We start from the raw sequence: 40,447 nt of genomic DNA on the forward strand, positions 1-40,447 counted from the left end.
ATGACGCTGCCCCTGCTTTGCGCGCGCGACGGCGCGATCCTCCAGGTCACGCTCAACCGCCCTGCATCTCGCAATGCGCTGACGCCGGAGATGCTGTGCCGCCTGGCCGACGCGGTGGTGGAGTTCGCCCGGGACGAGTCGCTGCGCGTGATGGTGCTCACGGCCAGCGGCGACCAGGCCTTCTGCGCCGGCGGTGACCTGGCCCGCAGCATCCCGCTGCTGACCGGCGGCCGCGCGCCGGAAGACGAGTGGGACCGGCGGGTGCTGCAAGACCCGGTGGTCATGCCGGCCTCCTCGCTGCGCGACTTCCCGCTGCACAAGCCGGTGATCGCCGCCATCAACGGCGCCTGCTTCGCCGCCGGCTTCGAGATCATGCTGGGCACCGACATCCGCATTGCCGCCGAGCACGCCAGCTTCTGCCTGCCCGAGGTCAAGCGCGGCGTGGTGCCCTTCGCCGGGTCCATGGTTCGCCTGCCGCGCCAGATTCCATATGCCAAGGCGATGGAGCTGATGCTCACCGGCGACCCCCTACCCGCCCGTGAGGCGCTGGCGATCGGCCTGGTCAACCGCGTGGTGCCGGCGGCCGAGGTGCTGCCCCAGGCCATGGAACTGGCGGCGCGCATCGCCCGGAACGGTCCCCTGGCGGTGCAGCGCCTGAAGCAGACCGTGGTGGCGTCCAGCGGACAGCCGCTGGCCGAGGGCTACGCGCTGGAGGACGAGACCCGGCGCGTGGTGCTGGCGAGCGAGGATGCGCGCGAAGGCCCGCGCGCCTTCATGGAAAAACGGGCGCCCCAGTTCACAGGACGTTGAGGACAGGCAGATGGATTCGATCGACTTGCGCGGCCAGGTGGCCGTGGTCACCGGCAGCGGGCGCGGCCTGGGCTTGGCCTTCGCGAAGGCGCTGGCGCGTGCCGGCGCCGCCGTGGTGGTGAACGACATCGACGCCGCCACCGCCGAGGCGGCCGTGGCCGCCATCAGCGCCGAGGGCGGCCAGGCCGTGGCCGAGGTCGTGGCGGTGGGCGGCAGCGAGGCAGCGGAGCGGTTGGTGAAGCGGGCGGTGGACACCTGGGGCCGGCTGGACCTGATGTGCGCCAACGCCGGCATCCTGCGCGACAAGGTGCTGTGGAACATGAGCGACGACGACTTCGACGCGGTGATCCACACCCACCTGCGCGGCACCTTCACCTGCGCCCGCGCCGCCGTGCGGCAGATGCGGGCGCAGGGCCCCGGCGGCCGGCTGGTGCTGGTGGGCTCGCCGGCCGGCCAGCGCGGCAACTTCGGCCAGGGCAACTACGCCGCGGTCAAGGCCGGCATCGCGGCCATGACGCGCAGCTGGGCGCTGGAGTGCGCGCGCAGCCAGATCACGGTGAACGCCATCGTGCCGGTGGCCTGGACCCAGATGGTGGCCAGCATCCCGGCGCTGGCGCCGCATGCCGAGGCGGTGGCGCGCGGCGAACCCCTTCCCACCGAGCTGCGCCAGCGGCTGGGCCTGGGCTTGCCGGAGGACGTGGCGCCGCTGCTGGTGTTCCTGGCCTCGGCGCGGGCGGCCGCCGTGACCGGCCAGTGCATCGGGTTGGGCGGCGACAAGCTGTCCCTGTGGTCGCACCCGCAGGAGGTGCGCACCGCCCTGCGCGAAGGCGGCTGGACGGCCGAGGACATCGCCCGCACCTGGGACAGCTCGGTCGGGCTGGAGCCGCAGAGCTACGGCATGCCGCCCTTGTGATCAGCGCGGTCGCTGCTGCGCCGGCCGCTGGGCCGATGTGTGCCAGTCGGGTCCGTCGAACCAGGGATCGCCTTCCAGCCGCGCGCGCAGCAAGGGCAGTCCGTCCAGTCCCCAGAACAGGTGGGTGTCGGTCAGGAAGCTCGGCACGCCGAAGACGCCGGCGGCGATGGCGGCGTCGGTGTTGGCGCGCAGCTCGGCCTTGACCTCGTCGCTGTCCGGATCGCGCGCAGGCGCCAGCCGCTGCCGCAGTTCCGCCAGCCGGGCCGGATCGTTGGCGTCGGCGCCACCGCTGGTCCAGACGTGGCGCAGCACCGTCTCGGCGACATGGCGGTTCACCAGCCCCTCGCTGCCACAGGCCAGCGCCAGCCGCAACAGCGGCAAGGGGTTGAACGGGTGCACCGCCGGCAACTGCAGCGGCACCCCCAGCTGCCGCGCCTGCCATAGCACCTGGCGGTAGGTCCACTCGCGCTTGCCGGGCATTTCGGCCGGCCCGAGCTGGCCGTGGTGCTTGAGCAGGGCCGCCAGCAGCACCGGTCGCAAGTCCACGCGCCAGCTCAGGCCGCGCAGCGCCTGGGGCAGCTGCTCGAAGGCGAGCCAGGCATAGGGGGAGACGACATCGAAACAGAAGGTGATGTGGTTCATGCAGGCAGGCGGCTGGCACGTTGCTCGATGCGCAGCCAGGTCGCGCGCCGTTCGGCGTCGCCCCAGCCGCTCCAGTGGGCGATCTCGTCGAGGTCGCGCAGGCAGCCGGCGCACAGGCCGGTGGCCGGCTCGATCCGGCAGACCGAGTTGCAGGGCGATGGCACGGGATCGCCGCGGCGCAGCTCGCGGGCACGAGCCAGCAGCCGCACGCGACGCTCGGTATCGGCGGGCGAGGCCGCGCTCATCGCCGGGCCAGCAGCGCGGTGGCGGCGCGCGAATGCGGCGCCCGCTGCAGGAAGCCGCTGATGTACGCGCCGGCATCGACCAGCCGGTCGAGGTCGATGCCGGTCTCGATGCCCAGGCCCTGGAGCATGAACACCACGTCTTCGGTCGCCACGTTGCCGGTGGCGCCGCGGGCGTAGGGACAACCGCCCAGGCCGGCGACCGAGGTGTCGAACTGCCACACGCCAAGTTGCAGCGAGGCCAGGGTGTTGGCCAGCGCCTGGCCGTAGGTGTCGTGGTAGTGGCCGGAGACGTCGTCCAGCGCGTAGTGGCGCAAAGCCGCTTCGAGCGCGCGCTGGATCTTGCGCGGCGTGCCCACGCCGATGGTGTCGGCCACGCCCACGTGCTGCACGCCGATCTCCTTCATGAGCCGCGCCACCAGCGCCACCCGCTCGGGCGCGATTTCGCCTTCGTAGGGGCAGCCGACGGCACAGGAAATGGCGCCGCGCACGTGGATGCCGTGCGCCCGCGCCGCCTCGGCCACCGGCGCGAAACGCTCGATGCTTTCGGCGATGGAGCAGTTGATGTTGCGCTGGCTGAAGGCCTCGCTGGCGGCGCCGAAGACGACGATCTCGCCGGCGCCGGCGGCCCACGCGGCCTCGAAACCCCTGAGGTTGGGCGTGAGCACCGAGTAGCGCACGCCGGGCCGGCGCTCGATGCCGGCCATCACCTCGGCGGCGTCGGCCATCTGCGGCACCCACTTGGGGCTGACGAAGCTGGTGACCTCGATCTCGCGCAGGCCGGCGTCCTGCAGCCGGCGCACCAGTTCGATCTTGACGGCGGCGGGCACGGGCTCTTTCTCGTTCTGCAGGCCGTCGCGCGGACCGACCTCGACGAGCTTGACGGTGGAAGGCAGTTGCATGGGCTTCTCAGTATCCGCGGGTGGGGTCGACCAGGCCGGCGACGGGCTCGCCGCGCTCCAGTGCCCGGATCTTGCCGGCGATCTGGGCGATGCTTTCCCCGCGCAGGGTCTGCGCGGCGACATGCGGCGTGAGCACCAGGCGCGGTTCGCGCCAGAAGGGGTGCTCGGGCGGCAGTGGCTCGGTGCGGAACACGTCCAGGGTGGCGCCGGCCAGGTGGCCGCTGTCCAGCAGCGCGAGCAGGTCTTCCTCCACCAGGTGCCGGCCGCGCGCCACGTTGATCAGGTAGCCGCCCGGCAGGAGGCGGCCCAGGTTGCGGCGGTCGAGGATGCCTTCGGTCCCGGGCGTGAGTGGCAGCAGGCAGGCCAGTACCCGGGTGCCGGCGAGGAAAGGCTCGAGCCCCTGCGGACCGGCGAAGCATTCGACGCCCTCCAGCTGCCGCGGGCCCCGGCTCCAGCCCCGCACCGGAAAGCCGAAGGACGCGACGGCGCGGGCCACCCGCTGGCCGAGCACACCCAGCCCCAGGATGCCCACCGGGAATTCGGCGCGGCGGCGGGGCTCTCGCGCGGTCCAGCGGCCGTCGCGCATGTCGCGCTCATGGGCGTCCAGCTCGCGGACGTGCCGGATCAGCGCCTGGCACACGTACTCGGCCATCTGCAGGCCCATGCCGGCATCGTCGAGCCGGACGATGCGCGTGCCGGTCGGCAGGCGCATCCGCAGCAAGGCATCGACGCCCGCCCCGATGTTGAAGAGGCCACGCAGGCCGACCTGCTCGTCCATGAAGCGCTGCGGCGGCGCCCATACCACGGCGTGATCGGCCACCGGGTCGCCCGGTCGCCATTCGCTGACCTCGGCCTCGGGCAGCGCGGCGCGCAGGCCTGCCAGCCAGGGCGCGGCGGGGATGTCGGTGCAGCAGAAGCTGATGCGCATGGCTGGGTTCAGGCGGTCGCCAGCTTGAGCAGTTCGGCGCCTTCGACCACCTGGTCGCCAGGCTGGTACAGCAGCTCGGCCACGGTGCCGTCGGCGGGCGCGGCGATGGTGTGTTCCATCTTCATGGCCTCCATCACGGCCAGGGCCTGGCCCTTGCGGACCGCGTCCCCGGGCCCGACCGCGAAGGACAGCACCTTGCCCGGCATGGGCGCGGTGAGGCGGCCGACGTCGGCCGGGCCCTCCCCGGCATGGGCGAGCCGGTCCACGCAAACGATGGCGGCGGCGCCCAGGCGCGTGAAGACATGCGCGGTTTCGCCCTGCAGGTAGACCGTGACCCGCTCGCGCCGTTCGCCCAGGCGCAGGTCGATGGCGCCGGGGGTGGCCGCGGGCGCCTGGGCGTCGGGACGGGGCCGCTCGAACGCCAGGGCCCCGGACCACCCGCCGACCTGCAGGCGCAGGGCGCCATCGCGCAGGTGGTCGAGCCGGGCCTCGATGGCTTCGCCGTGGAACTGGAACTCGAATCCCCGGCTGGACGGGCCATGGGAGCGCCAGCCGTCGCGGCGGCTGAAGGGATCGGCGTCCTCGAGCGCCCGCTCGGCAAGCAGCGTGTGGGCCACGGCGGCGGCGGCCGCGAGCTCCAGCGGCACCGGCCGCTGCTGGAACAGCACGGACTTCTCGCGCTCGATCAGGGCGGTATCCAGGCGCGCGTCGGCGAAGGATCCGGTGCGCAGCACCCGCCGCAGGAACTGCACGTTGGTCGCCAGGCCGACGATGTGGAACTGCTCGAGGGCGGCGTCCAGGCGGGCCAGGGCGACCTGCCGCGTGGGCCCGTGGGCGATGACCTTGGCGATCATGGAGTCGTAGAACGGCGAGATGGTGTCGCCCTCTCGCACGCCGTCGTCCACCCGCACGCCAGGGACCGGACGGAACCGCACCCCCTCGGGCCTGGCGTAGACGCGCAGCTGGCCGGTGGCCGGCAGGAACTGGTTGTCGGGGTTTTCGGCACAGACCCGGGCCTCGATGGCGTGGCCCTCGATGTGCAGCTGCTCTTGCGGCAACGGCAGCGGCTCGCCCGAGGCCACCCGCAGTTGCCACTCGACCAGGTCGAGGCCGGTGATGGCCTCGGTCACCGGGTGCTCGACCTGCAGGCGGGTGTTCATCTCCATGAAGAAGAAGGCCATGTCGCCGCCGCCGCGCTGCTCGACGATGAACTCGACCGTTCCGGCGCCAACGTAGCCCACCGCCCGGGCCGCGGCGATGGCGGCCTGGCCCATGCGCTGGCGAAGCGCGGGAGTCATGCCAGGGGCGGGCGCTTCCTCCAGCACTTTCTGGTGGCGCCGCTGGACCGAACAGTCGCGCTCGAACAGGTGGACGTAGTGGCCGTGGGCGTCGCCGAAGACCTGGATCTCGATGTGGCGCGGTCGCTGGACGAACTTCTCGACCAGCACCGCGGCGTCGCCGAAGCTGGCGGCCGCCTCGCGCTGGCAGGACGCGAGCGCGGCGTCGAAGTCGGCCGCCTGCTCCACCACCCGCATGCCCTTGCCGCCACCGCCCGCGCTGGCCTTGATCAGGACGGGGTAGCCGATGCGCGCCGCCTCCTCGCGCAGGAACGCCGGTTCCTGCCGGCTGCCGTGGTAGCCCGGCACCAGCGGCACGCCGGCGCGCTCCATCAGCTGCTTGGACTCGGCCTTCAATCCCATGGCGCGGATGGCCGACGGTGGGGGCCCGATGAAGACCAGTCCGGCATCGGCACAGGCCTGGGCGAAGTCGGCGTTTTCGCTCAGGAAGCCGTAGCCGGGGTGGATGGCCTCGGCACCCGTGGCCCGTGCGGCCTGGATGAGGCGGTCCGCCCGCAGGTAGCTGTCGCGCGGGGCGCTGCCGCCGATGTGCACGGCCTCGTCGCAGGCCTGCACGTGCAGGGCCGAGGCGTCGGCGTCGGCGTGGACGGCGACGGTGCGCACGCCCATGCGGCGGGCGGTGGCCGCGACCCGGCAGGCGATCTCGCCGCGATTGGCGATGAGGATTTTCTTGAACATCGAATCAGCTTCCTGCAGGGGGCGGGCGACGGCCCGCCAGGAACCGGGACAGCTCCTGCAGCACGGTGCGCAGGAAACGAAACAGCACGACCACCAGCACCACTGCCATCACCACGCTCAGCGCCAGCACCAGCGCGAACAGCAGCGGCTGCTCGGTGGCGAGCCAGAGCATGAAGACGACGAAGCCGTCTTCCAGCAGGGACACGCCGACGTTGCTGAACGGTTCGGGCGAGGTGTTGATCGCGGCCCGCGTGGTCATCTTGGCGGCATGGCTGGTGGCGGCGAGGCCGCCGCCGACCAGGGCTGCCAAGGTGGCCGCCAGGGTGCCTTCGGCGCCCAGCGCCCCCGCCGCCAGCGCCGCGCCGGCGGGGATGCGCACGAAGGTCTGCAGCCCGTCCCAGACCGAGTCCACCAGCGGCACCTTGTCGGCGAAAAACTCGACGAACAGCATGAAGCCGCTGGCCGCCATCAGCAGCGGATGCTGCAGCACCTGCAGCCCCGGCGGCAGCTGGATCCAGCCCAGGTAGCCGGCCAGGCCGGTGAGGAACAGCACGGCGTACAGCCGAAGGCCGCTGGCCCAGCCCAGGGCCGCGGCCAGCGCCAGCAGCTCGGGCATGTCACGCAGGGCGAGCAGGGAGTCCATGGCTAGGCGTCCATCCGTCAAGACGCCCAGTTCGGCTTTCGCTTGTCGAGGAAGGCTTGCACGCCTTCGCGGCCCTCCTCGCCGGACCGCGAATCAGCGATGCCTTCGACCGTGCGCTGCACCAGGGCCGGGCTGATTTCCTGCCCGGCCACGTCCTGCAGCAGCTTCTTGCAACTGCGCAGGGCTTGCGGGCCAGCCTGCAGCAGCGACCCGGCGACGCGGGCCACGGCGGCGTCGAGCCCTGCGGCCGGCACCACTTCGTGCACGAAGCCGATGCGAAGCGCCTCGGCCGCGTCGAAGCGCTCGCCCGTGAGGAAATAGCGGTGCGCGGCGCGGATGCCCATCGCACGGACGACGTAGGGGCTGATGGTGGCGGGGATCAGGCCGATCCTCACTTCGCTGAGGCAGAAGCACGCCGCGTCCGCCGCGACCGCGATGTCGCAGGCGGCCACCAGGCCCATGCCGCCGGCATAGACGTCGCCATGCACCCGCGCGATGGTCGGCCGGGGGCAGCGCCAGATCAGCTCGAGCATGCGGGCCAGCGCGCTGGCATCGTCGATGTTCTGGTCCCGGTTGAACGCGGCCATGCGCCGCATCCACTGCAGGTCGGCACCGGCACAAAAGGCCGGACCGTTGGCCGCCAGCACGACCGCCCGCACCTCGGTGCGCTGGCCCAGCTCGTGGAACACCGCGCCAAGCTCGGCGATGACGTCCTCGTCGAAGGCGTTGCGCACCTGGGGGCGGTTCAGGGTGACGGTGGCCAGGCCATCGCGGAAGGCGAGTTCGAGGTGTTTCATGGGGACTCCAGCAGGTTCATGGGCTCAATGGCGCCAGGCGCGCAGGCCGCGCAGTTGTTCGAAAGCGTCGAAGTCGCGGTCGTTGTGCAGCAGCGTGTAGCCGTTTTCGATGCAGAAGGTCGCCACCAGGACGTCGATCCCGCTGCGTACCGTGCATCCCATGGCGCGCAGGGCGCGGTAGTGCTGCGCGGCCTCCTGCGCCAGGGCAGGCTGCGCGGTGGACTCGACCCCCAGCTCCTCCAGCAGCAGGCGGGCCTGGCGGAACTCACGCTCGTGGCGAAAGCCGCGCAGGACTTCGTACAAGACCAGGTCAGGCACCACGATCCGGACCTCGCCGCCCTCCAGGAGGCGCCGCAGGATGTCTCGCGCTGGCGCGGGCTGGCCATTGAAGAAGTCGATCCAGACGGACGAATCAACGACGACCACGGGTGATCTCCGGGCGCGGCTCCTGCACCGTAAGGGACGGTGTGGCGCCCCAATCGGCATCGTCATCGCCCTCCCACTTGAGGCGGCCTTCCCACTGGAGAATGTCCCGGTACGCCGCCTGGCGGGCGAGCAGCCGCAGCCCGGCCTCGACCGCCTCCTTCTTCGTGGTGAACGGGCCCGCCTTCATGGCTTCGGCCATGAGCCCATCGTCAATGTCGATGTTGGTGCGCATGATGTGTATAAGGACGTGTATTAATGTGCATCGTACACCTCACATCCTGAAAACCCCAAACCTCGTGTCCTCCACGGGCGCATTGAGGCTGGCGGACAGGCCCAGGGCCAGCACGCGCCGCGTGTCGGCCGGGTCGATGATCCCGTCGTCCCACAGCCGGGCGCTGGCGTAGTACGGGTGCGACTGACGGGCGAACTGGTCCAGCAACGGCTGCTTGAAGGCGGCCTCCTCGTCGGCGCTCCAGTGGCCTCCGCGCCCCTCGATGCCGTCGCGCCGCACGGTCGCCAGCACGCTGGCGGCCTGCTCGCCGCCCATGACGCCGATGCGCGCGTTGGGCCACATCCAGAGGAAGCGCGGCGAGTAGGCCCGGCCGCACATGCCGTAGTTGCCGGCCCCGTAGCTGCCGCCGATGATCACCGTGAACTTGGGCACCGCCACCGTGGCCACGGCCGTGACCATCTTGGCGCCGTGGCGGGCGATGCCTTCGTTCTCGTAGCGGCGCCCGACCATGAAGCCGGTGATGTTCTGCAGGAAGACCAGCGGCACCTTGCGCTGCCCGCACAGTTCGATGAAGTGCGCGCCCTTCTGCGCCGATTCCGAGAACAGGATGCCGTTGTTGGCCACGATGCCCACCGGCATGCCCTCGATGTGGGCGAAGCCGCAGACCAGCGTGGGCCCGAAGCGCGACTTGAACTCGTGGAACTCGGAGCCGTCGACCACGCGGGCGATGATCTCGCGCACATCGAAGGGCTTGCGGGTGTCGGCCGGCACCACGCCGTACAGCTCGGCCGGGTCGTGACGCGGCGGGCGCGGCGCGCGCAGGTCCAGGTCGGGCTGCTTGCGCCGGTTGAGGCTGGCCACCGCCTGCCGGGCCAGCGCCAGCGCGTGCAGGTCGTTCTGCGCCAGGTGGTCGGCCACGCCCGACAGGCGCGTGTGCACGTCGCCGCCACCGAGGTCCTCGGCGCTGACCACCTCGCCGGTGGCCGCCTTCACCAGCGGCGGGCCGCCCAGGAAGATGGTGCCCTGCTCCTTGACGATGATGGCCTCGTCGCTCATGGCCGGCACGTAGGCGCCACCGGCCGTGCACGAACCCATGACGACCGCGATCTGCGCGATGCCCTGCGCCGACAGCCGCGCCTGGTTGTAGAAGATGCGCCCGAAATGGTCGCGGTCGGGGAAGACCTCGTCCTGGTTGGGCAGGTTGGCGCCGCCGGAATCGACCAGGTAGATGCAGGGCAGCCGGTTCTGCTCGGCCACTTCCTGCGCCCGCAGGTGCTTCTTGACGGTGAGGGGATAGTAGGTGCCGCCCTTGACGGTGGCGTCGTTGCAGACCACCACGCAATCGACGCCGCTGACGCGGCCGATGCCGGTGATCAGCCCGGCGCAGGGCGCCTCGTCGTTGTACATGCCGTGCGCGGCCAAGGGCGCCAGTTCGAGGAACGGCGTGCCGGGGTCGAGCAGCATCTGCACCCGCTCACGCGGCAGCAGCTTGCCGCGCGCGGTGTGCCGCGCCCGTGCCGCCTCGCCGCCACCGGCCGCGGCGCGGGCCAGCTGCCGGTCCAGGTCGTCGACCAGCGCGCGCATGGCATCGGCGTTGGCCTGGAAGTCGGCGGAGCGTGAATTGAGCTGGGACTCGATGGCAGGCATGGGACTCCTTGGGTCGGCCCCGCGAGCTTAGGAAAAAAGCGGTGGCGCCGCGCTGCCTCGCAGGTTGCATTTCCTGCCACTCGCCGCCACAGTGCGGCGGATGCCGCCCACCGCCCCGCCCGCCCCCGCGTCCACGCCGGGCCACCCGTTGCCGATGGCCTACGCCCAGGTGATCGTGCAGGCCATGCAGGCCGCGGCCGTGTCGCCGTCGAGCGCCCTGCGGCAGGCACAGATCACGCCAACTCAACTGCAGCGATCGCAGGCCCGATTGACCGCCCGCCAGCTCGAGGTGCTGTCGGGCACGGCCATGCAGGCCCTGGACGACGAGGCACTGGGCGCGTTCAGCCGCCGGCTGCCATGGGGCAGCTACGGCATGCTGGCCCGCGCCTCGATCTCTTCCGCCAACCTGGGGCTGGCCATGCACCGCTGGTGCCGGCACCACGGGCTGATCGCCCCCGACCTGGCGTTGCGACTGGACAGCAGCGCCGGCGGCGGCTCGGCGCAGGTCGAGATCCAGGAAGGCCCGGAGCACGCGGCGCTTGCGGCCGATGCGCGCGAATTCAGCCTGGTGCACCTGCTGCGCAACCTCCACGGGCTGGCCTGCTGGTTCGTCGATTCGCGCATTCCGCTGCAGGCCGTGCAGCTGCCGTTCGCGGCACCAGCGCATGCGGGCTGCTTCGCGCCGATGTTCGGCACCGAGCCGGACTTCGGCGCGCCCCGCGCAGCCTTGCGTTTCGATGCGGGCTATCTCGCGCTGCCGCTGCGCCGCGACGAGCGCTCGCTCAACCTGATGCTTCAGCGCGCGCTGCCGCTGACGCTGGTGCAGTACCGGCGTGACCGGCTGCTGGTCGAGCAGGTGCGGCAGGTGATGGCTGCCCACCCCCGCGTGGCCCGCGGTGCCGCCGAGGTGGCGCGGGCCTTGAACCTGTCGGTTCGTACGCTGCACCGGCAACTGCGCGAGGAAGGCGCCAGCCTGCAGCAGCTGAAGGACGAGGTGCGATTCGGGCGCGCCAGCGAGTTGCTGTGGCGTAGCGCCAGGCCGATCAAGCAGGTGGCGGCGGCGGTGGGGTTCGAGAGTGAGAAGAGCTTCATCCGCGCGTTCAAGGCCTGGTCCGGCCGCTCGCCGGGGGAGTTCCGCTCGGGCGGCGTCTGAGCGGCCCGCCGAGGCCGCTTCCTGCCGCGCCCGAGCCGTCCTATATTGGGTGCCCCCCAAGAAGGAGACAGCCGATGTTCTGCAACTGCCAGGTCCACCGGCGTGGACTGTTCAGGTTCGGCGCCGGGCTCGCCGTCGCGGCGGGCCTGTCCCGCATGGGGGCGGCCCGGGCGCAGGCCCCGTCGGCGAGCGCGGGGCCGTTGCCCAGCCGGAGCGAATGGCTGCTGCGCGGCGGGCACGTGCTGACGATGGACGGCAGCCTGGGCGACCTGCCCGTCGGCGACGTCCACGTGCGCGAGGGCACCATCGTCGCGGTCGGCCCGAAGCTGGACGCGCCGGGTGCCCAGGTCGTCGACTGTCGCGAACGGATCGTCCTTCCGGGGTTCGTCGATACCCACTGGCATCTCTGGTGCACCGCTCTGCGCATGGTCATCCGCGCCGACGATCCGCAGGCAGGCTACTTCCCCACCACGATCCGGGTCGGCCCCCATTTCACGCCGCAGGACTCCTACATCGGTGTCCGCCTGGGCGTGTCCGAAGGGCTGCTGTCCGGCATCACCACGGTGCACGACTGGTCTCACAACACGGTGACGCCGGAACACGCCGACGCCGAACTGCAGGCCCTGCGGGACCTCGGGATCCGCGCACGCTTCTCCTACGGTGCCAGCCAGGCGCACCCGAACACGCGTCCGATGAACCTGCAGGACCTGGCGCGGGTCCAGAAGCAGTGGGCCTCATCGGACGGCATGCTGGGCGTCGGGGCCTGCCTACGCACGCCGGGCGTGGCCGCGTCGCGCGGTTCGATTCCGGTGGACCTGTTCCGCTCGGAGTTCGACGCGATCCGCAAGCTGGACCTGCCGATGACGATCCACTGCGGCCCCAAGGGCCTGGTCGAGCTCATGGGCAACAACCAGCTGCTGGGCCCCGACATGCTGCTGGTCCACCCCCAGGGCATGAACCCGACCGAGCTGAAGATGGTCGGCGACCACCGCGCACCCTGGAGCATCGCGCCGGTGATCGAGATGTCCTATTCGGCCGTGCGCAACGGGATCATCCAGTACGAGGAGCTGAGCCGCATGGGTGTGCCGCTCGGACTTTCGATCGATGCGTCGGCCGCGACCAATGCCGATTTCTTCAACGTGATGCGCGCCTTGATGTGGTCCGACTGGCAACGTCACGGCGCACCCCAACGACTGAAGCCCCGCCGACTGGTCGAACTGGCCACCCTGGAAGGCGCCCGGCTGCTCGGCCTGGGCGACAAGGTCGGCTCGCTCACGCCCGGCAAGCGCGCGGACATCGTGACGGTGCGGACCGACGCGCTCAACATGGCTCCCGTGGGAGACCCCTATTACGCGATCGTCTTCAACGGCCAGCCGTCGAACGTGGACACCGTGTGGGTCGACGGGCGCGTCCTGGTGCAAGGCGGCAGGCACACGGCGCTGGACCCCGCGAAGACGATGCGCGAGGCCGCGGAGTCCGCACGCGCCGTGAACGAACGGGCCACGCGCCGCTGAGGCGCGCGCCACGGGCGCGCAGCGGCGCTCAGGCGGCCGCGGCCATGCGCTCGCATTCCCCGGCGCAGCGCCGGCAGGCTTCGGCGCATTGCTGGCAGTGGTCGTGGGAATGGCGCCCGCATTCGTCCGCGCAGCTGCGACAGACCTGCGCGCACACGCGGCACAGGGCGGCTGCATGCTCGCTGCCGCCGGCCATCAGGGCCACCGACAGCTGGCAGATCTGGGCGCAATCGAGGTCGAGGCCGATGCAACGCGCCATGGCCTGCACATCCGGTTCCTGCAGGCACGAGGCCGCGCAGTGGTGACAGGCCACCGCGCAGGCATTGCAGGCGGCGATGCAATCGGCGTGCTGGTGGACGGGATCCTGGCTGGACATGGTTTCTCCTGCATATGGCGTCCGGGCCAGTCTAGGCAGCGCATCCGGCGCTGGGCCGCGCGCACGAGCGATGTTTTACGGGCCACGCACTTGGTAACGCGCGCGGCCTTCTGCCGAGGCCATCATGGCTCGACCCCATCACCGCGAGAAGGAGAGCACACCGCCATGGCCTTGCCGCATGCCCAGCTCCTGGACGTGATCAACGTGAGCCCGCTCGGGCCGCAGCTGGTCGACGCGTTCAGCACCAGCCTGATCAAGACCGAGCACATCCAGCTGCTGCACCTGGTGCTGCCAGCCCGCCAGGACCAGCCCGACCACCACGTCGACCAGGAGTGCGTGATCCATTGCCTGGAGGGCGTGGTGGAGGTGGTGACACCCGGCGGCGTGCGGCAGCTCGACGGGGGCAACCTGGTGGTGCTGCCAGCCCGACAGCGGCACAGCCTGAGGGCCCGCACCGACTGCGCCGTGCTGGTCACGTTGATGCTGGAAGGCGGTGATGCCGGCCACGGGGGTGGCGCCGGTGCACGAACGCTTCAGGGCGAGGGCAAGGACACGCCGCGCAGCAATTGAGCGAGTTCCGGCGCCTGCAGCACCTGCACCCGGTGCTCCTGGGCGAAGCGCAGGGCCTGCGGGGTCAGCTCACCCAAGGCGACGTAGGCCGACGCCACCGCGTCCTGCGAGCGGGCCTGCTGTTGCAGGCTTTGCAGCGCCTCTTCGCCATGCCGAGCCGCCTTCCAGCGACGCGCGCTGACCAGCGTGTCCTGTCCCCGACGCTGCAGGCGCATGTCGGCGGCGCCCTGGACGCGTTCGACCGCAAAGCCCTGGCGACGGAATCCTTCTTCCAGCACCCGGGCGAAATCCGGCCAGCTCATCGCCGCCAAGCTTAGAGTGACCTGCTCGATCCGCCGCGGGCTGGGCGCGCGCCACTGCCGCCAGCAGGCGACGATGCCGATGCCCAGGAACGGCAATCCGCCGGCTGCGCCGAACAGCCGAAGCTCGGGTGACAACAAGGCGTGGGAGACGGCGAAGAAGAGGACGGCGATGCCGATGCTGATCCACCAGGGGGACCGCAGCAGGATGGCAAACAGCGAGTTGGGGGCCATCTTGAATCTCATGCGCGGGATTGTCGCGCAGGCCCCCGGAGGTTCCAGGGTCAGAGCAGCACCGGCTCCAGGTGTCGGCTGATGCTGAAGCGCTCGTATTCGGAGGGGCTGAGCACCACCGGGTCGCCCACCGGATCGCTGCCGTCCAGGCGCGACAGGCGCACGAGGTACCAGTCCTTGATTTCGCCGTTGCGGATCACGGCTTCGCACAACCACACCTGGCCTTCATGGTCGCACTGCATCAGACCGGCACGGGGTTGCGTGCGCGACCCCTGCGGGTGTGCCTGCTTGCGGGAGCGCGTGAGCCTCATGGATGTCTCCGGTCGATGTGCCTGCTGGTCTCGGCCATGGTAGGCCGGCGCTGTTACAAGCTCATGTAGGACGGCGCCGGCTGTGCTTCGCCAATGGTTCAGCTGCAGCCGGAATGCCACAACGCTCGATTAGGATGGCCCACCCGATGGCACCCTCGTCGACTCCCCGCACGCTGCGCTGGCACCTGTTTCGCCTCACCCTCATCGGGCTGGTGCCGTTGGCCGTGTTCGCGGCACTGGCGCTGCTGCAGGCGGCGCGCGGCCAGCGCGCCGAACTCGCGCGCTCGACCCTCGACCTGGCACGGGCAGTGGCCAGTGCGGTGCAGGCCGAGCTGGACGGCACGGTCATGACGCTGGCCAGCCTGTCCCGCTCCAGCGACCTGCAAGCCGGGGATATTTCGGCCTTCTACCAACGCACTCAACGCCTGATGGAGTTGCAGCCCGAATGGACCTCGATGGTCCTCGCGGATTCGCAAGGGCGGGTGCTGTTTCGCACCAGCCTGCCGCTGGAGCGCGGGCCCGTGGCACCGGTCGACCGCGACAGCCTGGCTTCCACGCTGGAGAGTGCCCGCCCCACTGTGGGCCAGGCCATGCGCGGCCCGCGGGGGCACGTCACCGTGGCGGTGCGGTACCCGGTGCTGCGCGACGGCCGGACCGATTTCGTGTTGACGGCCGTGCTGAGGCCGGATCGCCTGCTGGACATCCTGCGGCGCCAGCAGGTGCCCGAGAACTGGGTGATCGCCATCCTCGACGCGCGGCTGCGGATTTTCGCGAGATCCCAGGCGCAGGAGCAGTTCGCGTTGCGCGAGGCCACGCCCGAGCTGCAGGCCCTGGCGAGCGCCGGCCGCCGCGATGGCACCGGCATCTCACGAAACCAGGAGGGCGCCCGCGTGGTCACCGGGTTCAGCCGCACCCCGGAGTTCGACTGGCTGGTCGCGGTGGGCGCGCCGAGCCCGCCGCTGGCCCAGCTGCTGTCGCCGACGGTGGGCTTGTATTTCGCCGGTGCGGTGGGCTCGCTGCTGATCTGCGCCCTGCTGGCGCTGCGCGCCGCGCGGAGGATTTCCGCCGACATCCAGCGCGTTTCCGACTCGGCGGCCCGCCTGGGTGAAGGCCGGCCGGCCGGGCCGCTCGAGCCGGCAGGCAGCCGCATCGTGGAAATCGAGCAGCTGGCCCGTGCACTCGATGACGCCAGCCAGCGGCTGCATGCGGCGCAGGCGGCGCAGGCCACCGCCCTGCAGCAGGCCCAGGAGGCCGGCCGCGCGAAGGACGAGTTCCTGGCCATCCTGGGTCACGAGCTGCGCAACCCGCTGGCACCGATGGTCTCGGCGATGTACCTGCTCGATGCCCGCTCGACCCGTGAGACCGAGCGCGAGCGCGGCATCCTGCGGCGGCAGATGGATCATTTGCGCAGCCTGGTGGACGACCTGCTGGACGTGGCCCGCCTCACGCGCGGCAAGGTCACCATCGAGCACCAGCCGGTGGAGCTGGTGCGCGAGCTGTCGGCGGTCCTGGAGGACGTGCGCCAGGCCAGCGACAGCGACACCGACACCGACGCGATCCGCTTCGAGCCCGAGGAGGCTCAGGCCTGGGTACGCGGTGATTCGCGTCGGCTGGCACAGGTGTTCACCAACCTGCTGACCAATGCGCTGCGGCACGGCCAGGGGCAACCCGTCACGGTGAGCCTGCGAATGGCCGGATCGCAGGTCCATGTGCGGGTGCAGGATTCGGGAGAGGGCATGGAGGCGCAGACGCTGGCCCACGTGTTCGAGCCCTTCTACCAATCGCACCTCGCACCGGGCCGGCAGCGGGTGGGCCTAGGGCTCGGACTGGCGATCGTGCGATCGCTGGTCGAGGCCCACGGAGGCACCGTGAGCGCCCACAGCGCCGGGCCGGGTCAGGGCGCCCGCTTCGACGTGCTGCTGCCGGCAGCGGAGCCGCCCGCCCCTAGTTCCACCAGCTGAGCCGCCCGGGTTCGAGCCAGAACCACAGCGCCAGGCCGATCGCGATCCAGACCGCGACGACCAGCACGGCGCCCTGCCAGACCGAGGGCTTGCGGCCATTGAGCGCCAGCCACTCGTCGGCGCGCGAACGGCACTGCCCCAGCACCAGCGGCGGGACCAGGCGCACGGTGAGCCAGATCAGCAGCGGCAGCAGCAGCACGTCGTCGACGTAGCCGAGAACGGGAATGAAGTCGGGCACCAGGTCGATGGGGCTGAGGGCATAGGCGACGACGAGGAAAGCCAGGCCCTTGGCGATCCACGGCGTCTGCGGATGCCGCATCGCAAACCACAGGGCCACGCCATCGCGCTTGACCCGGTCGGCCCAGGCCCGCAGGCGCCGCGACCGATCAGACCAGGCCATGGCGTCCACCCGGCAGCGCCCGCCCAGGCTCTTGCCCGCTCACGACAGGTCTCCATCCACGTAGGTCCACCGGCCGTCTTCGCGAACGAAGCGGCTGCGCTCGTGAAGGCGAACCGCGGCGCCGGAGCGCGGACGCGAGCGGGCCACGAACTCGACTTCGGCCCGGTCGGCGCCCAAGCTTCGGTGGCGCCGCACCTCCAGCCCCAGCCACCGCAGCCCCGGCTCCAGCTGCAATTGCGCCGGCCTGGTGCTCGGGTGCCAGGTGGCCAGCAGGTACTCGGGCTGCTGGCGGACGAAGGCGCTGTATCGAGAGCGCATCAGCGCTTCGGCGTCGGGAGCGGGTGCATCGCCCCGGAGGTAGGGACCGCAACAGCGGCCGAAGGGCAGCGGACGTGCGCGGGCGTCGCTGCGTCCGCAGGGGCATGGGTCGTTGGAGTCGTCGGATGGCACGCCTCATTTTCGCCAGAACGCGCTGGTGAAAAGCACCAACACCGACAGCAGCTCGAGCCGGCCCAGCAGCATGGAGAAGCTCAACACCCAGAGCTGGAAATCGGTGAGGGCCGCGAAGTTGCCGGCCGGACCCACCAGGCCGAGCCCCGGGCCGATGTTGTTCACGCAGACGATCACCGCCGAGAAGCTGGTGACCAGGTCCAGGCCGGACAGCAGCAGCAGCATGGTCATGCCCACGATGCTGGCGCCGTAGATCAGCATGTAGGCGAGGACGTTGGCGATGATCACCGGCGCCACGGTGGCATGGCCGAGGGTGACGGGGTTGACCACGCGCGCGTGGATGATGCGCACCAGCTCGCGCCGGGCCTGCTTGACCAGCAGGATCATGCGGATCATCTTGATGCCACCGCCCGTGGATCCCGCGCACGAGGCGAAGCACCCCAGGAAGATCAGCCAGACCGGTGCGAAGACCGGCCACAGCGAGTAGTCGGTGGACGCGTAGCCGGTGGTGGTGGCCAGCGAGACGACCTGGAACGCGGCCATTCGCAGCGACTGCCAGAGGTCGGGGTACACGCCGCGGTCGATCAGCAGCAGCGTGAGCACCAGGATCGACAGGCCCAGCACCGCCCCATAGGCCTGCACTTCCACATCGCGGGTCAGCGTGTTCAGCGATCGGTTGCGCCAGACGATGAAGTACCGGGCGAAGCTGATGCCGGACAAGGCCATGAAGACGATGGCGACGAACTCGATCGCCGGCGAGTTCCAGTAGCCGAAGCTCGCGTCGTGCGAGGAAAACCCGCCCAGGCCCATGGTGCTGCACATGTGCATGAAGGCATCGGGCCAGCTCATGCCCGCCCAGCGGTAGGCCAGCAGGCACAGCCCCGACAGCACGAAGTACACCGTCCACAAGCCGCGGGCGGTCTCGGCGATGCGCGGCGTGAGCTTGGCTTCCTTCAGGGGCCCCGGCGCCTCGGCCCGGTACAGCTGCATGCCGCCCAAGCCCAGCAGCGGCAGCACGGCCACCACCAGCAGGATGATGCCCAGCCCGCCGATGTACTGGAGAAAGCAGCGCCAGATGTTCACCGAGACCGGCAGGTTGTCCAGGCCGACGAAGGCGGTGGCGCCGGTGGCGGTGAGCGCGCTCATCGCCTCGAAATAGGCCTTGGCGGGGTTGATGCCGGGCACCAGGAGCAGCAGCGGCACCGCCGCGCAAGCCGGCAGCAGCACCCAGACCAGCGTGACCAGCAGGAAACCATCCTTGGGCTGCAGTTCGCGCCGGTGCCGCCGCAGCAACCAGGCAACCAGGCTTCCGGCGGCGAGCGTGCCCAGGAAGCCGCCGATCCACACGGCGCCGCCGCCCGCTTCGTCCAAGGCGACGGCCCAGAGCAGCGGAACCAGGAAGGCGAGCGAGAACCCCATCAGCACGCGCGAGACCAGCACCAGCACCGAGCCGAGCATGTTCATGCGAGGGGTCTCAGAGGAAGGTGGCGCTGACCTGGAACATTCGCTCCACGTCGCGAACCTGTCGTTTGCTGGGGATGAAGATGATGAGGTGGTCGTCGGTCTCGACCACCAGGTCGTGTGCGGGCATCAGCACCTGCTGCCGGTGCGGCTCCTCTCCGCGCACGATGGCGCCGACGCGCACGCCACGCGGCAGCGCCGCTTCGACCTGGTCGATGGTGCGCCCGACCAGGCGCGAGGTCTTGGCGTCCCCGCGGGCGATGCCCTCCAGGGCTTCGGCGGCACCGCGCCGCAGGCTGTGGACCGCGACGACGTCGCCCCGCCGCACATGCGCCAGCAGCTCGCCGATCACGGTTTGCGCCGGCGACACGGCGATGTCGATGGTGCCACCCTGGATCAGGTCGGCGTAGGCGCGCCGGTTGATCAGGGAGACGACCCGCCGGGCGCCCATGCGCTTGGCCAGCATGGCCGACAGGATGTTGTCCTCGTCGTCGCTGGTGAGGGCCAGGAAGAGGTCCATGTCAGCGACGTTCTCATCGGCCTGGAGCTCCTCGTCGGTGCCATCGCCGTGCAGGACAAGCGTGTCGGAAGACAGCTGGGTCGCCAGCAGTTCGCAACGCGCGGCGCTGCGTTCGATCAGCTTCACCTCGCACTGCCCCGCCAGCCGGCGCGCCAGCCGCGAGCCGACGTTGCCGCCACCGGCCATCATCACGCGGCGCACCGGCTTGTCGCCGCCGCGCACCACCTTCAGCACGTTGCGCAGCTTGTCGCGATCGGCCAGCAGGAAGATTTCGTCACCCGGCATGATCCGGGACTGCGCGGTGCAAGCCACCTCGGCATCCTGCCGGTAGATGGCCACCACCCGCATGGGCGCGTCGGGGAAGCGCGCGCGGAATTGCGCAATGCTGCAGTCCACCAGCGGAGAGTTCGGCTGCGCCCGCACCGCCACCAGGTGGGCCGAGCCCTTGCCGAACTCGAGGACCTGCAGGGCCTCGGGGTAATCGATCAGTTTCTGGATGTAGCGCACGATCGACTCTTCGGGGCAGATGACGTGCTGCACCGCGAACCCGGCCGGACCCAGCAGGGCATCGCCCTCGGCAAACTCGGATGAGCGCAGCCGCGCCACCGTGGTGGGCACGCTGAAGACGTCGTGGGCGATCTTGCAAGCCACCAGGTTGGTCTCGTCGCGCGTGGCACAGGCCACCAGCATGTCGGCATCGCGCATGCCGGCGCGCTCCATGACCTGCGGATGGATGCCGTCACCGGCGACGCCACGCAGGTCGAAGCGCTCTTCCAGCCAGCGCAGGCGCTGCGGGTCGGGGTCGATCACCGTGATGTCGTTGCGCTCCGACACCAAGCTCTCGGCCACGCTTTCTCCGACACGGCCGGCGCCAAGGACGACGATTCTCATAAGCCGCGCTGGATGATGATTTTCTGGATGTCGGAGGTGCCTTCGTAGATCTGGCACACGCGCGCGTCACGCCAGATCCGCTCGACGGGGAAGTCGCTCACGTAACCGTAGCCGCCCAGCGTCTGCATGGCGGCGCTGCACACGCGCTCGGCCATCTCGCTGGCGAAGAGCTTGGCCATCGCCGCCTCTTGCAGGCACGGGCGCCCGGCATCACGCAGCGCAGCCGCATGCCAGATCAGCTGGCGCGCGGCCTCGAGCTGCGTGGCGCATTCGGCCAGGCGAAAGCCCACGCCCTGGTGCCCGATGAGCGCCGAGCCGAAGCTCTCGCGCTCCTTGGCGTACCGCACCGCGACCTCGAAGGCGCTGCGCGCCATGCCCAGGCTCTGGGCCGCGATGCCGATGCGGCCGCCTTCGAGGGCGCCGAGTGCGATCCGATAGCCGTCGCCTTCGGCGCCGATGAGGTGATCGGCCGGAACCCGGCAGTTCTCGAAGCGAACTTGCGCGGTGTCACTGGAATGCTGGCCCACCTTGTCTTCGAGACGGGCCACCCCATAGCCGGTTGTCTGCGTGGGCACCACGAAGGCGCTCAGCCCCTTCTTGCCCGCTCCCTTGTCGGTGACGGCGATGACGATGGCGAGCTGCGCATTGCGGCCGGAGGTGATGAACTGCTTGACGCCGTCGATCACCCAGCCGTCGCCCTGCCGGACCGCGGTGGTGCGCAGGGCCGAGGCGTCACTGCCGGCATGGGGCTCGGTGAGGCAGAACGCGCCGAGCAGTTCGCCCTGGGCCAGGGGCACCAGCCAGCGGCGCTGCTGCGCCGGCGTGCCCTCGCGCAGGAGAATGGCGCAGACCGGGCAGTTGGTGACGCTGATCGCGGTGCTGGTGCCGCCATCGCCGGCGGCGATCTCCTCGAGCACGAGAGCCAGGCTGACGTAGTCGAGGCCGGCGCCACCCAGGTCCTGCGGCACCACGACCCCATAGGCGCCCAGCGCCGCCAGGCCCCGGTGCGCCTGCCGGGGAAAGGTGTGCTCGCGGTCCCACCGCGCCGCATGCGGCCACAGCTGCTCCTGGGCGAAGGCGCGCACGGCGTCGCGAATCATTTCCTGCTCGGCGGTAAGAAGCATCGGTTGGGTCACCAGCCCTCGTAGGGCCGGCCATCGTAGTGGATGAAGCGCCCGCGTTGGGAAGGCGTGAGCGCGGCAAGGGTGGCGCGCATGGCCCGCACGCTGTCCGCCGCCGGCAGCGGCGCCGACGGTCCGCCCATGTCGGTCTGGACCCAGCCCGGGTCGATGGCCACCATCAGGGCCCGCGGGTAGTCGTTCTGCGCGGCGGCCACGGCCATGTTCAAAGCGGCCTTGCTCACGCGATAGGTCCAGCCGAAGCTGGAAGACACACCGGCGATACGCGCCATGCCGCTCGTGAGGAATCCGAAGCGGCCTTCCGCGGCCTCGACCATCGGAGCCACTTGTGGAATGGCCTGCATGGCGCCCAGCACGTTCGCGTGCAGCACGCGGTCGAACGCCTGGCGCGAGGGCGGCTCGGTGGCGCTGCCGGTGCTGTAGACGCCGGCGACGTAGAGCGCGACGTCGAGCTTTTCACCGTCGAGTTCCCAGCCGAGTGAACTCATGCGGGCCGGGTCGGTGACATCGAGGCGCAGGGCGCGCGCCCCCAAGGCCGACAGGCGCGCCAGCCCCTCATCGCTGCGGGCGGTGGCGATGACACGGTCGCCGGCTTCGGCGTATTGGCGGGCGAACTCCAGTCCAATGCCGCGAGAGGCGCCGATCACGAGGACGGTGGCCATGGGCGCTCAGGCGAGTTCGATGGCCATGGCGGTGGCCTCGCCGCCGCCGATGCACAAGGTCGCGATGCCGCGCCGGCCGCCGCGCGCCTGCAGGGCGTGGATCAGCGTGACCAGGATGCGGGCACCCGACGCGCCGATCGGATGGCCGAGCGCGCAGGCGCCACCGTTCACGTTGACGATCTCGTGCGGCACGCCGAGTTCGGCCATGAGGGCCATGGGCACGACGGCGAAGGCTTCGTTGACCTCCCAGAGGTCGATGTCGGCCACCGCCAGGCCGGTGCGCGACAGCAGCTTCTGGGTGGCCCCCACAGGGGCGGTGGTGAACCACTCGGGCTCTTGTGCGTGGGTGGCGTGGCCGAGCACCCGGGCCAGCGGCCGCACCCCCAGCCGGGCGGCGGTGGACTCGCTCATGAGCACCAGGGCGGCCGCGCCGTCATTGATGCTGGAACTGGAGGCGGCGGTGATGGTGCCGTCCTTCTTGAACGCCGGCCTGAGCGTGGCGATCTTGTCCAGCCTGACTTTGCCGGGGCCCTCATCGGTGGCGATCACCGTCTCACCCGCACGGGTCTTGACGGTGACCGGCGTGATCTCGCGGGCGAAGGCACCGGATTCGATCGCGGCCTGGGCGCGCCGCACGCTCGCAATCGCGAACGCATCCTGCGCCTCCCGCGTGAAGCGGTAGCGGGCGGCGCAGTCCTCGCCGAAGGTGCCCATGGCCCGGCCGGGCTCATAGGCGTCCTCCAGGCCGTCGAGCATCATGTGGTCGTACACGCGGTCGTGGCCCATGCGGTAGCCGCCCCGGCCACGCAGCAGCAGATAGGGCGCGTTCGTCATGCTTTCCATGCCGCCGGCAACCATGACCTCGTGCGAGCCGGCCAGAAGCATGTCGTGGGCCATCATGGCGGCCTTCATGCCGGAGCCGCACATCTTGGACAGCGTGACGGCACCCGTGCTCTTGGGCAGCCCGCCCTTGAAGGCCGCCTGCCGCGCCGGCGCCTGGCCCTGGCCGGCCATCAGGCAGTTGCCGAACAGCACCTCGCCCACCATGTCGGCGGAGATGCCGGCGCGCCCGACCGCGGCGCGAATGGCGGCGCCGCCCAGGTCGTGCGCGGCCAGGCTGGAGAAGTCGCCCTGGAAGCCGCCCATGGGGGTGCGCGCGGCACTGGCGATGACGATGGTTTCAGGCATGTGGGGCTCCTTGGAACGGGATCGGGAAACGGTGGGCCTGTTCAGGCCGCCAGCTCCGAGCTGGCCTGGTACACGAAACGCTTGTCGTGCTCGTAGGGAAAGACGTCGAAGACGTGCCCCGACTGGATGCGCTCCTTGTGCATCTGCCAGAACGCGGGATCGAGCAGGTCGGCGTGGTGGCGCATGAACACCTCGCGCACCGTGGGATTGCCGAGCAGGAAGGGCGCGAAGGTTTCAGGGAACACGTCGCGTGGCCCGACGCGCCACCACACTTCGCCCGACAGTTCTTCTTCTTCGGTGCGCGCCTGCGGCACATGGCGAAAATGGCAGTCGGTGAGGTACTCGATCTCGTCGTAGTCGTAGAACACCACCTTGCCGTGGCGCGTCACGCCGAAGTTCTTCCACAGCATGTCGCCGGGGAAGATGTTGGCCGCCACCAGGTCCTTGATGGCGTTGCCATACTCGATGACGGCGCGCTCGACCTGCCCGAGCGCGCCCGCATCGAAGGCCTCCTGCAGGTAGATATTGAGCGGGATCATCCGGCGCTCGATGTACAGGTGCTTGATGATGACCTCTTCGCGGCCGTCGCCGTCCCGATCGGAGATCTCGAGCTGGCTGGGCGCGTGCCGGCGGATCTCCTCGACCAGTTCGTCCTCGAAGCGATCGCGCGCGAAGGCGACTTCGCTGTACTCCAGCGTGTCGGCCATGCGGCCAACGCGGTCGTGCTGCTTCACCAGCAGGTACTTTCCCTGGACCTGTTCGCGCGTGGTCTCCTTCTGCGGCGGGAACTCGTCCCGGATCAGCTTGAAGACGTAGGGGAAGGATGGCAGGTCGAAGACCAGCATGACCATGCCCCGGATACCTGGTGCGATGCGGAACTTGTCGCTGGAGTGGCGCAGGTGGTAGAGGAAGTCCCGGTAGAACAAGGTCTTGCCCTGCTTGGCCAGTCCCAACGCGTTGTAGATCTCGGCGCGGGGCTTGCGGGGCATGAGGGATCGCAGGAACTGCACATAGGCCGAGGGCACCTCCATGTCCACCATGAAGTAAGCCCGGGCGAACGAGAACAGCATCTGGAGTTCGTCCTCGCCGAAAAGGCAGGCGTCGATCACCAGCTGCCCGTCGTCGTCGTGCAGGATGGGCAGTGCGAACGGCAGTTCGGTGAAGCCGTTGATGATCTTGCCGACGGCGTAGGCGCCCTTGTTTCGATAGAACAGCGACGACAGCACCTGGATCTGGAAGTTGGCGCGCAGCCGCATGGGCGCCAGCCGGTGCGCCATGACCCGGCACACCTGGGCGGTGTCGCGAGGCAGGTCCTGGAAGGGGCGCTGCAGCCGGAAGTTGTCGATGACCCGCGTCAGGGTCTCGTGCAGCGACTCGCGGCTGGGGTAGTAAGCGCGGTACGTGGCACTGGCGGCGGGTTCGTCGTTCTCGATGTACTCGGTGCTGACCGCTGGGCGCACGAAGATGAATTCGTTATGGAAATAGGTACGATGAAGGATCTTGGTCGAGACCGAATTGAAGAAGGTCTCGGCCAGTTCCGGCTGGTGATGGTCGATCAGCAGCCCGATGTAGTGCAGCTTGGCTTCCTGCCACACCGCCATGGGTTGCTCGTGGGCGCGGAACTCGGTCTCGAGCCGGGCGACCGCCTCGCGCACGCGCAGGTCATAGAACTCGATGCGCTCGCGCTGGGCACGCTGCTGTCCGTGCCAGTCGGCGGCTTCGTAGCGCTGCTTGGCCCTCGCCGACTCGAGGCGGAACAGGCGGTAGTGGCGGTCGAAGCCGTCGATCAGCGCCCGGGCGATCTCATAGGCCAGCGGCGATTCAAGGCGCTGCGGAAACCTGGCCACGACGCCCGCCCCCACTGATCAGGCACGCCGGGCCGAGGCCACGGCGGCAATGGCATCCAGATACGCGGCCTCCAGACCCTCGGCCCCGTCGACACTGACGCGCAGATCCTTCAGCAGCCCGTCGGACAAGCCGTAGACCCAGCCGTGCAGGGTGAGCGGCTGACGACGGCTCCAGGCATCCTGTACCACCGTGGTCTGGGCGACGTTGAGCACCTGCTCGATGACGTTGAGTTCGCACAGGGCGTCCGCCTGGTGTTCCGGTGGGAGGCCGTCGAGCAGCGAGCGGTGCAGGTTCTTCACGTCCTTGATGTGGCTTAGCCAGTTGTCAGCCAGGCCGACCCGGGTGTTGTGCAAGGCGGCCTGCACGCCGCCACAGCCGTAATGGCCGACGACCATCAGGTGCTGCACCTTGAGTTGGTCGATGGCGAACTGCACGGTGGACAGGCAGTTGAGGTCGGTGGGTACCACCACATTGGCGACATTGCGGTGCACGAACACCTCGCCCGGCTCCAGCCCGGTGATCTGGTTGGCCGGCACACGCGAGTCGCTGCAGCCGATCCACATGTAGCGCGGCTTTTGCTGCGCTTTCAAGCGGGTGAAGAAGCCGGGGCGCTCACGCTCCATCTCCGCGGCCCATTGGCGGTTGTGTTCGAAGAGTTCTTGAAGTTCAGTTGTCATGGGTGAATTCCAGCGATCAGGCCGTTTCGGCGAACAACTCTCGCCCGATCAGCATGCGCCGCACCTCGCTGGTGCCGGCGCCGATTTCGTACAGCTTGGCGTCGCGCCAGAGACGCCCCAGGGGATAGTCGTTGATGTAGCCGTTGCCCCCGAAAATCTGCACGCCCTCGCCAGCCATCCAGGTGGCCTTTTCGGCGCACCACAGGATGACCGAGGCGCAGTCCTTGCGAACCTGCCGCACATGCTCGGCGCCCAACAGGTCGAGGTTCTTGCCGACGGTGTAGCAGAACGAGCGCGCCGCCTGCAGCACGGTGTACATGTCGGCGACCTTGCCCTGCATGAGCTGGAACTCGCCGATGCTCTGGCCGAACTGCTTGCGCTCGTGGATGTAGGGAATGACCTGGTCCATCACCGACTGCATGATGCCGATGGGCCCGGCGGCCAGCACCGCGCGTTCGTAGTCCAGGCCGGACATCAGCACCTTGGCTCCGGCGTTCACGCCACCCAGCACGTTCTCGGGCGGCACCTCGACGTTCTGGAACACCAACTCGCCGGTGTGGCTACCGCGCATGCCGAGCTTGTCGAGCTTCTGGGCGACCGAAAAGCCGGGCATGCCCTTCTCGATGAGGAAAGCCGTGATGCCGCGCGCGCCGAGTTCCGGCTCGGTCTTGCCATAGACGACCAGCGTGTCGGCGTCGGGCCCATTGGTGATCCACATCTTGGAGCCATTGAGGAGGTAGGCGCCCGCCTTGAACTCGGCGCGCAGCCTCATGGAGATGACGTCCGAGCCGGCCCCGGGCTCACTCATCGCCAGCGCGCCCACGTGCTCACCCGAGATCAGCTTCGGCAGGTACTTGCGCTTCTGCGCCTCGGTGCCGTTGCGGTTGATCTGGTTGACGCAGAGGTTGGAATGGGCGCCGTAGGACAGGCCCACCGATGCGGAGGCGCGGGAGATCTCTTCCATGGCGATCATGTGCGCCAGGTAGCCCATGCCGGCGCCACCGTACGTCTCGGGCGCCGTGACGCCGAGCACGCCAAGCTCGCCCATCTTTAGCCAGAGATCCATGGGGAAACGATCGCTGCGATCGATCTCGGCGGCGCGCGGAGCGATTTCAGCCTGGGCAAAGGCGTGCACCGCGTCGCGCAGCGCCTCGACGTCGGAGCCGAGCTGGTGGTTCAGGCCGGGCAGGTTCATGCGAGCTTCTCCCTGAAATGTGGACAGCCGTGACCGGATCTGGTTCGGGCCGTCTCTTTGACGTTGACGTAAACGTCAATTATGACCATTGACTTTGCGCGACGGCTTTTCCAGCCGTGCCAGCAGCGCACGTGTTTCCTTTTCGTGCGCCTTGACCTCGTCGAGGTTGGCCTGCAGTTCGGCCAGCTGCTCTTCGAGTTGCGAGCGGTGCGTGGCCAGGATGTTGAGGAATTTCTTCAGCTGCGGTCCCGTATCGCGCGGGCTGTCGTACATGTCGATCAGCTCGCGCGCCTCGGACAGCGACAGGCCGAGGCGCTTGGCGCGCAGCGTGAGCTTGAGTCGGGTGCGGTCGCGCGGACCGTAGATGCGGTTGCGGCCGCCGGGGCCGCTGCGCTGGGGTTGCAGCAGGCCCATGTCCTCATAGAAGCGGATGGCTCGCGTGGTCAGGTCGAACTCGCGGGCGAGATCGCTGATGGTGTAGGTGACGGGGGTGGCCATGAAGGGGATCGGGACAGGCCCGGCGGAGTTGACGGCGCCTAGAATGAAGCGCATTACAGCTGACGTTTACGTCAACGTCAATCGCGCCACGGCCGGCTTCCCGCACGATTTCCAGCCTGTCATCCAAGTCCCACGCCCCTTGCATGAACCCCCTCGAACAACAGCTGTCCTATCCCTTCGGCGACCAGCTGCCGCAGCCCGGCCGCAGCCTGGAGATCGCCACCGGCGTACGCTGGGTGCGCATGAGCCTACCCTTCGCGCTGGACCACATCAACCTCTGGCTGCTGCGCGACGAACTCGATGGCCGTGAAGGCTGGAGCGTGGTCGACTGCTGCATCGCGCGGGACGAGGCCAAGGCACAGTGGGAGCAGGTGTTCGCCACGGAGCTGGAGGGCCTGCCCATCCTGCGAGTGATCGTGACCCACATGCATCCCGACCACGTCGGACTGGCTGCCTGGTTGTGCGAGCGCTGGCAATGCCGACTCTGGATCAGCGCGACCGACTACTACGCGGCCCGCGTGGGCTCGGCCAGCACCACCGGCTTCGGCGGCCAGGGGGCGGCCAGCTTTTTTGCCGCGCATGGCCTTAGCGACCCGGACGCGGTGGACAAGGTGCGGGCACGCGCGGGCTACTACAGCAGCATGGTGCCGGCCGTGCCATCCGGTTTCGAGCGGCTGCGCGACGGGCTGCGCCTGCGTATCGGCGGGCGCGACTGGCGCTGCCTGAGCGGGTATGGACACGCGCCGGAACACATCTCGCTGCATTGCGAGGAGCTGGGCCTGCTGATCTCCGGCGACATGATGCTGCCGCGCATTTCGACCAACATCAGCGTGCACGAGGTGGAGCCGGAGTCGAATCCGCTGCCGGCGTTCCTCGATTCGATTGCGCGCCTGCGCGAGCTGCCCGCCGACACGCTGGTGTTGCCCTCGCATGGCAAGCCGTTCATGGGCCTGCACCAGCGCATCGCGCAGCTGGAGCAGCACCACCGCGAGCGCCTGGACGAGGTGCTGAAGGCCTGCCAGGAGCGGCCCGGCAGCGCCGCCGACATGGTGCCGGTGCTGTTCAAGCGCTCGCTCGACCTGCACCAGACCACCTTCGCCATGGGCGAAGCCGTGGCGCACCTGCATGCGCTGTGGTTCGCGGGCCGACTGCTGCGGGAACGCGATGAGGCCGGTGTCTGGCGGTTTCGCGCCGCCTGACCGAATCGACGTCTACCAGGGCGGCAGCGGATCGGCTCGCAACTGCGAGCGCAGGTGCGCGTAGTCGGGCACCACGCTGCCCACGGTTTCCCAGAAGCGCGGGCTGTGGTCCATCACTCGAAGATGGCTGAGCTCGTGCGCCACCACGTAATCGATGATCGGCAGTCGAAAGTGGATGAGGCGCCAGTTAAGGCGGATGGAGCCGTTGCTGTGCGCCGAGCCCCACCGCGTGCTGGCGCTGCTCAGCGTGAGCTTGCTCCACCGCACGCCGAGCAAGGGCGCGAAGTGGGCCAGCCGCTCGTTGAACACACGCGTGGCCTGGCGCATCAACCAGGCCTGGACGGCATCACGGATCTGCCCCGGCTCGGCCTGTTGCGGCAGCGCAAGGTGCAGCTGCAGGTCGGGCGGGCCGGCGGTGGCCCCTGCGGCAGGACGCAGCAGGCCGCCGGGAGCGAGGCTGCTGGCACGGGCATCCAGCACGATGCGGACCGGCTCGCCCAGGAAGGGAAGACTCGCGCCGTCACGCCATTCGATGCGCCCCGCCTCGCGCCGCTGGTCGCGATCGCGCATCTCGACCAGCTTGCGCACGATCCAGCCGGCCTTCTTCTGCAAAGCGGCTTCGATCTCGTACAGCGGCACCCACCGCGGGGCACTCACCGTCAGGCCTTCCGGGCCGACCAAGAAACCGATGTGGCGCCGCCGCGCGCGCCGCAACTCGTAGGCAACGCGGACCTCTCCCAGGACGGTGTGCCGATCGGCTTTGGGGTGGCGGAAGACAGCGGGCTGCAGAACGCTGGCGATGGGCAGGGCAGGGGCGGCCGCCGGGACCGGCGGCGCCGGTCGCGGCGGCTTGTCGATGCGCTCAGCGGGTGGCGGATCGTCCTCGAAGAGGTCGAGGGCCAGCTGTACGAGTCCCTTCACGCGTCCCTCGGCTGAAGGCCCGAGCCGTCTGCCGCGCCGTAGGCTTGCGGGTCGAGCCGCCGCATCTCGGACTCGATCCAGCCCTGGACTTCCCGCATCAGTTCATCGGGCTGCCGACCGACGCTGGGGATGGCCGGGCCGATGGAGACATCGACGACGCCGGCGCGCTTGACGAAGGCCCTGCGCGGCCAGCAGCGTGCCGACGTGACCGCGATAGGAATGACCGGTGCGCCGGTTTCAATGGCCAGTCTCGTGCCGCCGGACTTGTAGGCGCCAGCTTCGCCCCGCGCCACACGTGTGCCCTCCGGGAACATGATGATCCAGGTGCCCTGCTCCAGCAGGCGACGGCCCTGGGCCACGACCTTGACGAATGCCTGCGCCCGCTGGCTGCGGTCGATATGGATCATGTCCAGCCGTGACATCGCCCAGCCGAAGAACGGAATCTGCAGCAGTTCCTTCTTGAACACGTAGGCCAGGGGATGCGGCATGAGCGTGGGCATGAGGAAGGTCTCGAAGGTGGACTGGTGCTTGACCAGCAGCACCGCGGGGCTGGTCTGTCCGACGGGCAGGTTGTCCATCCCGCTCACGCGCACCTGGATGCCGCAGATCACGCGGGCGCCCTGCACGGCCAGCCGCAGCCAACTCGCGGCAATCCAGTACAAGGGCTCGCCGCGCTGCCACAGCGACGCAACCAGCACGGCAATGCCATACGGGATGACGGTGACCAACATCCACAAGGCGTGCAAGGACGAACGCACGAAATCGAACATGGAGGCTTTCCTCAACGGGCGTCGGGCTGGTGGGCGATCAGGTGCTCGACGAAGGCGGACAGGTCCTCGTGCACGCGGGTGCCCGAGGGGAAATCGCCACCCAGCGGCTGCCCCCGCCAGCGGGCGCCCTTTCCGGTCAGCACCAGGTGCGGTTCGCAGCCGAGCACTGCGCCGGCCTGCAGGTCGCGCGGCGCGTCGCCGACCACCGGCACGCCCTTGAGCTCGACACCAAAGCGTTCGGCGATCTGCTCGAACAAGCCAGGAGACGGCTTGCGGCAGCGGCAGTTGTCGTCGGGCGTGTGCGGACAGAAGAAGACCGCATCAATGCGGCCGCCAACGGCCGACAGCATGCGGTTCATCTTCGCGTGCATGGCGTTGAGGGCGCCCAGGTCGAACAGGCCACGGCCCAGCCCCGACTGGTTCGACGCCACGGCCACATGCCAGCCCGCGTGGTTGAGCCGCGCGATGGCTTCGAGCGCGCCCGGCAGCGGCTCCCACTCCTCGGGCGATTTGATGAACTCGTCGCTGTCTGCGTTGATGGTGCCGTCGCGATCCAGGATGACCAGCTTCATGCTCAGCTCGCCAGGCGCGACAGGTCCGCGACGCGGTTCATGGCTTGGTGCAGCGTGGCGAGCAAGCCCAGGCGGTTGCGCCTGAGCGCCGGGTCTTCGGCGTTGACCATGACACGGTCGAAGAAAGTGTCGACCGGCGCTCGCAGCGCCGCCAGGGTCTGCAACGCGCCGGTGTAGTCGCCGGCATCGAAACGCTGGTCGGCCTCGGCCGACAGGCGCAGGGTGGCCGCATGCAGGGCCTGTTCGGGCTCCTGTTGCAGCAGCGCGGTGTCGACTTGCGGCTGCACCGGCTCGTCGGCCTTCTTGAGAATGTTGCCGATCCGCTTGTTGGCCGCGGCGAGCGCGGGCGCCTCGGGCAATCCGGCGAAGGCGCGCACGGCGGCGAGCCGTCGGGCGATGTCGCCCAGGCGCTGCGGCTTGAGGGCCAGCACGGCCTCGACCTCCTGCGCGCTGTAGCCCTGCTCGCGCAGCAGGCCAGCCAAGCGCTCGTAGATGAAGTCGGCCAGGAGCGATGCAGTATCGGGCGCTGCCTGCGGAAACAGGCCGACCGCGGCGCTGACCAGTTCCGTGGGCGCGAGCGGCAGGTCGCGCTCCATCAGGATGCGGACCATGCCGAGGGCATGACGCCTCAGGGCGAACGGGTCCTTGTCCCCCGTGGGCAGCTGGCCGATGGCAAACAGGCCGGCCAGCGTCTCGAGCTTGTCGGCCAGCGCCAGCACCAGGCCCGTGCGGCCGCGCGGCAGGCTGTCACCGGCAAAGCGGGGCTTGTAGTGGTCCTCGATGGCGTCGGCGACTTCGGCCTCGATGCCTTCCGCCTGGGCGTAGTAGCGCCCCATGATGCCCTGCAGCTCGGGGAACTCACCCACCATGTCGGTGAGCAGGTCGGCCTTGGCCAGGCTCGCGGCGAGATCGGCCTGCCAAGCGAGGTGGTCGTCGCCGAGCTTGGCGCCGATGACCTGCGCCAGCTCGCGAACCCGCTCGATGCGCTGGCCCTGGGTGCCGAGCTTGTTGTGATAGACGACACGCGCCAATCCCTCTGCGCGAGTGGACAACGGCTTCTTGCGGTCCTGGTCGAAAAAGAACTTGGCATCGGCCAGCCGCGGGCGGACCACGCGCTCGTTACCCTGGATCACCGCGGATGGGTCGTCCGGGCGGATGTTGCTCACCACCAGGAACCGGTTGGTGAGGCGGCCCTGCGCATCGAGCAACGGGAAGTACTTCTGGTTGGCCTTCATCGTGAGGATGAGGCATTCCTGAGGCACGCCGAGGAACTCGCTCTCGAACTCGCACACGAGGACGCAGGGCCGCTCGACCAGCCCGGTGACCTCGTCGAGCAGGTCGTCGTCCTCGATCGGGCGGACGCCACCACCCACGCGCTCGGCCGCCAGCGCGAGCTGGCGCTGGATGTCGGCGCGGCGCTCTTCGAAGCTGGCGATGACCGCGCCTTCGCCGGCGAGCACGTCGGCATAGCGATCGGCATGCGGCACTCGCAGCACCCGGGCCTTCGCCTCGAAGCGATGCCCATGGGTGGTGTCACCGGCGGCCAGTCCGAGCGCGCGCACAGGCACGACCTGGCTGCCATGCAGCGCCAGCAGCGAATGCGCGGGCCGCACGAACTTCACGTCGGTCCAGCCGTCGGCCAGCTGATAGGTCATCACCTTCGGAATGGGAAGACGCTCGAGTGCCTCGCCCAAGGCCGCTTGCAGGCCCTCGGCCAGCGTGGCGCCGCGCACCTGGCTGTCATGGAACAGGGCCTCGGCCTTGCCGTCGATCGCGCGCCGCAACTCGGGTACGGCACGCGCATCCACGCCCAAGGCCTGCAGTTTCTTGAGCAGCGCAGGGGTCGGCTGGCCCGACGCATCCAGTCCCACGCTGACCGGCATGAGCTTGTGGGAGACGGCGCGATCGGCGGCCTGCGGGGCCACCTCGCTGACATGCACGGCCAGTCGTCGGGGCGAGGCGAACGGCGTCGCGACGGAGGCATCCGTGGTCAGTCCCTGGGCGCGCAGTTGCTCGAACAGGCCGTCGGCGAAAGCCCGACCCAGTTTCTTCAGGGCCTTGGGCGGCAGTTCCTCGACGAACAGCTCGACCAGGAGGTTGTCGGTGGTCTTCTTCATGGATTCAGGCGGCCTTCCTGGACAGCTGCGCCACCCACTCGGGCGGCGCCATTGGAAAGCCCTGTCGCTCGCGACTTTCGTAGTAGCTCTGGGCCACGCCGCGAGCCAGGTTGCGGATGCGGCCGATGTACGCGGCGCGCTCGGTGACGCTGATCGCCCCGCGTGCGTCGAGCAAATTGAAGCTGTGGGCGGCCTTGAGCACCTGTTCGTAGGCCGGCAGCGCGAGCTGCTGTTCCATGAGGTGCCTAGCCTGCTTCTCGTGCGCGGTGAAGGCGGCGAAGAGGAAGTCGGCGTCGCTGTGTTCGAAGTTGTAGGCCGATTGCTCCTTCTCGTTCTGCAGGTAGACGTCGCCGTAGCTGAGATCGTGCGTCCATTGCAACTTGTAGACGTTGTCGACGCCCTGCAGGTACATGGCCAGCCGCTCCAGGCCGTAGGTGATTTCGCCAGTGATGGGCTTGCAGTCGATGCCACCGACCTGCTGGAAATAGGTGAACTGCGTCACCTCCATGCCGTTGAGCCAGACCTCCCAGCCCAAACCCCAGGCGCCCAGCGTCGGGTTCTCCCAGTCGTCTTCGACAAAGCGGATGTCGTTCTTCTTGAGATCGAATCCCAGCGCCTCCAGCGAGCCCAGGTAGAGGTCCAGGATGTTGGCCGGCGCGGGCTTGAGTACCACCTGGTACTGGTAGTAGTGCTGGAGCCGGTTGGGATTTTCACCGTAGCGGCCGTCCTTCGGTCGGCGGCTCGGCTGCACATAGGCGGCCTTCCAGGGTTCGGGGCCGAGTGCGCGCAGGAACGTGGCCGTGTGCGAGGTGCCGGCGCCGACCTCCATGTCATAGGGCTGAAGCAACGCGCAGCCCTGTGCGTCCCAATAGGCCTGCAGCTTCAGGATGATTTGCTGGAAGGTGAGCATCACGCGATTTTAAGAGGGGCCCCATAGGCGACCGCCTGGAGCCGGGGCGCGGCCTCAGCGCCGCCGGCGCGGGAAAGCTGCGGCGAGCAAGACCAACGCGCCCACCAGCCAGAGCGGCGCCAGCCCCCAAGTCGAGGCCCAGCGCGCGAAGGGGGTGAGGCCCTCTCGGCCCTGCACTTCCCCGGTCAATACGCCGCGCGTGTACCGGGGCAGCAGGTGCGTCACCGTGCCGCGATGATCGATGATCGCCGTGGCGCCGGTGTTGGTGGCACGGATCACCGGCCGCTGGAATTCGAGGGCGCGCATGCGGCTGATGTGCAGGTGCTGGTCGATGGCCACGGTATTGCCGAACCAGCCGATGTTGCTCACGTTCACGAAGATGGTGGGCGCACGCGCCGGGTCGACGAAACGGGCCGCCAGTTCTTCGCCGAACAGGTCTTCGTAGCAGACATTCGGCGCAAGCCGCTGGCCCTGCCATTCGAAGGACGGCTGGCCGACCGCGCCCCGGTTGAAATCCCCCAGCGGGATGCGCATGAGGTCGGTGAACCAGCGGAACAGCGGGGGAATGAACTCACCAAACGGCACAAGGTGGTGCTTGTCGAACCGGTAGACCTCGGCACCCTGGCGCACGCCAATGACGGAGTTGGTGTAGCCCGCTTCCAGGCTTCCCAGCGGCATGCCGATCAATGCGGCCTGCCGCCCTCGAGTGAAGCGCTGGGCAACGTCGGCCAGATATCCCTGGGGTAGATCGTCGGGCAGCAGCGGAATGGCCGTTTCGGGCGCCACCACCAGGCTGGCTTCAGCAGTGCGCAGTTGCTTTGCGTACCACTCGAGGGCCAGGGGAATCCCGCTGCCTTGTTCGAACTTCTCGTCCTGCGGAATGTTGCCCTGGAGAAGCGCGACAGACAGCCGAGCGCCCGGCTGCCCGGCCTCGACATCCGGCAAGGCGATCACCGCCAGCAACACCGCGGGGGCGGCGACCGCACCGTGCCAGGCCGGGCGCCCTCGACGCACAAGGGCGCCGAGCAGTCCCGCCAGCAGCGCAGCGACGAAGGCGATGCCATAGGCGCCGATCCAGGGCGCCATGGCTGCGAGCGGCCCTTCGACGTGCGCGTAGCCGGAGGCCCCCCACGGAAAGCCAGTGAAGAAGACGCCTCGCATCAGTTCTGCGAGCAGCCAGGCACCCGCCCAGATGAACGCCGCCTGCCAGGCGCCCCTCCGGCCCACCGCGACAAACAAGGCCGCGGCACCTGCGTAGTACGTGCCCAGGAAGGCGGCCAAGACCAGCACCGCCAGTGCCGCCAGCGGCGCCGACAGCCCGCCGTAGACGTGCATGGAGATGAACAGCCACCACCAAGTCCCGGCAAGCCAGCAGGTGGCGAAGAGCCAACCCAGCAGGGCACCACGGCGAACAGAGGATTGCCGCAGCAGGAGCCCAACCAGCATCGACAGCGAGAGCAACTGCAGCCACCACAAAGGTTGGCCGCTCCAAGGGGTCGCGATGGAGGCGGCCTGCGCCAGGCCAGCGACGACCGCCAGGATCCAGGGCAGCAGCTGACGCAGCCGCTGCATCAGCCGGTGTTGTCGCCGTCAACGACCGGCGAGACCTTGAACCAGCGCACGGCACCCGCCTTGGTGTGCAGGACGATGAAGTTGAGCCCGCCCAAGGTGGTGTGCTCACCACGGCGTGGCACGTGGCCCATCTCGTGGGCGATCAGTCCGCCGATGGTTTCGAAGCGGTGCTCGTTATCGCCTTCCTCGTGGACGAACGCGCGCAGGTCGACTCCGAACGACTCGTTGACACGCTCGATGCTGGTGTCACCGCTGACGCGGTAGGTCCGGTCGGCCAGCGCGAAGATGTCGCCTTCATCCTCGACGATGTCGAACTCGTCCTCGATTTCGCCGACGATCTGCTCGAGCACGTCTTCAATGGTGATCAGGCCGGCCACACGGCCGAACTCGTCGATGACGATCGCCTGATGATTTCTATTGCCGCGGAACTCGCGCAGCAGGTCGTTCAGCCCCTTGCTTTCTGGAATAAAGGAGGCTGGGCGCAGCAACGCACGGACGTTGAGCGACGGCGCTCGCTGCAGCTTGAGGAGATCCTTGGCCAACAAGATGCCGATGATGTTTTCGCGGTCGTCTTCGTAAACCGGGAAGCGCGAGTGCGCCGTTTCAATCACCAGGTTGAGAATGTCCTCGTAGGGCCAGTCGATGTTGACCATGTCCATGCGGGGTGCGGCCACCATCACTTCGCCAGCCGTGAGGTCGGCCATGCGGATCACACCTTCGAGCATCACCCGGGCGTCGGGTCCGATGATGTCGTTTTCCTCGGCGTCGGCCAGCGTTTCGATCAGCTCGGCTCTTGAGTCCGGGCCAGGATGGATGAATTCGGCAAGCTTCTGCAGGAACGTGCGCTTGTCCTCCCGCTCAAGAGAGGTTCGCGCTGGATGGGGGTCGGACACAGCCGGGGTGCAGGACGTGCGGTCGTTGAGGGACGTCTAGGATAGCCCAATCCCGTCCCGCTCCTCTTCGCTACGAATGCGGCGAACGGATCAAACGCCGGACTTGTGACGCGCTTCGCGAACGCCCTGGCGAACCTCCTGTACACCGGCAAGAAAATTCCAGAAGTTGCGCGCCTGGCGCTTGAGCTGGTAGTCGGTCTGGGCGAGTTGCTCATCGAAAAGCTCGCCGAGCCGGCTGTCCAGGGTGGCGGGCGGAACGCGCAGGTAGGCCTCGGTTTCCGAGCCCTCGCGCTGCAGCGCGGCGCCCGCCTTGCGTGCAATCTTGAGCATGGCCGCGTTTTCGCTCAAGGCGTGGACGAAGAGCAGCTCAACGCCTTCGTTACGCGCATGCATGACGGCACGTTCGAACAGGCGCGACCCATAGCCCCGGCCTCGCGCTTTGGCGACGACGGAGACACCGAACTCAGCGCAGCCAGGAAATGCCGAGTCACTTGCAAAGGCGAGGTGGGCGACGGCGATGAGTTCCAGACGCCGGTTGTAAATGCCAAATATCTCGTCGCGGTCGAAATCGATGCCCGCGGTGTAACGCTGCACCTGGTCGTCGGTGGCGACATACCCGAAACGAAGGTAGCGGTCGCGGGCATCCAGCGACAGCAGGTGTTCGGCGATTCGCGCGCGATGGGCGGGCCCCAGTGAGCGGATGGGAACCACGATCGGCGTGAACGGCTTGTCCGATGCGGGCTTCATGAGCTGCGATGGATCAAAGGGGAACGGCGGTGGTGGCCTTGACGCGGTCGAGCACAAAGCTGGTCTTGCAGTCCTGGACGCTCGGATGCTTTAGCAGCGTGTCCATGATGAAACGGCTGTAGTGGGCCATGTCTTCGACAACCACGCGCAGCAGGTAGTCCATGTCGCCTGTCAGAGCGACGCACTCCACCACTTCAGGCCAGGACTGCACGCTGGCACGGAAGAGGTCCATCGGGTTGCGCTTGTGGCTCTCGGTGTGCTTTTCCAATCGAACGTTGAGGTACGCCGTCAGCCCCAATCCGACGGCCTCGGGCCGCACAAGGGCGACATATCGATCGATGATCCCGACTTCTTCTAGACGCTTGACCCGGCGCAGTACGGCACTGGCAGACAGCCCCACACGCTCTCCAATCACCTCGTAGGTCTCGCGGCCATTTCCCTGCAGGCACCGCAAGATGGCGATATCGAGTTTGTCGATTGGCTGAGCTTCGATAGGTGACATGCGGTTGCGGAGCATACAGGCTTCGGCGCAAAAAACGTGCGCGGCGACTCATAATCTGTCACCTGCGCGCACGAATAGTGTCATTTCCCGCAGCTACAGTGTGCCGATCATTCCTAGTGAGAAACGACATGACCGCCGCACCGCCTGAATCCCTCAGCCAAGATTCTTCGGGCTGGGACAACCCCATGGGAACAGATGGCTTTGAGTTCATCGAGTACGCCGCCCCGGACCCGAAGGCGATGGGGGAGCTATTCGAACGCATGGGTTTTGAAGCCATTGCCCGACATCGACACAAGAACGTCGTGCTATATCGGCAGGGCGGCATCAACTTCATCCTCAACGCAGAACCTGACTCTTTCGCTCAACGATTTGCGCGCCTCCACGGGCCGAGCATTTGCGCCATCGCCTTCCGTGTACAGGACGCCAAAGCGGCTTACGAGCGGGCCATTTCCCTGGGGGCATGGGGGTATGCCGGCCAAGCTGGGCCGGGGGAGTTGAATATTCCCGCCATCAAAGGGATCGGCGACAGCCTTATCTACCTTGTGGATCGTTGGCGCGGCAAGAACAGGGCCGCCGAAGGAGACATCGGCAATATCGGCTTCTACGACGTGGACTTCGAGCCGCTTCCAGACGCACACGGCGCCGGTGCACTCAATCCGGTCGGTTTCGGCCTCACCTATATCGATCACCTGACGCACAACGTACATCGCGGTCGGATGTTGGAATGGGCGGAGTTTTACGAGCGTCTTTTCAACTTCCGTGAGGTCCGCTATTTCGACATCGAAGGCCAAGCGACTGGCGTCAAGAGCAAGGCCATGACCAGCCCATGCGGCAAGATCCGCATTCCCATCAACGAAGAAGGCAACGAGAAATCTGGCCAAATCCAAGAGTACCTGGACAAGTACCACGGCGAGGGCATCCAGCACATCGCGCTGGGATCGAGCAACTTGTACGACACCGTCGATGCCCTGCAGATGGCAGGAGTGAAGCTGCTCAACACCAGCGACACCTATTACGAACTGCTACCCACCCGAATTGCGGGGCTTCAGGAAGACATCCCGGCGCTAAAGCAGCGCAACATTCTCGTGGATGGCCGGCACGGTGAGTTGCTCCTGCAGATCTTCAGTGAAAATCAACTTGGCCCCATCTTCTTCGAGTTTATCCAGCGTAAAGGAAATGAGGGCTTTGGCGAAGGCAACTTCAAGGCACTGTTCGAGACCATGGAGCTTGATCAGATGCGGCGAGGCGTCTTGGGCAGGAGAGAAGCCTAACGGGTTGTCATGGTCGCGGCTGAGGTGAAGGCCTGTGTCATTCAGCGGCGTCATCAGTATCGAGAGCGAACCTGCTCTTGGGCGCCCTCGGAACTACGACTTAACGGGTCTGGCACCCGATCGCAACTATCAAGCAAGGCGAGGCTACCCGCAATCACGTCCTCACAGAACGCTAGTTCCACATGCGCAGCACCCGGCACAAAGCGGTTGTCAGCGCCTGGCAAGGTTGCCGAAGATGGCGGCATGACTACGTTGTCACAGTTCGAGTACCAGCAGGTGAAAAGTTGGGCCGGATGGGAGGACCAATCCCGCTGAAGGCTCGTCATCCAGGCGCTTCCTATTCTCATTTGCCGCGCATTGGTCGCGAGACCAAACCGAGCAAGCCAAGTTCCTTGGTGCGGTGTCGCGATCGTGATCACCCGCGCTATGGAGGTGGTCGAACTTTGCGAACGGAGCCAAGTACGGACAACAAGGCCCCCCATGCTATGGCAGATCAATATCGGCGGGGCACCGCCCGAAGCACGCGTGACGCGCGTGACAGCGGCTTCCAGGCTGACTGCGTATTCGTCTATGGATCCGAATGGCGGCTCAAGGTTGATTGCCTCAAATCTCCGTCCCGACCCCTGAAGGCGCCGCATCCACGGACTCCAGAATCCCCTATTGCATCCGAATCCATGTATGAAGACGACCCCAGTTCGACTTGCTTGGAGAGAGACCAATTGATCGTCGATGGCACGCCATTGGAACGGCTGACGCCAACCAAACACTCTGAGAGCATCGACCGTTTCAACCGCCCAAGCCCGCAGGCGCTGCCTTCCGGTTGCGCGAGGAGCAGGATCATCTATTGCGATGTACGCTTGAAGGAGGAACTCGACACCTAACACCCAAGAATGCCAACACACGATAGCTAACGCTCCCAGCGCCGCGCCGAACAAAGAAACCGGCAGAACGAGGGCAACCCAAATCGCTGCCGCGGCTAGTGTGGTCACAACCGCGATCTGTTGAATCCGAGCCACCGAAGATCGAGGAGGCATCCGCGACTTACCCAAGGGAAGTGAGATCAAGAACAAACAAGGGAGTAGACCCTGTCTGTGGTTTGACCAAAAGCAAAAAGCCCCGCCTCTTGAGAGGTCGGGGCTTTTTGGGCTGGATTAATAGCCTGACGATGTCCTACTTTCACACGGGAATCCGCACTATCATCGGCGCAGAGGCGTTTCACTGTCCTGTTCGGGATGGGAAGGAGTGGTACCACCTCGCTATGGTCATCAGGCATAACTTTTTGTCCTGTCGGCATTGCCAGCAAGACCAATTCATAGAGCCAATCAGCTTTGTTTGATTGCGATCAACCTTTTAGCATAAGCCTTGATCGTTTGATCAAAGTTATAGGGTCAAGCCGCACGAGCAATTA

General features: G+C 68.2%; 43 protein-coding genes and 1 rRNA gene (1 of these 44 only partly in view). 9 read left to right on the forward strand and 35 right to left on the reverse strand.

The genetic code is table 11. The annotated features are described in order from the left end of the window. Positions 1 to 4 carry the final stretch of an AMP-binding protein gene (locus JI739_RS15410; RefSeq protein WP_201684803.1) on the forward strand. The gene continues 1,832 nt to the left of window position 1, outside the view, so 4 of the gene's 1,836 nt are visible here — the last part of the coding sequence; its start codon lies off the left edge, out of view; it ends in the stop codon at positions 2 to 4. After that, positions 1 to 810, forward strand: a complete 810-nt coding sequence (locus JI739_RS15415) for an enoyl-CoA hydratase/isomerase family protein (RefSeq protein WP_201684804.1) — start codon at positions 1 to 3, stop codon at positions 808 to 810. The genes JI739_RS15410 and JI739_RS15415 overlap by 4 nt, the downstream gene beginning before the upstream one ends. Positions 811 to 820: 10 nt before the next feature. Then, entirely contained in the window at positions 821 to 1,723 is a 903-nt protein-coding gene (locus JI739_RS15420) for an SDR family NAD(P)-dependent oxidoreductase (RefSeq protein WP_290428776.1), read from the forward strand. Here the strand turns inward: JI739_RS15420 and JI739_RS15425 are convergent, their stop codons facing one another. From JI739_RS15425 to JI739_RS15470, 10 genes are read right to left on the reverse strand one after another with little or no spacing between them, the layout of a single operon-like run. Continuing rightward, entirely contained in the window at positions 1,724 to 2,365 is a 642-nt protein-coding gene (locus tag JI739_RS15425) for a 2-hydroxychromene-2-carboxylate isomerase (RefSeq protein ID WP_201684805.1), read from the reverse strand. It abuts the gene before it with no gap. Beyond that, positions 2,362 to 2,610: a DUF1289 domain-containing protein gene (locus JI739_RS15430; RefSeq protein ID WP_201684806.1), complete on the reverse strand. Its 249-nt coding sequence runs from the start codon at positions 2,608 to 2,610 to the stop codon at positions 2,362 to 2,364. The genes JI739_RS15425 and JI739_RS15430 overlap by 4 nt, the downstream gene beginning before the upstream one ends. Then, entirely contained in the window at positions 2,607 to 3,509 is a 903-nt protein-coding gene (locus JI739_RS15435) for a hydroxymethylglutaryl-CoA lyase (protein WP_201684807.1), read from the reverse strand. The genes JI739_RS15430 and JI739_RS15435 overlap by 4 nt, the downstream gene beginning before the upstream one ends. 7 nt (positions 3,510 to 3,516) lie before the next feature. After that, entirely contained in the window at positions 3,517 to 4,437 is a 921-nt protein-coding gene (locus tag JI739_RS15440) for a 2-hydroxyacid dehydrogenase (RefSeq protein WP_201684808.1), read from the reverse strand. Between the two features lie 8 nt (positions 4,438 to 4,445). Further along, a complete protein-coding gene (locus JI739_RS15445) occupies positions 4,446 to 6,473 on the reverse strand; it encodes an acetyl-CoA carboxylase biotin carboxylase subunit (RefSeq protein WP_201684809.1) in 2,028 nt (675 codons plus the stop codon). Positions 6,474 to 6,477: 4 nt separating this feature from the next. After that, entirely contained in the window at positions 6,478 to 7,116 is a 639-nt protein-coding gene (locus tag JI739_RS15450) for a DUF4126 domain-containing protein (RefSeq protein ID WP_201684810.1), read from the reverse strand. Between the two features lie 17 nt (positions 7,117 to 7,133). Further along, the gene (locus JI739_RS15455) at positions 7,134 to 7,913 is read right to left on the reverse strand and encodes an enoyl-CoA hydratase/isomerase family protein (RefSeq protein WP_201684811.1); all 780 of its coding nucleotides are present in this window, start codon (positions 7,911 to 7,913) and stop codon (positions 7,134 to 7,136) included. Between the two features lie 24 nt (positions 7,914 to 7,937). Continuing rightward, entirely contained in the window at positions 7,938 to 8,339 is a 402-nt protein-coding gene (gene vapC / locus JI739_RS15460) for a type II toxin-antitoxin system VapC family toxin (protein ID WP_201684812.1), read from the reverse strand. Continuing rightward, complete coding sequence (locus JI739_RS15465) at positions 8,326 to 8,571, reverse strand: type II toxin-antitoxin system VapB family antitoxin (RefSeq protein WP_201684813.1); 246 nt, start codon at positions 8,569 to 8,571, stop codon at positions 8,326 to 8,328. The genes vapC and JI739_RS15465 overlap by 14 nt, the downstream gene beginning before the upstream one ends. Positions 8,572 to 8,610: 39 nt before the next feature. After that, positions 8,611 to 10,218: a carboxyl transferase domain-containing protein gene (locus tag JI739_RS15470; protein WP_201684814.1), complete on the reverse strand. Its 1,608-nt coding sequence runs from the start codon at positions 10,216 to 10,218 to the stop codon at positions 8,611 to 8,613. Positions 10,219 to 10,318: 100 nt separating this feature from the next. On the opposite strand from JI739_RS15470, the gene JI739_RS15475 reads away from it, so the two are divergent. Both JI739_RS15475 and JI739_RS15480 read left to right on the forward strand, forming a co-directional pair. Further along, the gene (locus tag JI739_RS15475; RefSeq protein ID WP_201684815.1) at positions 10,319 to 11,371 is read left to right on the forward strand and encodes an AraC family transcriptional regulator; all 1,053 of its coding nucleotides are present in this window, start codon (positions 10,319 to 10,321) and stop codon (positions 11,369 to 11,371) included. Positions 11,372 to 11,445: 74 nt separating this feature from the next. Beyond that, positions 11,446 to 12,885: an amidohydrolase family protein gene (locus JI739_RS15480; protein WP_236589672.1), complete on the forward strand. Its 1,440-nt coding sequence runs from the start codon at positions 11,446 to 11,448 to the stop codon at positions 12,883 to 12,885. 28 nt (positions 12,886 to 12,913) lie between these two features. Here JI739_RS15480 and JI739_RS15485 read toward each other — a convergent pair whose 3' ends face one another. Further along, complete coding sequence (locus tag JI739_RS15485; protein ID WP_201684816.1) at positions 12,914 to 13,261, reverse strand: four-helix bundle copper-binding protein; 348 nt, start codon at positions 13,259 to 13,261, stop codon at positions 12,914 to 12,916. Positions 13,262 to 13,426: 165 nt separating this feature from the next. Here JI739_RS15485 and JI739_RS15490 point away from each other — a divergent pair, with 165 nt between their 5' ends. Further along, positions 13,427 to 13,831 carry a cupin domain-containing protein gene (locus JI739_RS15490; protein ID WP_201684817.1) on the forward strand — a complete coding sequence of 135 codons (405 nt, stop codon included), beginning with the start codon at positions 13,427 to 13,429 and terminating at the stop codon, positions 13,829 to 13,831. Here the strand turns inward: JI739_RS15490 and JI739_RS15495 are convergent. After that, entirely contained in the window at positions 13,795 to 14,376 is a 582-nt protein-coding gene (locus tag JI739_RS15495) for a restriction endonuclease (protein WP_236589674.1), read from the reverse strand. The genes JI739_RS15490 and JI739_RS15495 overlap by 37 nt on opposite strands. A gap of 38 nt (positions 14,377 to 14,414) precedes the next feature. Beyond that, on the reverse strand, positions 14,415 to 14,675 hold the full coding sequence (locus JI739_RS15500) for a hypothetical protein (protein ID WP_201684818.1): 261 nt from the start codon (positions 14,673 to 14,675) through the stop codon (positions 14,415 to 14,417). A 146-nt stretch (positions 14,676 to 14,821) separates the two neighbouring features. Here JI739_RS15500 and JI739_RS15505 point away from each other — a divergent pair, with 146 nt between their 5' ends. Continuing rightward, a complete protein-coding gene (locus JI739_RS15505; protein ID WP_201684819.1) occupies positions 14,822 to 16,636 on the forward strand; it encodes a sensor histidine kinase in 1,815 nt (604 codons plus the stop codon). Here the strand turns inward: JI739_RS15505 and JI739_RS15510 are convergent. From JI739_RS15510 to JI739_RS15560, 11 genes are all read right to left on the reverse strand, one after another. Further along, a complete protein-coding gene (locus JI739_RS15510) occupies positions 16,620 to 17,036 on the reverse strand; it encodes a YkvA family protein (RefSeq protein ID WP_201684820.1) in 417 nt (138 codons plus the stop codon). The two genes, JI739_RS15505 and JI739_RS15510, sit on opposite strands and share 17 nt — an antisense overlap. Positions 17,037 to 17,075: 39 nt before the next feature. Further along, the gene (locus JI739_RS15515; RefSeq protein WP_201684821.1) at positions 17,076 to 17,486 is read right to left on the reverse strand and encodes a YchJ family protein; all 411 of its coding nucleotides are present in this window, start codon (positions 17,484 to 17,486) and stop codon (positions 17,076 to 17,078) included. A 3-nt stretch (positions 17,487 to 17,489) separates the two neighbouring features. Beyond that, positions 17,490 to 18,950, reverse strand: a complete 1,461-nt coding sequence (locus tag JI739_RS15520; protein WP_201684822.1) for a TrkH family potassium uptake protein — start codon at positions 18,948 to 18,950, stop codon at positions 17,490 to 17,492. A gap of 10 nt (positions 18,951 to 18,960) precedes the next feature. Beyond that, complete coding sequence (gene trkA / locus JI739_RS15525; RefSeq protein WP_201684823.1) at positions 18,961 to 20,358, reverse strand: Trk system potassium transporter TrkA; 1,398 nt, start codon at positions 20,356 to 20,358, stop codon at positions 18,961 to 18,963. Further along, positions 20,355 to 21,482, reverse strand: coding sequence for an acyl-CoA dehydrogenase family protein (locus JI739_RS15530; protein WP_201684861.1), 1,128 nt, complete (start codon positions 21,480 to 21,482; stop codon positions 20,355 to 20,357). Before JI739_RS15530 ends, trkA begins: the two co-directional genes overlap by 4 nt. 8 nt (positions 21,483 to 21,490) lie before the next feature. Continuing rightward, positions 21,491 to 22,159 carry an SDR family oxidoreductase gene (locus tag JI739_RS15535; protein WP_201684824.1) on the reverse strand — a complete coding sequence of 223 codons (669 nt, stop codon included), beginning with the start codon at positions 22,157 to 22,159 and terminating at the stop codon, positions 21,491 to 21,493. 6 nt (positions 22,160 to 22,165) lie between these two features. Then, complete coding sequence (locus JI739_RS15540; protein WP_201684825.1) at positions 22,166 to 23,347, reverse strand: acetyl-CoA C-acyltransferase; 1,182 nt, start codon at positions 23,345 to 23,347, stop codon at positions 22,166 to 22,168. A 41-nt stretch (positions 23,348 to 23,388) separates the two neighbouring features. Next, entirely contained in the window at positions 23,389 to 25,194 is a 1,806-nt protein-coding gene (aceK, locus tag JI739_RS15545; protein ID WP_201684826.1) for a bifunctional isocitrate dehydrogenase kinase/phosphatase, read from the reverse strand. A gap of 18 nt (positions 25,195 to 25,212) precedes the next feature. Beyond that, positions 25,213 to 25,872 carry a carbonate dehydratase gene (can, locus tag JI739_RS15550; RefSeq protein ID WP_201684827.1) on the reverse strand — a complete coding sequence of 220 codons (660 nt, stop codon included), beginning with the start codon at positions 25,870 to 25,872 and terminating at the stop codon, positions 25,213 to 25,215. A 16-nt stretch (positions 25,873 to 25,888) separates the two neighbouring features. Beyond that, positions 25,889 to 27,067, reverse strand: coding sequence for an isovaleryl-CoA dehydrogenase (locus JI739_RS15555; RefSeq protein ID WP_201684828.1), 1,179 nt, complete (start codon positions 27,065 to 27,067; stop codon positions 25,889 to 25,891). 75 nt (positions 27,068 to 27,142) lie between these two features. Beyond that, positions 27,143 to 27,565: a MerR family transcriptional regulator gene (locus JI739_RS15560; protein ID WP_201684829.1), complete on the reverse strand. Its 423-nt coding sequence runs from the start codon at positions 27,563 to 27,565 to the stop codon at positions 27,143 to 27,145. Positions 27,566 to 27,708: 143 nt separating this feature from the next. Between JI739_RS15560 and JI739_RS15565 the strand changes: the two genes are divergently transcribed. After that, entirely contained in the window at positions 27,709 to 28,764 is a 1,056-nt protein-coding gene (locus tag JI739_RS15565; protein WP_201684830.1) for an MBL fold metallo-hydrolase, read from the forward strand. Between the two features lie 12 nt (positions 28,765 to 28,776). On the opposite strand, the gene JI739_RS15570 is transcribed toward JI739_RS15565, so the two are convergent. The 9 genes from JI739_RS15570 to JI739_RS15610 all read right to left on the reverse strand — a co-directional run bounded on the left by JI739_RS15570 (position 28,777) and on the right by JI739_RS15610 (position 37,783). Then, on the reverse strand, positions 28,777 to 29,685 hold the full coding sequence (locus JI739_RS15570; RefSeq protein ID WP_201684831.1) for a M48 family metallopeptidase: 909 nt from the start codon (positions 29,683 to 29,685) through the stop codon (positions 28,777 to 28,779). Continuing rightward, a complete protein-coding gene (locus JI739_RS15575) occupies positions 29,682 to 30,455 on the reverse strand; it encodes a lysophospholipid acyltransferase family protein (protein WP_201684832.1) in 774 nt (257 codons plus the stop codon). The genes JI739_RS15570 and JI739_RS15575 overlap by 4 nt, the downstream gene beginning before the upstream one ends. 11 nt (positions 30,456 to 30,466) lie before the next feature. After that, positions 30,467 to 31,027 (reverse strand): D-glycero-beta-D-manno-heptose 1,7-bisphosphate 7-phosphatase, encoded by a 561-nt coding sequence (gmhB, locus tag JI739_RS15580; RefSeq protein WP_201684833.1) that lies wholly within the window; start codon positions 31,025 to 31,027, stop codon positions 30,467 to 30,469. Between the two features lie 2 nt (positions 31,028 to 31,029). Beyond that, positions 31,030 to 33,144 carry a glycine--tRNA ligase subunit beta gene (gene glyS / locus JI739_RS15585; RefSeq protein WP_201684834.1) on the reverse strand — a complete coding sequence of 705 codons (2,115 nt, stop codon included), beginning with the start codon at positions 33,142 to 33,144 and terminating at the stop codon, positions 31,030 to 31,032. Between the two features lie 4 nt (positions 33,145 to 33,148). After that, the gene (gene glyQ / locus JI739_RS15590) at positions 33,149 to 34,054 is read right to left on the reverse strand and encodes a glycine--tRNA ligase subunit alpha (protein ID WP_201684835.1); all 906 of its coding nucleotides are present in this window, start codon (positions 34,052 to 34,054) and stop codon (positions 33,149 to 33,151) included. A 54-nt stretch (positions 34,055 to 34,108) separates the two neighbouring features. Beyond that, positions 34,109 to 35,626, reverse strand: coding sequence for an apolipoprotein N-acyltransferase (gene lnt / locus JI739_RS15595; protein ID WP_201684836.1), 1,518 nt, complete (start codon positions 35,624 to 35,626; stop codon positions 34,109 to 34,111). After that, positions 35,626 to 36,519, reverse strand: coding sequence for a CorC family transporter (locus tag JI739_RS15600; protein ID WP_201684837.1), 894 nt, complete (start codon positions 36,517 to 36,519; stop codon positions 35,626 to 35,628). The genes lnt and JI739_RS15600 overlap by 1 nt, the downstream gene beginning before the upstream one ends. A gap of 90 nt (positions 36,520 to 36,609) precedes the next feature. Continuing rightward, entirely contained in the window at positions 36,610 to 37,266 is a 657-nt protein-coding gene (locus tag JI739_RS15605; protein WP_201684838.1) for a GNAT family N-acetyltransferase, read from the reverse strand. Between the two features lie 13 nt (positions 37,267 to 37,279). Beyond that, the gene (locus JI739_RS15610; protein WP_435531613.1) at positions 37,280 to 37,783 is read right to left on the reverse strand and encodes an Lrp/AsnC family transcriptional regulator; all 504 of its coding nucleotides are present in this window, start codon (positions 37,781 to 37,783) and stop codon (positions 37,280 to 37,282) included. Positions 37,784 to 37,896: 113 nt separating this feature from the next. Here JI739_RS15610 and hppD point away from each other — a divergent pair, with 113 nt between their 5' ends. Continuing rightward, positions 37,897 to 39,039, forward strand: coding sequence for a 4-hydroxyphenylpyruvate dioxygenase (gene hppD / locus JI739_RS15615; protein WP_201684839.1), 1,143 nt, complete (start codon positions 37,897 to 37,899; stop codon positions 39,037 to 39,039). A 53-nt stretch (positions 39,040 to 39,092) separates the two neighbouring features. Here the strand turns inward: hppD and JI739_RS24715 are convergent, their stop codons facing one another. Further along, positions 39,093 to 40,073, reverse strand: a complete 981-nt coding sequence (locus JI739_RS24715) for an esterase/lipase family protein (protein WP_201684863.1) — start codon at positions 40,071 to 40,073, stop codon at positions 39,093 to 39,095. Between the two features lie 123 nt (positions 40,074 to 40,196). Next, positions 40,197 to 40,309: ribosomal RNA gene (gene rrf / locus JI739_RS15625) — 5S ribosomal RNA — on the reverse strand. Positions 40,310 to 40,447: the final 138 nt, after the last annotated feature.

It is taken from the genome of Ramlibacter aurantiacus, assembly GCF_016722895.1.
In the GTDB taxonomy this organism is placed as follows: domain Bacteria; phylum Pseudomonadota; class Gammaproteobacteria; order Burkholderiales; family Burkholderiaceae_C; genus Ramlibacter; species Ramlibacter aurantiacus.

Excerpts from the sequence above, each read along its gene's own strand:
- glyS (WP_201684834.1), bottom strand. The coding sequence starts at position 33,144 with ATGAAGAAGACCACCGACAACCTCCTGGTCGAGCTGTTCGTCGAGGAA.
- JI739_RS15470 (WP_201684814.1), bottom strand. The coding sequence starts at position 10,218 with ATGCCTGCCATCGAGTCCCAGCTCAATTCACGCTCCGCCGACTTCCAG.
- JI739_RS15575 (WP_201684832.1), bottom strand. The coding sequence starts at position 30,455 with ATGTTCGATTTCGTGCGTTCGTCCTTGCACGCCTTGTGGATGTTGGTC.
- JI739_RS15445 (WP_201684809.1), bottom strand. The coding sequence starts at position 6,473 with ATGTTCAAGAAAATCCTCATCGCCAATCGCGGCGAGATCGCCTGCCGG.
- JI739_RS15420 (WP_290428776.1), top strand. The coding sequence starts at position 821 with ATGGATTCGATCGACTTGCGCGGCCAGGTGGCCGTGGTCACCGGCAGC.
- JI739_RS15610 (WP_435531613.1), bottom strand. The coding sequence starts at position 37,783 with ATGCTCCGCAACCGCATGTCACCTATCGAAGCTCAGCCAATCGACAAA.
- JI739_RS15520 (WP_201684822.1), bottom strand. The coding sequence starts at position 18,950 with ATGAACATGCTCGGCTCGGTGCTGGTGCTGGTCTCGCGCGTGCTGATG.
- JI739_RS15540 (WP_201684825.1), bottom strand. The coding sequence starts at position 23,347 with ATGCCTGAAACCATCGTCATCGCCAGTGCCGCGCGCACCCCCATGGGC.
- JI739_RS15500 (WP_201684818.1), bottom strand. The coding sequence starts at position 14,675 with ATGAGGCTCACGCGCTCCCGCAAGCAGGCACACCCGCAGGGGTCGCGC.
- glyQ (WP_201684835.1), bottom strand. The coding sequence starts at position 34,054 with ATGCTCACCTTCCAGCAAATCATCCTGAAGCTGCAGGCCTATTGGGAC.
- JI739_RS15475 (WP_201684815.1), top strand. The coding sequence starts at position 10,319 with ATGCCGCCCACCGCCCCGCCCGCCCCCGCGTCCACGCCGGGCCACCCG.
- JI739_RS24715 (WP_201684863.1), bottom strand. The coding sequence starts at position 40,073 with ATGCCTCCTCGATCTTCGGTGGCTCGGATTCAACAGATCGCGGTTGTG.
- JI739_RS15490 (WP_201684817.1), top strand. The coding sequence starts at position 13,427 with ATGGCCTTGCCGCATGCCCAGCTCCTGGACGTGATCAACGTGAGCCCG.
- JI739_RS15565 (WP_201684830.1), top strand. The coding sequence starts at position 27,709 with ATGAACCCCCTCGAACAACAGCTGTCCTATCCCTTCGGCGACCAGCTG.
- can (WP_201684827.1), bottom strand. The coding sequence starts at position 25,872 with ATGACAACTGAACTTCAAGAACTCTTCGAACACAACCGCCAATGGGCC.
- JI739_RS15535 (WP_201684824.1), bottom strand. The coding sequence starts at position 22,159 with ATGGCCACCGTCCTCGTGATCGGCGCCTCTCGCGGCATTGGACTGGAG.
- JI739_RS15480 (WP_236589672.1), top strand. The coding sequence starts at position 11,446 with ATGTTCTGCAACTGCCAGGTCCACCGGCGTGGACTGTTCAGGTTCGGC.
- JI739_RS15450 (WP_201684810.1), bottom strand. The coding sequence starts at position 7,116 with ATGGACTCCCTGCTCGCCCTGCGTGACATGCCCGAGCTGCTGGCGCTG.
- JI739_RS15560 (WP_201684829.1), bottom strand. The coding sequence starts at position 27,565 with ATGGCCACCCCCGTCACCTACACCATCAGCGATCTCGCCCGCGAGTTC.
- JI739_RS15505 (WP_201684819.1), top strand. The coding sequence starts at position 14,822 with ATGGCACCCTCGTCGACTCCCCGCACGCTGCGCTGGCACCTGTTTCGC.
- JI739_RS15430 (WP_201684806.1), bottom strand. The coding sequence starts at position 2,610 with ATGAGCGCGGCCTCGCCCGCCGATACCGAGCGTCGCGTGCGGCTGCTG.
- JI739_RS15455 (WP_201684811.1), bottom strand. The coding sequence starts at position 7,913 with ATGAAACACCTCGAACTCGCCTTCCGCGATGGCCTGGCCACCGTCACC.
- gmhB (WP_201684833.1), bottom strand. The coding sequence starts at position 31,027 with ATGAAGCTGGTCATCCTGGATCGCGACGGCACCATCAACGCAGACAGC.
- JI739_RS15415 (WP_201684804.1), top strand. The coding sequence starts at position 1 with ATGACGCTGCCCCTGCTTTGCGCGCGCGACGGCGCGATCCTCCAGGTC.
- JI739_RS15555 (WP_201684828.1), bottom strand. The coding sequence starts at position 27,067 with ATGAACCTGCCCGGCCTGAACCACCAGCTCGGCTCCGACGTCGAGGCG.
- JI739_RS15435 (WP_201684807.1), bottom strand. The coding sequence starts at position 3,509 with ATGCAACTGCCTTCCACCGTCAAGCTCGTCGAGGTCGGTCCGCGCGAC.
- JI739_RS15495 (WP_236589674.1), bottom strand. The coding sequence starts at position 14,376 with ATGAGATTCAAGATGGCCCCCAACTCGCTGTTTGCCATCCTGCTGCGG.
- trkA (WP_201684823.1), bottom strand. The coding sequence starts at position 20,358 with ATGAGAATCGTCGTCCTTGGCGCCGGCCGTGTCGGAGAAAGCGTGGCC.
- hppD (WP_201684839.1), top strand. The coding sequence starts at position 37,897 with ATGACCGCCGCACCGCCTGAATCCCTCAGCCAAGATTCTTCGGGCTGG.
- JI739_RS15440 (WP_201684808.1), bottom strand. The coding sequence starts at position 4,437 with ATGCGCATCAGCTTCTGCTGCACCGACATCCCCGCCGCGCCCTGGCTG.
- JI739_RS15425 (WP_201684805.1), bottom strand. The coding sequence starts at position 2,365 with ATGAACCACATCACCTTCTGTTTCGATGTCGTCTCCCCCTATGCCTGG.
- JI739_RS15530 (WP_201684861.1), bottom strand. The coding sequence starts at position 21,482 with ATGCTTCTTACCGCCGAGCAGGAAATGATTCGCGACGCCGTGCGCGCC.
- lnt (WP_201684836.1), bottom strand. The coding sequence starts at position 35,626 with ATGCAGCGGCTGCGTCAGCTGCTGCCCTGGATCCTGGCGGTCGTCGCT.
- JI739_RS15605 (WP_201684838.1), bottom strand. The coding sequence starts at position 37,266 with ATGAAGCCCGCATCGGACAAGCCGTTCACGCCGATCGTGGTTCCCATC.
- JI739_RS15485 (WP_201684816.1), bottom strand. The coding sequence starts at position 13,261 with ATGTCCAGCCAGGATCCCGTCCACCAGCACGCCGATTGCATCGCCGCC.
- JI739_RS15510 (WP_201684820.1), bottom strand. The coding sequence starts at position 17,036 with ATGGCCTGGTCTGATCGGTCGCGGCGCCTGCGGGCCTGGGCCGACCGG.
- JI739_RS15465 (WP_201684813.1), bottom strand. The coding sequence starts at position 8,571 with ATGCGCACCAACATCGACATTGACGATGGGCTCATGGCCGAAGCCATG.